Below are 56,433 nucleotides of genomic sequence, written 5' to 3' on the forward strand. Positions count from 1 at the left end.
GCGCGCAGGACGGGTCCGCGCCAGCCGCTCCGTCGCCGCGCCGCACCGGCGCGCCGCGCGATGGCACTGCCGCGCCGGGCCGCCCGCCCCGACCAGGCTCCGGCGGGAAACCCCGCCCCGGGGGCAAGCCGCGGGGGCGGCGGCCATGAGCCTGCGGATCATCGCCGGGCAGTGGCGCGGCCGCAAGCTCGCCGCGCCCGAAGGCGACACCACCCGCCCCACCGCGGACCGGACGCGCGAGACCCTGTTCTCGATGCTGGCCAGCCGCCTCGGCGGGTTCGAGGGGCTGGCTGTGGCCGACCTGTTCGCCGGATCCGGCGCACTCGGCCTCGAAGCGCTGTCGCGCGGGGCGGCCTCGTGCCTGTTCGTCGAGCAGGATCCGCCGGCCATCCGCGCGATCCGCACCAACATCGCCAACCTGCGTGCCCAGTCGCAGTGCGACGTGCGCGCCGGGTCGGTGCTGGCGCTCGGCCCGGCCCGGGCCCCGCTCGATCTGGTGCTGCTCGATCCGCCCTACCGGTCGGGCGCTGGCGCGGTCGCGCTCGACAAGCTGCGACGGCTGGGCTGGCTGGTCGCAGGCAGCTGGATCAGCCTCGAGACCGCGGCCGACGAGGAGGTCAGGCTCAAGGGCTTCACCGTCGATGCCGACCGCAAGGTGGGCAAGGCCAGGGTGACGCTGCTGCGCCTGGCAGAGGACTAGGCGGCGCGGGCAGTTCGAAGGGCAGTTTGCGCGAGGTTGCCGCCCTCAATCGCACGCACGCTCGCTCCGCTCCCGACCCCGCTCAGCCTGAGCGGGGTTGGAGGACGGTCGATTGCTGGGCAGACGCCCATTGCTGGTCAGTGCCGCGCCCGCCCCAGCCTGACCCCGGCGAAGGTCACGGCGCCGGCCAGGGTCAGGAACAACCCGACATAGGCGGTGCCGCCGCGGTCGGCCAGCGCCTGCGCCGCGAACGGGGCCAGCGCCCCGCCGATGATCCCGCCCAGGTTGAAAGCCACACTGATCCCGGTGTAGCGCACCTCGACCGGATAGAGCGTCTGCAGCCAGGCGCCGAGCGGGCCATAGGTCAGCCCCATCACGAACAGCGCCGCGGCGAGCGTGAGCCAGACCAGTCCCAGCGCGCCCGAGCCCAGTCCGCTGCCGAAGACCACGCCGACCAGCGCGGTCAGCACCGCGCCCGTGGCCAGCACCCGCGCGGCGCTGGTGCGATCCGCCCACCAGCCGGCGGCAAGGATGCCCAGCGCGAGAAACAGGTTGGCCGCCAGCTGCACCGCGAGGAAGGTGTCGCGCGGATAGCCCAGCGTCTTGGTGCCGAACGACAGGGCGAAGGTGGTGGCCAGGTAGAAGATCGCGAAGCAGGCCACCACCCCGGCGATCCCGGCGAGCACCGCCGGGGCATGGCCCGTCAGCAGGGCGCCCAGCGGAACGCGCGGCGGCGGCGCAGAATCGCGCGCCGCGGCGAAGGCGGCGGTTTCGCCGATGTTGAGCCGCACCCACAGCCCGACCGCGACCAGTGCGGCGCTGGCCAGGAACGGGATGCGCCAGCCCCAGGCCGCGAAATCGGCCTCGGTCAGGGTCAGGCCAAGCAGCAGGAACAGGCCGTTCGCGGCGAGGAAGCCGACCGGGGCGCCAAGCTGCGGAGCCGAACCGAACCGCGCGGCCCAGCCGGGCGGGGCATTCTCGACCGCGAGCAGCGCCGCCCCGCCCCATTCGCCGCCCAGTCCGAAGCCCTGCCCGAAGCGCAGCAGGCACAGCAGCGCCGGGGCCAGCGGGCCGGCCATGGCGTAGGTCGGCAGGAAGGCGATCAGCACGGTCGATCCGCCCATCAGCATGAGCGAGGCGACCAGGGTTGACTTGCGCCCGACGCGGTCGCCGAAATGGCCGAAGGCGATCGCCCCGACCGGCCGGGCAAAGAAGGCCAGGCCGAAGGTCATGAACGACAGCAGCTGCTGCGCCGCGACCGACTGCGCCGGGAAGAACAGCGGCCCGATCACCAGCGCCGCCGCGGTGGCATAGATGTAGAAGTCGTAGAACTCGATCGCCGTGCCCACCAGCGAGGCGGTCAGCACGCGGGCATGGGTTCGGAGCGGATGGAGCGGGGCAGCCTGCATGGTCCGTGGGGTTGCCGGGTGTCGCGCCGCAGGTCAACCGACGGTTGCCGCCCCGCACCGCTCCGGGTGGTGGCCGCGCCTGCACGCGCCATGCCGCAGCATGACCCGCTCCTCGCGCCGCGTGCTGGGCCGAAACCGGCGGCGGGGCGATGTTTCCACCCGACCACGACGGACTCAAACCCTTGCCCGCCAGCCAAATGTTCCCTAGCTGTTCGCTGATGTCGCACACCCCGGATTTCGATCACGCCCTGCCCGCCGCCCCTGCTGCGCCGGACTGGCTCGCGCGGCTCAACCCGCCCCAGCGCGAGGCGGTGGAGACCACCGAGGGCCCCGTGCTGATGCTGGCCGGAGCCGGGACCGGCAAGACCGCGGCGCTCACCGCGCGGCTCGCCTGGCTGGTCGGCTCGCGCCGGGCCTGGCCCAGCGAGATCCTGTGCGTGACCTTCACCAACAAGGCCGCGCGCGAAATGCGCGAACGGGTCGGCCACCTGATCGGCGCGGCGGTGGAAGGGATGCCGTGGCTCGGCACCTTCCACGCCATCGCCGCCAAGATGCTGCGCCGCCATGCCGAGCTGGTCGGGCTGCAGAGCAACTACACGATCATCGACACCGACGATCAGTTGCGCCTGCTCAAGCAGTTGATCGTCGCCGAGGGGATCGACGAGAAGCGCTGGCCGGCGCGCCAGCTGGCCGGGCTGATCGACCGCTGGAAGAACCGCGGGTTCAACCCGGGCGATCTCGACGCGGTGGAGAACGAGCTCTACGCCAATGGCCGCGGCCAGCACTTCTACCGGCTCTACCAGGATCGGCTCAAGGCGCTGAACGCCTGCGACTTCGGCGATCTCCTGCTGCACATGCTCAACGTGCTGCGCGGCCACCGCGAGGTGCTTGAACACTACCGGACGCGCTTCAAGTACATCATGGTGGACGAGTACCAGGACACCAACCAGGTCCAGTACCTGTGGCTGCGGCTGCTCGCGCAGGAGCACAAGAACATCTGCGTGGTGGGCGACGACGACCAGTCGATCTATTCCTGGCGCGGCGCGGAAGTGGCCAACATCCTCAAGTTCGAAAAGGATTTTCCTGGCGCGCGGGTGATCCGGCTGGAGCAGAACTACCGCTCCACCCCGCAGATTCTGGCCGCCGCCTCGGGGCTGATCGGCGAGAATTCGCAGCGGCTCGGCAAGACGCTGTGGACCGAGCTGAACCATGGCGACAAGGTCCGGGTGATCGGGGTCTGGGACGGTCCCGAGGAGGCCCGCCGGATCGGTGACGAGATCGAACGGCTGGAGCGCGAGGGCGCCTACCTCAACCAGATCGCGATCCTGGTGCGCGCGCAGTTCCAGACCCGCGAGCTGGAAGACCGCTTCATCCAGATCGGCCTCAACTACAAGATCGTGGGCGGTTTCCGCTTCTACGAGCGCGCCGAGATCCGCGACGCCCTGGCCTATCTGCGGCTGCTGGCGCAGCCGAGCGACGATCTGGCGTTCGAGCGGATCTACAACACGCCCAAGCGCGGCCTGGGCGACAAGGCGCTCGAGCGGCTGCACCGCCATGCCCGCGGCCAGGGCGTGCCGCTGCTGCGCGCGGCGCTCGAGCTGTGCGACACCGACGAGCTGCCCGCCCGCGCGCGCAACACCCTGCTTGCGCTGGTGCGCGATTTCGCGCGCTGGCGCGAATCCGCCGACAGCCTGGCCCCGGCCGAGCTGGTCCGCACCGTGCTGGACGAAAGCGGCTACACCGCGATGCTCCAGGCGGAACGCAGCGCCGAGGCCGCCGGCCGGCTGGAGAACCTGTCGGAACTGGCCCGGGCGATGGAGGACTACGAGACGCTCGGCGATTTCCTCGAGCACGTCAGCCTGGTGATGGACAACGACGCCGCCGACGATGCCGAGAAGGTCACGATCATGACCATCCACGCGGCCAAGGGGCTGGAGTTCGACCAGGTGTTCCTGCCCGGCTGGGAGGAAGGCGTGTTCCCCAGCCAGCGCGCGCTCGACGAGGGTGGCCTGGCCAGCCTCGAGGAGGAGCGCCGGCTCGCCTATGTCGCAATCACCCGCGCGCGGCGGCGCTGCACGATCCTCCACGCCGCGAACCGCAGGATCTACGGGCAGTGGACCAGCTCGATCCCGAGCCGCTTCATTGCCGAGATCCCGCCGGACCATGTCGACAGCGAGACCACCCTGTCGGGCGGCGCCTCGCTGTGGCGCGCGCAATGGTCCGAGCGCGACGATCCTTTTGCCCATGTCACGCGCGACCGGCCCGACCGCACGCAGCAGCGCGGCCCCGGCTGGCAGCGCGCGGCGGCAGGGACCTATGACCCGACGCCGCGGCGCGTGGCCGAAAGCACCCGCAGCGCCGCGAGCTTCGCGGCCAAGCCGCGGCTCGACCTGGCGGTGGGCGACCGGGTGTTTCACGAGAAGTTCGGCAGCGGCACGATCGCCGCGCAGGAAGGCAACAAGCTCGAGATCGACTTCGACGCGGCCGGTCGCAAGCGGGTGATCGACAGCTTCGTGCGGCGGGTCGACTAGGGTCAGTCCTGGTTCGGTCGAACCACCCAGATGCCCGTTCGCCTGAAGCGAACGGCAGCGAGATGCGTTCACCTCCGGTCAGGACAGACTCTGGGCCACCGGCTTGCCCCTTCAGCCGCGCAGGACCGGGCCGAGGGCCCACCCCGCGCCGAGCTCTTTCCTACTCCATCCCGGCCTGCCACGCTCCGCCCGGCTCTTTTTGATCGTGGTTTTCCAGGCCTTGCCGCAAAGTTTGTGGCAGTGATCCTGTGCGTGATGTTGAAGAGGTTCGCGCGGTTTCACCCGCTCAGTCCACGCCCTTGCCGACCCGCGGCGGCAGCGCGGGATCGATCGGCTGGTCACCCTTCTTCGGGCAGATCGCGGCGATCTCGGCCCGGCGCTGGCGAAGATAGAGCTCGCGCACGGCGACATAGGGATCGCCGGATTCCTCGCGCATCTGGGTGAGCACGGCGTCCTGCTCGATGCGATCGTTGAGCGCATCGATGGTGATCGCCGGAATCGAATAGTACGGACGGCTGAACGGCGGGCCGATCACCACGGTGAACAGCGGCTTGTCCAGCGTCAACCCGACCAGGTCGCGCAGCGTGATCGGCCCGACCAGCGGGAGGAAGAAGAACGGGCCGTTGCCGATGCCATAGCAGGCGAAGGTGTTGGCGAAGCCGTTGGGCCGATAGGGCAGGTGGAACGGCTTGCGCTTGGCGACGTCGACCAGGCCGACCACCCCGACCGTGCTGTTCAGCACGAACCGCACGGTCGATTTCGCGGCCCGGCCGGGCTTGAGCTGGAGCACGTAGTTCAGCGCCGACACCGGCTCTTCGAGATTGCGCAGGAAGTTGCGCAGGCCCGAGCGGATCGGGCTCGGCACGCTGTTCTTGTAGCCCATGGCGAGCGGCGCGGTGAACACCTGGTCGACCGCCTGGACCACCTCGAACGACTTGGCGTTCAAGCCCACCAACGGATCGGCCGGGGACTTCACGCGCGCCGAGACGACGATCTCGTTGCCCAGCTCGCTGCGGGGTGCCGGTTCGGCGGCAGGGTCGGCGGCAGGCTGCGAAAGCGGAGCAGGCGGCGCAGCTTCGGGGACCGCGACCGGCGCAACGGGTGCCTGGTCAGTGACGGGCGGGATCGCCACGGTGGGCGGCGGCGCTGGCGGACTTTCGGCAGGAGTCTGGGCGGCGGCGAGCAGGACAAGAACGGAAATCGGCAACGCGCTAAGCTTTCATCGGCGAACAGCCCGGCGGCCAGGTTCCGCGCGACCGCTCTTCAGGCAGGCCCGCCGCGGTCGACACGTTCGGTCACGGCACGCACAGGTGTGATAGACCAGTCGGCCGCGCGCAGACAATGCTCCTGCGCCCGGCGACCAGTCCTATGCGGTGAGCGCCGAGATATGGAGGAAGCCAGGGACCGGCCCGTTCCATTCGCCGGGCGCAGACGGCGCCTCCCGCTGGGCAGCCACCGGTGCGGCCCGCTCCGGCGCAGAGCGCGGCGCGGATGCGGCCACGGGGGTGTCCTCGCGCTGCCGGCGCGGCGCACGCTGGGGACGTTCGGCGCGCTCCGGACGCTCGGCGCGTTCCGGACGTTCGGCGCGCGGCAGAGGTTCGGCCTCGGCGGAATGCGCCGGCGCCTCGGGCGCGGCCTTGGCCCCCCGGCGCGGCGCGCGGCGCGAACCGCGCCCCCGCTCGGCGGGCTGGTCTTCGGCGGTTGGGGACGAGGCCGCCCGCGCGCCGTCGATCTCGAACAGCGGGATCGGCCCGCCGGTCAGCTTCTCGACATTGGCGATCGCCTCGGCGTCCTCCTCGGCGACGAGGGTGAAGGCCCGCCCGGTCGCTCCGCCGCGACCGGTCCGGCCGATGCGGTGGACATAGTCGTCCGGATGCCACGGAGTGTCGAAGTTGAAGACGTGGCTCACGCCCTTCACGTCGAGCCCGCGGGCGGCCACGTCCGAGGCGACGAGGATGTTGATGTCGCCGTCCTTGAACCGCTGCAGCTCGGCATTGCGCGAGGGCTGGTCCATATCACCGTGGATCTCGCCGGCCGAGAAGCCGTCGCGCTTCAGGCTCTTGGCCAGATCGCGCACCGTGGTCTTGCGGTTGGCGAAGACGATCGCGGTGGTGACATTGTCGGTCTGCAGCAGGTGGCGCAGCACGTCGCGCTTCTTGCGCGCGCTGACGTTCACCTTGTGCTGGACGATGTTGACGTTGGTGGTCGCCGGGCGGGCGACCTCGATCAGCTTGGGGTTGCTGAGGAACTTGTCGGCCAGCTTCTTGATCGGCGGCGGCATGGTCGCCGAGAACAGCAGGGTCTGACGGTTCGCCGGAAGCTTGGCGCAGATCGTCTCGATATCGGGGATGAACCCCATGTCGAGCATCCGGTCGGCCTCGTCGATCACCAGCAGATTGCAGCCGGTGAGCAGGATCTTGCCCCGCTCGAACAGGTCCATCAGGCGCCCGGGGGTGGCGATGAGGACGTCGACGCCTTCGGTCAGGGCCTTGACCTGATCCCCCATCTGCACGCCGCCGATCAGCAGCGCCATCTTGAGATCGTGGTTCTTGCCATACTTCTCGAAGTTCTCGGCCACCTGGGCTGCCAGTTCGCGCGTCGGCTCGAGGATCAGCGAACGCGGCATCAGCGCGCGGCGGCGGCCGTGGGCGAGGATGTCGAGCATCGGCAGCACGAAGCCAGCGGTCTTGCCGGTGCCGGTCTGGGCGATGCCGATCAGGTCGCGCATCATCAGGACCGAGGGGATCGCCTGGGCCTGGATCGGAGTCGGCTCCGAGTATCCGGCCAGTTCAACGGCCTGCAGCAATTCGTCGGAGAGGCCGAGATCGGCAAAATTCATGGATATGGCTGTCCGGATCAGGAGTGCGGCCGTCGCGCATCCTGACCCGTCGGGTCAGGCATCGGCGGCCCGTCGCGCCCACAGCTTGCACGGTGGCGAGACTGCCGGCCTCTAGGCGCAGAAGCACCCGGAAGTCAAGGAAATGCGGCCACCCCCGGGAACGCCCGGCAGCCCGGTCTAGTCGTCGGGATCGATCTCGACCAGTTGACGCAGCTTGCCGAGGCTGCAGTTCGCTCCGGTCCGCGACAGCAGCTTGTCGCGCGCGGCGCAGATCATCCCGTCGCTGGTCCGCTCGACCAGGAAGCCCGAATAGTAGTCGCGGGCGTTGCAGCCCTTCTCGAGCGCCGCGCTGATGATCCGCTGGTCACGCATGAACAGGATCAGCCGGCTAGGGCCATCGGCCTGGACTCCGGCGATCCCGCCGACCGGGACGCACTGTCCCGTGCGCCGTTCGATGAACCGGGGCGCCTGGCGTTCGGCGAACTCGGCGAACAGGCCGCGCCGGGGATCGCGGGCGAACGGCACCCCGGGACGGCTCACCGGTCCGGGCGTGATCCGGATGATCACGCGCTGCTCGATGCGGACCTGCTGGGCACGCTCGGCCTCGCGCTGTTGCCGCACGACATCGGCGAACCCCAGGCTGGCGCGATCGGCCGGCCGGGGCGGCTCGGATTCGCCGACCAGCTGGGCAGCCTCGCCGCCGGGCGATGGCGCCGCCTGATCGATCCCCGCGCTTTCGGCATCGGTGCCCACCGCCACTGGCAACAGGGCCAGGAGCGGGGCCAGCAGGCTGGCCGCCATCGGGGCAAACACCGGGTTCATTACGCGCGAGGGCCTCCCGTCCGGCGGCGCCCGAGTGGACGCAGCCACAGTCTTGTGCAGCCGCCATAACGGCCACGCTTGAACCATGGCTTAACCCGCCCGGCGAAAGCTTGCCAAGCCCCGTCAGCCATGCACCCGACCGCTGGCCGCGCCGGTCGGGCTGTGCCATAGACACGGCCATGACTTCGTCCCAGGACACGTTCCTTGCCGCCGCCGCCGACCTGCTTGGCCCACGCGGCCTCACCACCGATCCAGACCTCCTTTCGCCCTGGTTGACCGACTGGCGGGGCCGCTTCACCGGCCGCACCCTGGCACTGGCCTCGCCCGGCTCGACGGCCGAGGTCGCTGCGCTGGTACGGCTTTGCGCCGAACATGGCGTGCCGATCGTGCCGCAGGGCGGCAACAGCGGCATGTGCGGCGGCGCCACCCCCGACGAGAGCGGCACAGCCCTGCTGCTGTCGCTGCGCCGGCTCGACGCGATCGCGCCGATCAACACCGACGCGCGGCAGGTCACCTGCGGCGCCGGGACGATCCTCGAGACCCTGCACCATGCGGCCGAGGCAGTCGGGCTGCGCTTTCCCCTGACACTGGGCGGCAAGGGCTCGGCCACGGTCGGCGGGCTGATCTCGACCAATGCCGGCGGCACCCAGGTGCTCCGCCACGGCTCGATGCGGGCGCTGGTGCTGGGGCTGGAGGCCGTGCTGGCCGATGGCAGCGTATTCTCGGCATTGACCCCGCTGAAGAAGGACAACCGCGGGTTCGATCTCAAGCAGGTGCTGATCGGGTCGGAGGGCACGCTCGGCATCGTGACCGCAGCGACGCTGCGGCTGGTCCCGGCCGTGGCCGAACGGGTGGTGATCTGGGCCGGCCTCACCTCGCTGCAGCGCGCCCGCGCGCTGCTGCTCGCCTGCGAGGACCGGCTGGGTGGCGGTGTCGAAGGGTTCGAGGTGATGCCGGCGAGCAGCGTGGCGGCCGTGCTCGCCTATGATCCGGGCACCCGCGCACCGCTCACCGGCGATTACGCGTGGCACGTGCTGATCGAGGTCGTGGCTGACGCGACCGGTGCCGCCGACCTGCGCGATCGGGTCGAGACCGCGATCGGCGACCTGTTCGAGGCCGGCCTGCTTGACGATGCGGTGATCTCGAGCGGCGAGGCCCAGGCCGAGGCGCTGTGGCGGATCCGCGAATCGATCCCGCTGGCCGAGCGGGCCCAGGGCCCGGCAGTGCAGCACGACATCTCGGTGCCGGTCGAACGCATGCCCGACTTCGTCGATGCCGCGGTGACCGAAGTGGAGACGCGGTTCCCCGGAGTCCGGGCGGTCGCGTTCGGGCACCTCGGCGATGGCAATGTCCATTTCCATGCGCTGGCGCCGAAGGGCAGCGATGGGCCGGCCTGGTACGCCCAAACCGGGAAGGAAATCAGTAGCCTGATCCATGACCGCGTGGTCGAATGGGCAGGCTCGATCTCGGCCGAGCATGGCATCGGCCAGCTCAAGCGCGACGAGCTGGAGCGGCTGGGCGACCCGGTTTCACTGGCGCTGATGCGGCAGATCAAGCGCGCGCTCGACCCGCACGGCTTGCTGAATCCGGGCAAGCTGGTCACCCTTGCGCCCGTGGGACCGACCGCCTAAACCCGCGGCCCCTAGACCCTTCATGTTCCAAGGACCCGGCGCGTTCCGGGCAATACCCGGAGAGACTACAATGGCCAGCGCGCCGCAAGCAAGCCTACCCGTTTTCTACAAGGACCTCATGCCCCTGAACAGCCGCGACCACGCGAGCTGGAAGGGCCGGTCCACCGATCGCGCGCCCTGGCTGCACGGCTTCCATGCCATTCCGCTGACCGCCGAGGAATTCCCCCAGGCGGCCCGCAACTTCCCGATCATCTTCTCGACCGGCCCCGAGCCGGTTCCGCTCGCGCTGATGGGCCTGAACGAAGGGGTCAACGTGTTCGTGGACGCCGAGGGCAAGGTGCAGGAGAACATCTACATCCCCGCCTACATCCGGCGCTATCCGTTCCTGCTGGCCAAGTTGGCGCCTGAGAGCGACGAGCTCTCGCTGTGCTTTGACCCCACCTCGGACCTGCTGGGCGAGAACGTCGAGGGCAACGCCCTGTTCGAAAACGACCAGCCGAGCGAGCACACCAAGGCTTTGCTGGGCTTCTGCGAACAGTTCGAGCAGGCTGGCGCGCGCACGCAGGCCTTCGTCGAGGAGCTCAAGAAGCACAACCTGCTGATGGATGGCGAGGTGACGATCCAGCAGGAGGGGTTCGAGCAGCCCTTCGTCTATCGCGGCTTCCAGATGATCGACCAGGCCAAGCTGCGCGAGATGCGCGGTGACGTGCTGCGCAGCTGGAACCAGAACGGACTGCTGGCCCTGGTCTACGCCCACCTCTTCTCGTTGGATCTGATCCGCGAGATCTTCGGGCGCCAGCTCCAGCTGGGTCAGGGCCCGGTCGTCGCCCCCGCTGCCTGACCGGCTCCAGACGGCCTCAGCCGGCCGATTGCACTATCGCAGGGCGCGTCCGGCCGGACGCGCCCTGTTGCGTTCGAGCCCGCAGATTTGGTTTAATTTGAAACAAGACCACTCTTGAACGGGACCGTCACATCGCCTAACTCTCAGAAGTCGGCCGGGCTCCCCTCATGGTCCGCCGACAAGTGCGCAGTTTTGTGCACTTCCTCCCTGAACCTTGGCCACCTCGTGCTCGCGCACGAGGTGGTTTTTTGTAGGCCTGTCGCGATGGCGGGAAACTCAATCAAATTTATGATTTAATTAGCTATTCCGCAGCCTCCGACCAGTGCTGCCTGGTTTGCGTGCGACCGAGCGCAGCCACGTCGTCGCCCAGACGCTTCACGAGTCCGGCGAGCAGGTCGACCATCGGCGCGAAACCATCTCCCAACTCGGCGAGTCGCGAATCAAGGTAGCGGGCACGGTCCACCTCGAGCTGAAACGCGTGGAAACCGGCCTGCGGAGCGGCATGCCGCTCAAGCACGTAACCACCGGCATAGGGCCGGTTGTGAGCCGCCGGCTCGCCGGCGCGGCCGAACCACTCGAACGCGCTGGCGATCAGTGCTCCTGAACAGGTGGTGCCGAAGCGATCCCCCAGCACAAACGCGGCGCCGGCCTCGCCCTCGCGCGGTTCCAGCGGCGGCATTGAATGCAGGTCGATAAGCAGGGCGACCCCCCACCGCGCGCGCAGACGGGCCAGTTCCGCGGCCAGCGCAGCGTGATAGGTGGCATGCACGCCGGCGATGCGGTCCTCGAGTTCCCCCGGATCCAATCGCCGCCGCCACAATTCGCCCAGGCCAGGCAGGCGCCTCGGCACCAGGCCTAGCCCGCTACGGGCACGCCGGCTGGGCTGCTGCCGCACCGCGCCGTCGCTCGGCACGCTGCGCCCACGGGGATGGACCATCTCCCAATCGACATCGTCGCAGGCGCGATTGAGATCGATCAGCGCCCGCGGCGCGGCGGCCACCAGCAGCGATGCACCGGTCGCCACCGCCACGGCCCGGCCAAGCGCATCGACCAGGCGGTCCTCGAGCCGCAGGGCGGCCTGCGCCGGATGGCGCATCCGCTCGAGCAGGGCCGGCGAATAGCTGCGGCCCGCATGGGGCACTGCGATCAGCACCGGAATCGCCGAAGGCTCGACACTGTACAACTCGAACGCCGCAGCACCCGCCAGGTGCGGCACCTCGCCCCCATGGCGCACGCGGTGCCGGGCCTGGGAAGATCCGCGCTCGGCAAGACCGGGGGGAAGAATCGGGCGTCCAACCATGCCCGCAGGCTGGCCTTGCCCGGTGCGCCTGTCAAAGCCGCCAAAGGGGCGCGCAACCAGATTTTTAACCTGATCCGGGCTAAGTCACCGCCACGAACAACCCGACTCGGTCCAAGCCGTGCCGATCAGACAAGGGCCCCCTATGTTGCGCATTCTCCTGGCCGAAGACGAAGAAGCCATGCGCACCTACCTCAGCCGGGCCCTCGAGAACGCCGGCTACAGCGTGGTCGCGGTCGATCGGGGCACGGCAGCGGTGCCCCTGCTCGAGCGCGAACGGTTCGACCTCCTGCTGTCCGACATCATCATGCCCGAGATGGACGGGATCGAACTGGCCCAGCGCTGCGCCGAGATCAGCCCCGAGACCAAGGTGATGTTCATCACCGGCTTCGCCGCGGTCACGCTCAAAGCCAGCCAGGAAGCGCCGCAGGCCAAGGTCCTGTCCAAGCCCTTCCACCTGCGCGACCTGGTGATGGAGGTCGACCGCGTGTTCGGTCTGCCGACCACGGCGCGGGGGTGAAGGAAACGGCTTGATTCGATCCGGAGCCGCCGCTAAAGGCGCCCCCTGCCCGGCAGTGATGCCGGGAAGCCGAATGGTGCCGGGCGTATAGCTCAGTGGTAGAGCACTATGTTGACATCGTAGGGGTCGCAAGTTCAATCCTTGCTACGCCCACCATTCGCTGAAAAGGCCCCGGTCACCCGGGGCCTTTTTCGTTTCGCACCAAGGCCGCAGCCCCGCCGCTGCCGCTTGCGAAGCCCGGTTTCCCTGCTAAGGGCGTGCCGTGCAACTCTCCCCGGGAAGGACGGCAATGGCCAAGATCAAGGTAGCCAATCCCATCGTCGAGATGGACGGCGATGAAATGACCCGCATCATCTGGCAGTGGATCCGCGAGAAGCTGATCCTGCCCTACCTCGACATCGATCTGAAGTACTTCGACCTGTCGGTCGAGAACCGCGACGCCACCAACGACCAGATCACGGTCGATTCGGCCAATGCCACCAAGCAGTATGGCGTGGCGGTGAAGTGCGCCACGATCACCCCCGACGAGGCCCGCGTCGAGGAGTTCAGCCTCAAGAAGATGTGGAAGTCGCCCAACGGCACGATCCGCAACATCCTGGGCGGCGTGGTGTTCCGCGAACCGATCGTGATCAGCAACGTGCCGCGGCTGGTGCCGGGCTGGACCGATCCGATCGTGGTCGGCCGTCATGCCTTCGGTGACCAGTACAAGGCCACCGACACCCTGATTCCCGGCCCGGGCAAGCTGCGCCTGGTGTGGGACGGCGAGAACGGCGAGAAGATCGACCTCGACGTGTTCGACTTCCCCAGCGCCGGCGTCGCCATGGCGATGTACAACCTCGACGATTCGATCCGCGACTTCGCCCGTGCCTCGTTCAACTACGGCCTCAACCTCGGCTGGCCGGTGTACCTGTCGACCAAGAACACGATCCTCAAGGCCTATGACGGGCGCTTCAAGGACCTGTTCCAGGAGGTGTTCGACACCGAGGGCTTCAAGGAGCGGTTCGCCGAGGCCAAGATCATCTACGAGCACCGCCTGATCGACGACATGGTCGCCTCGGCGCTCAAGTGGTCGGGCAAGTTCGTCTGGGCGTGCAAGAACTACGACGGCGACGTGCAGTCCGACACCGTGGCCCAGGGCTTCGGCTCGCTCGGCCTGATGACCTCGGTGCTGATGGCGCCCGACGGCAAGACCGTCGAGGCCGAGGCCGCCCACGGCACCGTGACGCGCCATTACCGCCAGCACCAGCAGGGCAAGGCGACCAGCACCAATCCGATCGCCTCGATCTTCGCCTGGACCCGCGGGCTGTCCTATCGTGGCAAGTTCGACAACACCCCCGACGTGGTGCGTTTCGCCGAGACGCTCGAGCGGGTCTGCATCGAGACCGTCGAGAGCGGCAAGATGACCAAGGACCTCGCCCTGCTGATCGGCCCGGACCAGAACTGGCTGACCACCGAGGGCTTCTTCCAGGCGATCGTCGACAACCTGGAAGCCGAGATGAAGAACTGGGCCTGAGCGGCCCCGTCCTGACGGCTCGCGAAAGGCCCCGGCGATGCCGGGGCCTTTTTCGTTCGCGCCGCCGGACGGAAGCCGAAGTTCAGCAACCTCACACACATTCGTCTGCAAAGTGCACAGGCCTGCACCCGCACTGGCTTGACGATGGAAAGAGCCGGCCGGAGTGTGACGGCAAAACCCGCCGTAGGACAGCGCGCGATCACGCCGGGGGCTGGCGGTCCGGCTGCCATGCCGCAAAGGGCGCCGCGCCCGGGGCCGGTGCTCCCGTGACAAGCCCGCCCCCCTCCCCTACCCTTGGCCGATGGCCGCCGATCTGCACACCCCCGCCCTGTCCGACGCCCTGGTGATCCTGGGCGCGGCCGGACTGGTGATCCCGGTCTTCGCGCGGTTCCGGATCACGCCGGTGATCGGGTTCATCCTGGTCGGCCTGCTGGTCGGGCCGCATGGGCTGGGCGCGCAAGTCGATCGCTATCCGTGGCTCTATCACGTGACGATCACCGATCCCGGCGGGCTGGCGCCCTTTGCCGAGTTCGGCATCATCCTGCTGCTGTTCTCGGTCGGGCTCGAGCTGTCGTTCTCTCGCCTGTGGGCGATGCGGCGGGCGGTGTTCGGGGTCGGCGCGGCCGAACTCACCGGCAGCGCGGCGCTGATCGCCGCCGGGCTGGCGCTGTCGGGGCAGACCTGGACCACAGCGCTCGCGCTCGGCCTCGCACTCGCCCTGTCCTCGACCGCGCTGGTCCTGCGGCTGACCGATTCGCGCACGCCGGTCGGCCGGGCGGCGCTGTCGATGCTGCTGTTCGAGGACATCGCACTGGTCCCGATCATCTTCCTGCTCGGCGCGATCGGTGGCGGCGATGCCGCCCAGCCGGCCGATGCGATCCTGCGCACGCTCGGGCTGGGAGCCGTAGTGCTGGTGGCGCTGCTCGCCGCCGGACGCTTCCTCCTGCCCGCCCTGTTCGCCCAGGCCGCGCGGACCCGCAGCCCGGAGCTGTTCCTCTCGGCCAGCCTGCTGGTGGTGATCGTCGCCTCGCTCGCCACGGCGGCGGTCGGGCTCTCGCCCATCGTCGGTGCCCTGCTCGCCGGGCTGCTCATCGCCGAGACCGAGTACCACGGCGAGGTCGAGACCATGACCGAACCGTTCAAGGGACTGGCCCTGGGGATCTTCCTGATCACCGTGGGGATGCAGCTCGATCTCGCGCTGTTCTGGGCGCGCTGGACCGAGGTCCTGGCCGCGCTGGCGCTGGTGTTCAGCGCCAAGGCCACCGTCACCACGATCATGCTGCGCCTGTCGGGCGCGCGGGCCGGCACCTCCACCGAGGCCGGAATCCTGCTGGCCAGCCCGTCCGAGACCACGCTGATCGTGCTGACCGCCGCCGTGGCCGCGCGGCTGCTCTCACCGGCCGACGCCGGGTTCTGGCAGATGGTCACCGCGCTGGGCCTGACCGTGACCCCGCTGCTCGCGCTGGTCGGCCGCTGGCTGGCACGGCGGGTCGAAGCGGGCGGATCGCGGCGCCGGCACGAGACCGAGAGCGAGGCCGACAGCGGCCCGCGCGCGATCGTCGTCGGCTTCGGGCGGGTCGGGCGGCTGATCGCCGACATGCTGGCCGAACACAACCAGCCCTACCTCGCGATCGATGCCGACGCCGACCTGATCGCCGCAGGGCAGCGCGAAGGCTATGCCGTGGCCTTTGGCGATGCCGCGCGCAGCGCGATGCTGGGCCGGCTCGACCTGCACCGGGCAACCGCGGTGATCCTGACCATGAACGACCCGCAAGGCGCGCTGCGGCTGGTGCGGCGGATCCGCAAGGACCATCCCGCGCTGCCGATCATTGCCCGCGCGCGCGATGCGGCCAATGCCGGACTGCTCTACCGGGCCGGTGCGAGCCATGCCGTGCCGGAAACCCTGGAAAGCTCGCTGCAGCTGTCCGAGGCGGTGCTGGTCGACCTCGGCGTGCCGATGGGCTTCGTGATCGCCTCGATCCACGAGAAGCGCGACCAGTTCCGCGAGCAGATCCGCGAGGAGGGCCAGCTCGACAGCAAGCCGAAGCTGCGCAGCTCGACCCTGCGCGAACGCGCGCCGGGCTGAGCCTGCGGGTCAGCCGGCGGCGAGCGCCGCGCGCACCGCGGCGATCGCCTCGGCCGCCTTGCTGCCGTCCGGACCGCCGCCCTGGGCCATGTCGGGCCGGCCGCCGCCGCCCTTGCCGCCCAGCGCCTCGACCCCGGCACGCACCAGGTCGACCGCGCTGACCGTGCCGGTCAGATCCTCCGTGACTCCGGCCGCGATGCTGGCCTTGCCCTCGTTCACCGCGACGATCGCGGCGACACCGGAGCCGAGCCGCTGCTTGGCCTGATCGAGCAGCCCGCGCAGGTCCTTCGGATCGAGCCCCTCGAGCACCTGTCCGCTGAACCTGACCCCGCCAACCTCCTCGTCCGCAGCCGGAGCGGCCCCGCCGCCCCCACCCAGCGCCAGCGCCTTCTTGGCCTCGGCCAGCTCCTTCTCCAGCCGGCGCCGCTCGTCGAGCAAGGCCGCGACCCGGGCCTCGACCTCGTCGGGGGTGGTGCGCAGCAGGCTGGCGGCGTTCTTCAGCGCATCCTCGCGGCCAACCAGCCAGCGCCGCGCGCCTTCGCCGGTCAGCGCCTCGATGCGGCGCACGCCGGATGAGACCGCGCCTTCGGCGACAATGCGGAACAGCCCGATGTCGCCGGTGGCGCGCACGTGGGTGCCGCCGCACAGCTCGACCGAATAGTTGCGGCCGGCGTTCAGGCGGCCCATCGAGAGCACGCGCACCTCGTCGCCATACTTCTCGCCGAACAGCGCCATGGCCCCCGCCGCGATCGCATCGTCAGGCGTCATCAGGCGGGTGCTGACCGTCTCGTTGGAGCGGATCTCGGCATTCACCTCCGCCTCGATCGCGGCGATGTCCTCGACCGAAAGTGCGGTGGGATGCGAAAAGTCAAAGCGCAGGCGATCGGCCGCGACCAGCGAGCCCTTCTGGGTGACATGGCTGCCCAGCCGGTTGCGCAGCGCGGCATGCAGCAGGTGCGTGGCCGAATGGTTGGCGCGGATCGCGTCGCGGCGGGCGACGTCGATGTCGAGCTTGATCACGTCGCCGACCTTGATCGTCCCGGCCGCCACGGTGGCGACATGGGCGTGCAGCCGGCCGAGCGGCTTGGCCGTATCGTGGACCGTCAGGCTGAGGCCGTCCGCGCCAGTGATCGTCCCGGCATCGCCGGTCTGCCCGCCGCTTTCGCCGTAGAACGGGGTCTGGTTGACGATCACGGTGACCGCCTCGCCGGCTGCGGCGCTGGGCACCTCGGCGCCGTCGCGGACCAGCGCGACGACCTGGGCCTCGCCGGTGGTGGCGGTGTAGCCAGTGAACTCGGTCGCGCCGACGCGCTCGGCGATGTCGAACCACACCTCGCCCGCGGCCGCCTCGCCCGAGCCCTTCCAGGCGGCGCGCGCGGCGGCCTTCTGGCGCGCCATCGCGGCGTCGAAACCGGCACGGTCAACCGCGATGCCGCGGGCGCGCAGCGCGTCCTCGGTCAGGTCATAGGGGAAGCCGTAGGTATCGTAGAGCTTGAAGGCGGTCTCGCCCGGCAGCTCGCCGCCATCGGCCATGTCCAGCGTGGCCTCGTCGAGCAGCTTGAGCCCGTTCGACAGGGTGCGGCGGAACTGGATCTCCTCGCGCTGGAGGGTTTCCTCGATCAGCGCCTGGGCCCGGCCCAGCTCGGGATAGGCCTGGCCCATCTCGGCGACCAGCGCGGGCACCAGCCGGTGCATCAGCGGATCCTTGGCGCCCAGCAGGTGCGCGTGGCGCATCGCCCGACGCATGATCCGGCGCAGCACGTAGCCGCGGCCCTCGTTGCTGGGCAGCACGCCATCGGCCAGCAGGAAGCTGGTCGAGCGGAGGTGATCGGCGATCACGCGGTGGCTGGCGGTCTGCGCGCCGGCAGCCTTGACCCCGGTCAGGCTTTCCGAGGCGGCGATCAGGGCCTTGAAGGTGTCGGTATCGTAGTTGTCATGCTCGCCCTGCAGCACGGCGGCGATGCGCTCGAGCCCCATGCCGGTGTCAATGCTGGGCTTGGGCAGCTCGCCGACGATCTCGCCACCGGCCTGCTCGTACTGCATGAACACGAGGTTCCAGATCTCGATGAAGCGATCGCCGTCCTCGTCCGGGCTGCCCGGAGGCCCCCCGGGAATCGCCTCGCCGTGATCGTAGAAGATCTCCGAGCACGGGCCGCAGGGGCCATCATCGCCCATCGCCCAGAAGTTGTCCTTGGTCGGGATGCGGATGATCCGCTCCTCCGGCAGACCGGCGATCTTCTGCCACAGCGCGAAGGCCTCGTCGTCGGTGTGATAGACCGTGGCGAGCAGCTTGTCCTTGGGCAGGCCCCATTCCTGCGTCAGCAGGGTCCAGGCGTGGGTGATCGCCTGCTCCTTGAAATAGTCGCCGAACGAGAAGTTGCCGAGCATCTCGAAGAAGGTGTGATGCCGGGCGGTGTAGCCGACATTGTCGAGATCGTTGTGCTTGCCGCCGGCCCGCACGCACTTCTGCGACGAGGTGGCGCGCGGGGTGGCGCGCGTTTCGAGCCCGGTGAAGACGTTCTTGAACGGGACCATGCCCGCGTTCGTGAACATCAGCGTGGGATCGTTGTAGGGCACCAGCGGCGCGGACGGGACCACCTCGTGCCCCTGGGCACCGAAGTATGCAAGGAAGGACCGGCGGATGTCGTTGGTCGAGGTCATGGCTAGGCCGATAGGACAGAGCCTCGCGCCGGACAAGCGCGAAGGCATGGGACTTTGGTGGGTGGCCAGGGTGAAAGGGCTCCTCCGTCAGCCCTGCGCTTCACCCCAAACGCAAAGGCCGGCGCGAGGATCGCTCCCTCGCGCCGGCCCTGCGTTCCGGGCTCCGCGGACGGAGCCCCTTGGGGATCAGAGGTCGTCGTCCGCGTCCGGACCCGTCATCATCTCCCCGGCAAGACCTTCGGTGCGGCCGCGAATGGCGGCCTCCAGCCGGTCACAAACTTCGGGATTTTCACGCAGATAGGTCTTGGCGTTCTCCCGCCCCTGACCGATGCGAATGGAATCGTAGCTGAACCAGGCGCCCGACTTCTCGACGATGCCGGCCTTGACCCCGAGGTCGAGGATCTCGCCGATCTTCGAGATGCCCTCGCCGTACATGATGTCGAATTCGACCTGCTTGAAGGGCGGCGCCACCTTGTTCTTGACCACCTTCACCCGGGTCGAGTTGCCGACGATATCGTCGCGATCCTTGATCTGCCCGGTGCGGCGGATGTCGAGCCGGACCGAGGCATAGAACTTGAGCGCGTTGCCGCCAGTGGTGGTCTCGGGATTGCCGTACATCACGCCGATCTTCATGCGCAGCTGGTTGATGAAGATCACCATGCAGCGCGAACGGCTGATCGACCCGGTCAGCTTGCGCAGCGACTGGCTCATCAGGCGGGCCTGGAGGCCGACGTGGCTGTCGCCCATCTCGCCCTCGATCTCGGCCCGGGGAACCAGCGCGGCGACCGAATCGACCACCAGCACGTCGATCGCGTTCGAGCGGACCAGCGTGTCGGTGATCTCGAGCGCCTGCTCGCCGGTATCGGGCTGCGAAACGATCAGCTCATCGATGTTGACGCCCAGCTTCTTCGCATAGACCGGATCGAGCGCGTGTTCGGCGTCGATGAAGGCCGCGGTGCCGCCCATCTTCTGCGCCTCAGCGATGACGTGGAGCGCGAGGGTGGTCTTGCCCGAGCTTTCCGGCCCGTAAACCTCGATCACGCGGCCGCGCGGCAGGCCGCCGACGCCAAGCGCGATGTCGAGCCCGAGCGAGCCGGTGGAGATCGCCTCCACCTGCATGGTCTCCTTCGAGCCCAGCTTCATCGCGCTGCCCTTGCCGAACGCGCGATCGATCTGGGCGAGCGCTGCCTCGAGCGCCTTCTGCCGGTCCATAGAGTCCTTGTCCTTGCCTTCCTGGATGAGCTTCAACTGAGCAGCCATCACGAGCCTCCTTGCCTAGGTGGCGCTGACCGGGAAGGTCAACCGTGGCGCTGATGTATCGGCTTTGTTCTCATGGAACAAGGGGGGAACGAAAATTTTCCATCACGCCCGCCCGGCCCAGCGATTCCGCGGCGCACCCGGCCTGCCCGGCCCGCGCGGTTGACACGGTTGACAGGGTCCAGGGCAAAAAGTTCTCCCCGGTTTTCGGAGCGTGCCTCGCGGCCCGCCGAACCGGTCACCGCGGCGGGCAGCATGCCGGACCGGCGCCGGATAGGACAGTGGGACCGGACAGGGCGTTGCGGCGGGCCGCCGTTAACATTCATTTACGTGAAACTGAACGAAAGCTGCCGCCAGCCCTCGGCCGCCGTTCAGGTTCGCTGGCCTATCGATGAACTCACACGGCGAATCGCAGGCGGGGCAATCGGGCCCCGCACCGCTCCGCCGCAGGAGTCTGGAGCCATGGGTGTCGTCCGCAAGTCCATCCTCGCCACGGTTCTCGCCGCCACGGCGATCACCTCCGCCACCCCCGCGCTGGCGGATCCCTATCGCGGCTATGGCCGCCGCGGCGGCGGCGACACCGCCGGCGCGGCGATCGCCGGGGGCATCATCGGCCTGGCGCTGGGCGCGATCATCGCCTCGAGCGTCAATCGCAACAACAACCGCTTCGCCGACCGCGGCTGGACCTGGCGCGACGGCTACTACTGGGACCGCCAGGGCCACCGCTATGACCGGGACGGACGCCCCTGCGACGATGATGGCTACTACGACCGGCGCGGCTATTCCGACCGCGGCTGGGGTGACCGCTCGGGCAACCGGCGCGGCTGGGACCGCGGGTCGGACCGCCAGTGGGATCGCGACTGGGACGACAACGACGACCGGCGCGCGCGTTGGGGCAACTGAGCGGCCGGGGCGAACCCTGTCGGATCGGTGATATCGTTCGTCGCTGACGGGCATGGGGTTCAGCGACGGTTAACCCCCGGAATGGCGAGATCCCTCCATCCGGAACGAGGCTGGAGTTCCCGTATGAGTGCTCTGCGTACCCTGATCCTGGGCAGCGGCCTGGCCGCCGCCGTGCTGACCACGGCCACCCCCGCGCTGGCCGATCACCGCTTTGACCGCCGCGGCGGCGACACCACCGGCGCGGCGATCGCCGGCGGCATCGTCGGGCTGGCGGTCGGCGCGGCGATCGCCTCGTCGGCGCGGGACGACCGCTTCTACGGTGGCCCGCGTTTCCGCGGCTACTATGCCTACCACGACTATCCGCCGCGCTTTTACCGCGACTGGGCGCGCTATCGCTGGGAGCGCGAGCGGTGGGAGCGGCGGCGCTGGCAGTATCGCCGGTGGGATCGCGGCTATCCCCGCTATCGCCACTGGGACGGTCCGCGCGGCTGGTAGCCTGGCGCTCGCCCGCGGGCGGAGTCTCGCCAAGCGGCGGCGGGCGGTGTAGGGGCCGGCCATGACGGCTCCCACCGCCTCGCCCGCAACCGCCTCGCCCGCACCCGTCTCGCCCGGACCGCTGGCCGGCCTGCGCATCGCGCTGTTCAGCGGCAACTACAACTATGTCCGCGATGGTGCCAACCAGGCGCTCAACCGGCTGGTCGGCTATCTGCTGCGGCAGGGCGCCGCCGTGCGGGTCTATGCCCCCACCGTCGCCGAGCCGGCCTTCGCGCCGACCGGCGACCTCGTCGGGGTGCCGTCCTTCGCGATCCCGGGCCGCGCCGAGTACCGCGTGCCGCTGGGCCTGTTCGGCCGGGTGAAGCGCGATCTGGCCGCCTTCGCGCCCACCGTGGTCCATGTCTCCTCGCCCGATCCGGCGGCGCACCGCGCGGTCAGCTGGGCGCGCTCGCGGCGCCTGCCGGTGCTGGCCTCGGTCCACACCCGGTTCGAGACCTATCCGCGCTACTACAACCTGGCCTTCATGGAGCCGCCGCTGGAGGCCCTGCTGCGGCGCTTCTACCGCCGCTGCGACGCGCTGGTCGCCCCGTCCGAATCGATGGCGCAAGTGCTGCGCGAGCAGCGCATGAACTATGATATCGACATCTGGTCGCGCGGGGTCGACCGCGAGATCTTCCATCCCGGCCGCCGCGACCTGGCCTGGCGCCGTGGGCTGGGTCTGGCCGACGACGAGGTGGTGATCGGCTTCTTCAGCCGGCTGGTGATGGAAAAGGGGCTCGACGTGTTCTCCGACGCGATCGACGAGCTGGCCCGCCGCGGGGTGAAGCACCGCGTGCTGGTGGTGGGCGATGGCCCGGCGCGCGACTGGTTTGCCGGGCGGCTGCCGGAGGCGGTGTTCACCGGCTTCCTCGGCGGCGCCGATCTGGCGCGCGCGGTGGCGAGCATGGACGTGCTGTTCTTCCCCTCGGTGACCGAGACCTTCGGCAATGTCACGCTCGAGGCGATGGCCTGCGGCCTGCCGGTGGTCGTGTCCGAAGCGACCGGCAGCGAGAGCCTGGTCGACGACCGACGCTCGGGCCGGCTGATCCGCCCGGGTGCGATCCGCCAGTTCGCCGATGCGCTGCAGGCCTATGTCGCGGACGGCGCGCTGCGCAGCGCGCACGGCGCGGCGGGCGAGGCGCGCAGCCGCGATTTCTCATGGGACCGGATCAACCAGACCGTGGCCGACACCTACCTGCGGCTGATCCGCCAGCGCGCTGCGCGCGGCTGAGCCGGTCCGCTCAGCGCAGCACCCCGACGGCGGACTGGCGGCGCGCGTAAAGCAGCTGGCCGACCAGCGCCACGGCAATGAAGGCCACCGTGCCCCACATCGCGGGGGTATCCATCTCGACCGGGCGCGGCATGACCAGTTCGGCCACCTGGCTCACCACGAAGGCGCCGAGCGAGACCGCGAAGGCGGTGAGCGCATGGCGCGAGCGCAGCAGCAGCAGGATCGAGCCGGCCAGCGAGCCCCAGACGCCAAGTGCCCAGAACACGGTGAGCCAGGCTGGAAAGGTGCGCATGTAATCGACCGATTCCTGGCCGAGACCCATCGTGGCAAGGTAGTTCACCGGATCGGTCTGGGTCATGACATAGTCGTAGCCGCCGAAGCCGTTCCAGACGAGCCCGAGCAGGCCCACGATCCAGAGGTGTACGGGGGTCGTCTCGCGCCGGATGGTCTGTTCCATCGCCGTCTCCCGATTGTGGCCGGGGCAGACTACGCCGGACGAGCCCGGCCCGCAATGGGGCCGGGCGCGGGACGCGGCGCGCTAGACGGCGGGAGCGTCGCGCCAGTCAAACGGCAGCGGCGCCTCGCGGAAGGCGAAGCGGTCGAGGTGGCGGGCCACCGCGCCCTTGAGCCCCTCGAGCTGGCCCGGCTCGCTGGCCGCGATGGTGCAGTCGAGCGCCTCGGCGCGGGCGGTGAAGGTCACCACCGCGTCATCGGCCCAGGCCGCGCCGCGCGCATCGCGCGGGAAGACCACCCGGCCCTGGCTCGCGTCGAACTCGACCGCGAGGTTGTGCGACCAGTGCTTGCACAGCTGCTGGACATAGCGCGAGGCATGGGCGGTGGGGATGGTGCAGGTGCTGGTCGTGCTGGTGCCGGCCGTGCCTGGGCTGGTGTGCGTGGTCATAGACGTTCGATCCTTCTGGCCGCCTCGTCAAGGATGTCGGCGATCTGGTGGGCGGTCTCCGCGGGGAGGCCGGTGGCGGCGCGCTGGCGCAGCGCCATCTTGAGATTGGTCATGGCGCGCATGACCGGGGGGCTGGCCTCACGGCCGCGCTGTTCGGCAAGCGCCTCGAGCCGGGCGACGATCGCCGCGGCCTCGTCGGCGCGTCCCGCCACCTCGGTGCGGCCGGCCGCGCTGAGCGCAAAGGCCTTGCGCGCCCCTTCTCCGCCGTTCTCGCCCGGCGCCTCGACGATCACCCCCTCGTCGAGCAGCAGGCTCAGCGTGGGATAGACCACCCCCGGGCTGGGGGCATAGTGGCCTCCGGTCAGTTCGCCGATCGCCTTGATCAGTTCGTAGCCGTGGCGCGGCGTGGCGGCGAGCAGGTGCAGCAGCAGCAGCCGCAGCTCGCCCTGGCCGAACATGCGGCCACGCCGCCCCCGGCCGAATGGGCCGCCGCCGCCGAACGGCCCTCGGCCGAAGCCGCCACCGTCGAACCCGGCCTCACCGGAAAAGTCCGCACCGAAGCGGCTGGCGCCCAACTGCCCCAGCGCGGCGCGGGCAGCGGGGCCGAAACGGCGACCCCGGCCGTGACCCATCGGGTCATGTCTGTCGAAACGCATGATACTCCTTTCGATTCGATGTCTCTAAGATATATCTTTTAACAGTCTTTGCAAGAGGCGGGTGCAAGACGGCGCCCGCGCCCCTATGTCGGAGGCGATGGCCGACCTGTTCCCCCCTGCCGTGCCGCCGCCCCGGGATGAGGCGAGCCGGGCCGTGGCCCCTCTGGCCGACCGTCTGCGCCCGCGCGCGCTCGCCGAGGTGATCGGGCAGGACCACCTGACCGGGCCCGACGGCGCGATCGGCCGGATGGTCGCGGCCGGGCGGCTGTCGTCGATGGTGCTGTGGGGGCCGCCGGGCACCGGCAAGACCTCGATCGCGCGGCTGCTCGCCGATGCCGTGGGCATGCGCTATGCCGCGATCAGCGCGGTGTTCTCGGGCGTGGCTGATCTGCGCAAGGCCTTTGCCGCGGCCGAGGCGGCCGCTGCGGCCGGGCAGCGCACCCTGCTGTTCGTGGACGAGATCCACCGGTTCAACCGCGCCCAGCAGGACGGTTTCCTGCCCTTCGTCGAGGCCGGCACGGTCACCCTCGTCGGCGCCACCACCGAAAACCCCAGCTTCGAGCTGAACGCCGCGCTGCTGTCGCGGGCGCAGGTGCTGATCCTCCACCGGCTCGATGCGGCCGCGCTGGAGCAGCTGCTGGCGCGGGCCGAGGCGCTGGAGGGTCGCGCGCTGCCGCTGGATGCGGCGGCCCGCGCCGCATTGGTCGCGGCAGCCGACGGCGACGGGCGCTTCCTGCTCAACCAGGCCGAGACGCTCTGGTCGGTGAACCTGTCCGAACCACTCGATCCCGCCGGGCTGGGCCGGTTCCTGCAGCGCCGGGTGGCGGTCTACGACAAGGACCGCGAGGGGCACTACAACCTGATCTCGGCGCTGCACAAGGCGCTGCGCGGCTCGGACCCGCAGGCCGCGCTCTACTATCTGGCGCGGATGCTGGTGGCCGGCGAGGAGCCGCTCTACCTGCTCCGCCGGCTGGTCCGCTTCGCCAGCGAGGACATCGGCCTGGCCGATCCGCAGGCGCTGGTGCAATGCCTGGCCGCCAAGGACGCCTACGATTTCCTGGGCTCGCCCGAGGGCGAGCTCGCCGTGGTCCAGGCCTGCCTCTACTGTGCCACTGCTCCCAAGTCGAACGCGGCCTACAAGGCCTGGAAGAGCGCGGCCCAAAGCGCGCGCGAGACCGGGTCGCTGATGCCCCCGGCAAACATCCTCAACGCCCCGACCAAGCTGATGAAGGAGATCGGCTACGGCGCCGGCTATGCCTACGACCACGATGCCGAGGACGGTTTCTCCGGCGCGGACTACTGGCCCGAGGGCATGGCCCCGCAGACCTACTACCAGCCGGTCGAGCGCGGCTTCGAGCGCGAGGTCCTGAAACGGCTCGAATGGTGGGAGCGGAAACGACGGGAACGCCGTGAGGGCTGAGCGCTTCGGCCACTTCGTCGCGATCGACTGGTCGGGTGCCGCCGGCGAGCGGCACCGCGGCATCGCGGTGGCGCTCGCCGCACCGGGCACGGCGGCGCCAGTGCTGGTCCGGCCCGGCCACCGCTGGTCGCGGCCCGAGGTGCTCGACTGGCTGCGACGCGACCTGCCAGCCGACAGCCTGGTCGGCTTCGATCTTGGCATCTCGCTGCCCTTCTCCGATCGCGGCGCCTTTTTCCCGGGCTGGCATGGCAGTCCGGCCGACGCACGCGCCCTGTGGGCCCTGATCGACCGGCTCTGCGCTGGCGAGCCGCACCTCGGGGTGACCGCCTTCGTCGACGATCCCGCGCTGGCCCCGTACTTCCGCCGCCACGGCGGGCGCGAGGGCGCCTTGTTCGGCGGCGGGCGCGGCCGCTTCCGGGTGACCGAGCGGGCACAGGACGCTATGGGCTGCCGGCCCTATTCCAACTTCAACCTGGTCGGTGCGGCGCAGGTCGGCAAGTCGAGCCTGTCGGGCATGCGGCTGCTGCACCGGCTGGAGGGACACCTGCCGGTCTGGCCGGTCGATCCGCTGCCGCCGCGCGGGTCGGTGGTGGTGGAGATCTACACCACGCTCGCCGCGCTGGCGGCCGGACGCCCGCCGGGCCGCTCGAAGATGCGCAGCCATGCCGAACTGGCCGCCGCGCTGGCGGCCCCGGCGATCGCCAGCGCGGCGGTGCCGGGAGCCGGCCCGATCGACGATCATGCCAGCGACGCGCTGCTCAGCGCGGCCTGGCTGCGCCGCGCCGCCGGCGACCGCGCGCTGTGGGCCCCCGCCGGGCTGGCCGAGGTGGCAACCACCGAAGGCTGGACCTTCGGCGCAAGGTGAGGCAAGGCGAAGCCCGGTGGCCGGCTTAGCACAGTGGTAGTGCAGCGGTTTTGTAAACCGAAGGTCGGGGGTTCGAATCCCTCAGCCGGCACCATGGCGCTTCAACTCCGCCGCGAACTGGCGTAAGGCGCCCGCGCTATGCGCCCCACCCCCGCCCCCAGGACCTACCGGGTCAAGAGCTTCGGCTGTCAGATGAATGTCTATGACGGCGAGCGGATGGCCGAACTGCTCGCCCAGCAGGGCATTACCGCCGCCCCCGAGGGGGAGGACGCCGACCTCGTCGTGCTCAACACCTGCCACATCCGCGAGAAGGCCGCCGAGAAGGTCTATTCGGACATCGGCCGGTTGCGCCGCGACGATGGCTCGAGCCCGCTGATCGCGGTTGCCGGCTGCGTGGCCCAGGCCGAAGGTGAGGAGATCATGGCCCGCGCCCCGGCGGTTTCGATGGTGGTCGGACCGCAGGCCTATCACCGCCTGCCCGGGATGATCGCCGAGGCCGTCGCCGGACGCCGCGCGGTGGATACCGACATGCCCGCCGAGACCAAGTTCGGCGCGCTGCCGGCCCGCCGCAAGGTGGGGCCGAGCGCCTTCCTGACGGTGCAGGAAGGCTGCGACAAGTTCTGCACCTACTGCGTCGTGCCCTATACCCGCGGCGCCGAGATCTCGCGGCCTTTCGCCGAGATCGTGGCCGAGGCTGAGCGGCTGGTCGAGGCTGGCGCGCGCGAGATCACGCTGATCGGCCAGAACGTCAACGCCTGGCATGGCGAGGACGGCAAGGGCCGCGCGATCGGGCTCGACGGGCTGGCCCGGGTGCTGGCGGACCTGCCCGACCTCGCCCGGATCCGCTATACCACCAGCCATCCCAACGACATGACCGACGGGCTGATCGCCGCCCATGGCGACAATCCCAAACTGATGCCGTTCCTGCACCTGCCGGTCCAGGCGGGCAATGACCGGGTGCTGCGCGCGATGAACCGCTCGCACACGGTCGAGAGCTATCTGCGCATCCTTGACCGGGTCCGCGCGGTGCGGCCCGACATCGCGCTATCGGGCGATTTCATCGTCGGCTTCCCGGGCGAGACCGAGGCCGAGTTCGCGGACACGCTGAAGCTGGTCGACGCGGTGGGCTATGCCCAGTGCTTCAGCTTCAAGTACAGCCCCCGCCCCGGGACCCCGGCGGCGACCATGGCCGACCAGATCCCGGCCGCAGTGATGGACGAGCGGCTGCAGCGCCTGCAGGCGGCGCTCAATCGCGACCAGCACGCCTTCAACCAGGCCTCGGTCGGCAAGCGCTGCACGGTGCTGGTTGAACGCAAGGGCAAGCTGCCGGGGCAATGGCTGGGCAAGTCGCCGTGGCTGCAGTCGGTCCATTTCGCGGGCGAGGCCGCGATCGGCGATCTGGTCGAGGTGGAACTGGTCCATGCCGGGCCGAACTCGCTCGGGGGTGCGCTGGTCGCGTCGCCCCGGCCTTGAGCCGCAAGCCCGGGACAGCGGCTCGTCGTTTTTCCACAAAGGTGCGGCGCGTGGCCGCTTGTGCCCCCGGGGGCGGCGCCTATCTTGAGCCACGGGAATCGCCCGCCGGCGAACCCGTGAAAGGAGCGCATGGCCCGCAAAACCGCTCGTGCCCATGAAGAGATGGCGCATCCGTGGTCGTCCGACACCCGCCGCGAAAGCCCGCGGCGCGCAAGGGCAGAGCTGGAATTCGATGAACCCATGGTGCTGGGGGCCCTGTTCGGGCAGTTCGATTCGAACCTGGTCCTGATCGAGAACCGGCTGGGCGTCTACATCGCCGCCCGGGGCAACCGCATCCAGATCGAGGGCAGCGAGGATTCGGTCGCCCGCGCGCGGGACGTGCTGAAGGGCATGCACCAGCGCCTGCTGAGCGGGCAGGAGATCGATCCCGGCGCGGTCGAGGCGCTGATCGCGATGTCGAACGAGCCCACGCTGGAAGGGATCATCTCGGGCGGCAACGAGGCCCCGCCGATCATGATCCGCACCCGGCGCAAGACGATCGTGCCACGCTCGGCCACGCAGATCGAATACATGCGGGCCCTGGCCAAGAGCGACGTGATCTTCGCGCTGGGCCCGGCCGGCACCGGCAAGACCTATGTCGCCGTGGCCCAGGCGGTCAGCCAGCTGATGAGCGGCTCGGTCCAGCGGCTGATCCTGTCGCGCCCGGCGGTCGAGGCGGGCGAGCGGCTGGGCTTCCTGCCCGGCGACATGAAGGAGAAGGTCGATCCCTATCTCCGCCCGCTGTATGATGCCCTGTATGACTGCATGCCGCCGGAGCAGGTCGAGCGGCGGCTGGCCAGCGGCGAGATCGAGGTGGCCCCGATCGCCTTCATGCGCGGGCGGACCCTGGCCGATGCCTTCGTGATCCTCGACGAGGCGCAGAACACCACCCCGGCGCAGATGAAGATGTTCCTCACCCGCTTCGGCCAGAACAGCCGGATGGTGATCTGCGGCGACCCCCGCCAGGTCGACATTCCCGGCGGCGACGCGATGAGCGGGCTGGCCGATGCGGTCAAGCGGCTGGAGGGCGTGGACGGGATCGCCACGATCCGCTTCGGCGCGGGCGACGTGGTGCGTCACCCGATCGTGGGCCGGATAGTGGAAGCCTATGAAGGCAAGGAGGGGTGATGCGCGGGGTGGACCTTGGCGCGTAGGCTTCGACAGGCTCAGCCTGAGCGGGGATACTGAAGACCAACCTGTGCCTGATCGCCCCATGGCACCCTCACCCGCTCAGCCTGAGCTTGTCGAAGGCCACGCACCCACCTAGGCCCCAGCCCATGCTTTCGCTCGACATCGATATCGAAGCCCCCTGGCCCGCCACCACCGACTGGGCCGACCTAGCCGAAGCCGCGGTCGAGGCGTTGCTCGATCTGGCGCCCGAACTGGGCAACCCGCGCCTGACCGCCTCGGTGCTGTTCACCAGCGATGCCGAGGTCCACGTGCTCAACCGCGAATGGCGCGGCAAGGACAAGCCGACCAACGTCCTGTCGTTCCCGATGCTGGCGCGGGACGACCTGCTGGGCCTGCCGCATGCCGGTGCGCCCGAACTGCTCGGCGACCTGGCCCTGGCCTGCGAAACCTGCGCGCGCGAGGCCGCGGACAAGGGCGTGGCCCTGGCCGACCACGCCGCGCACCTGATCGTCCACGGCCTGCTCCACCTGGCTGGACACGATCACGAGACCTCGCCGGCCGCGGCCGCGGCGATGGAGGCGCTCGAGATAAAGGCGCTTGCGAAACTGGGCATCGCGGACCCATATGCGGACGACGGCACGTGAGGCCGGGGGCAGACCGCAAGGGCAGGAGCTGAGCAGACCATGGCCGAACCGGGCCGCAACGGCGAATCCGGCAACGGAGACGGAGACAGTAGCAGACGCAGCCTGTGGAAGAGCGTCCGCCGCCTGTTCGGGGCCGATTCCGACCAAAGCCTGCGCGCCCAGCTCGAGGAAGCGATCGACGAGCGCGAGGAGGACGGCGCGCATGGCCCGGCCGGCGATCTCTCGCCGCTCGAGCGGCAGATGGTCCGCAACCTGCTGCACTTCAGCGAACACGACGCTGACGACGTGGCGATCCCGCGCGGCGAGATCATCGCCGTGCCGGCTTCGGCGAGCTGGGAAGAGCTGATCGCGATGTTCGCCCAGCACGGCCACAGCCGCATGCCGGTCTACGGGGATTCGCTCGACGAGATCCGCGGCATGATGCACCTCAAGGACGTGTTCCCGTTCCTGGCGACCGGCAAGGCGCCGCCCAAGGACTGGACCGTGCTGATGCGCCAGCCCCTGTTCGTGCCCCAGGCGCGCGGCGCGCTGGACGTGCTGGCCGACATGCGCGCGAGCCGGGTGCATCTGGCCGTGGTGATCGACGAGTATTCCGGCACCGACGGGATCATCACCATCGAGGACCTGGTCGAGGAGATCGTCGGCGAGATCGAGGACGAGCACGACGATGCCCCGACCGACCTGATCGTCTGCCAGAGCGATGGATCATGGGACGCCGATGCCCGGGTCGAGCTCGACGAAGTCGGGAGCAAGGTCGATCCGCGGCTGGCCGAAGTTGAAGAAGACGTCGACACTCTGGGTGGACTGGCTTTTCTGCTGGCCGGGCAAGTTCCGGCGGTCGGCGCCATGTTGAATCACGACAGTGGGTGGAAACTTGAAGTTACTGCGGGTAACGAAAGGCATGTAACCCGACTGCGCCTTCACCCGCCGGTCGAGTCTGATTCGCCGTAACCCTGCCGTTTCGAGTAGCCACCACCCGTCATGCGCCGTCTGCCGCCCCTTCGCGCGCTCGAAGCGTTTGTCCGCGTGGTCCGGCTGGGTTCGGCCAAGGCCGCCGCGAACGAGCTTGGCCTCAGCCCCTCGGCGCTGTCGCGACGGGTCCAGGCGCTGGAGGATTTCACCGGCAAGAAGTTGTTCGTGCGCCAGCATCAGGCGATGCGGCTGACCGATGACGGCCAGGCCTTCTACGACGCGGTCAGCCCCAAGCTGGAGGAACTGGCCGAGGCGGTGGAGGGTCAGGTCGACAATGGGCTGGTGCTGCGCCTGCACCTGGGCGTCCCCTCGCTGTTCGGCGGCCAACGGCTCTTCCCGCGCCTGCCGGAGCTGCGCAACCTCCATCCCCGGCTGCACATCGACATCGACACCAGCCCCCATCAGGAAACTCGGGTCGGCGATTCGCTGGATGCGGCGATCATCATTTCCGCCGGTCCCGAACCGTCGCTCTATTCGGTCCGGCTCGATCACAACCGCGTCTATGCGATCACCTCCAAGACGGTCGCGGCCGAACTGGGTCCGGTGCCCGACCGGGCCAAGCTCAGCCGGCAGACCTTTCTGATCCATCACGATCTGCCCGACAGTTTCGTGGCATGGAAGGCGGCGACCGGTCTGGGGGACTTCACGCCGGTGGCGATCGACCACTACGATTCGGGCCAGCTGCTGCTGGAAGCCGCCGCCAATGGCCTCGGCATCGCGATCATGCATGACGACCATTTCAAGCGCTCGGGCGATGACCGGCTGGCGCGGCTCTACGACTTCGAGGTCGAGAGCCCCTACTCCTACTGGTTCGTCTGCCGCCCGCGCGCGCTCGACAGCCGGCCGGTGCGGCTGTTCCACGACTGGATGGTGAAGGCCGGCGTCTAGGCTCCGTTTCCGTTCAACGGAACCGGCGACGGCACCAGCCCCCTCCGCGCAGCCGCGCGGCCCGAACTATGCAACTCTGCGTAGGCAGTCCTTCGCGAAGCCTTGGGCGCGGTGCGGCCACACCGGCCGCATGACCGTCGTCGACAAATCCCTGTTCACCCCCACCCCGGTGTTCCGCGCCAGACGCAAGCGCGTGGTCGTGCGGGTCCAGGTCGAGGGCTCGGCCGGTCAGACCCAGGACGCCATGGTGCGCGACATCTCGGCTGCCGGGATGAGCGCGGTTGCCCGGCTCGCCCCGCTGGTTGCCGACGATGTGGTCAGCGTCGCCCTGCCCGACGGCTCCACGCTGTGGGGCATCGTCCGCTGGACCGAGGGCAAGGCCTTCGGGGTTGAGTTCGACAAGGGCTCGCACACAGCCCCGGTCAACGGGCTGCTCGCCGGCTGAGCGCCCACGAAAAAGGGGCGGACAGCGCCGCCCCTTTCCCGTTGCGTCAATATCGGCCGATCAGCCTTCGCTGACGGCGGCCTTGACGATCTTGCCCGGCTCGCGCGGCGGCTCGCCCTTGGGCAGGGCGTCGACATGCTCCATGCCTTCGACCACCTGGCCCCAGACGGTGTACTGGCGATCAAGGAAGGTCGCATCGTCGAAGCAGATGAAGAACTGGCTGTTGGCCGAGTGCGGGGCGCTGGTGCGGGCCATCGAGCAGACGCCGCGAACGTGCGGCTCGGCGTTGAACTCGGCCTGCAGGTCGGGCTTCGACGAGCCGCCCATGCCGGTGCCGTTGGGGCAGCCGCCCTGGGCCATGAAGCCGGGGATCACGCGGTGGAACTTGACGCCGTCATAGAAGCCCTCGCCGGCGAGCTCCTTGATCCGGGCGACATGGCCGGGGGCCAGGTCGGGGCGCAGCTTGATCTTGACGTCGCCACCGCCGCCATTGCCGGTATCGAGCGTAAGGGTCAGAAATTCATCGGCCATCGGGCTCACTCCACTTGTGATGGCGCGGATATAGCCGCGTCGGGCATAAAGTCACGCCTGCCCGCAACGGCCGGTTGCAATTGCGAGACGGGGCAATAGACCCGACCGCGATGGCCACCGACGATCCCGCCCTGTCCCTCCTCGCCGAGGCCCCGCAAGGGGGGGATGAGCCACGCCGCGACGGCGATCGGCTGGACGACGAGAACCGCCTGAAATCCGACTTCGTCCGCCGCGTCCGCGACGCGCTGGACGAGGGCGAGCGCGACCAGGTCTACGATCTGGTCGAGCCGCTCCACCCGGCCGACATCGCCGACCTGTTCGAGCTGCTCGATGCCGACGAACGCCCGCGGCTGGCGAGCGCGATCACCGACCTGATGAGCGCGGACGTGATCGCCGAGCTCAACGATCACGTCCGCGAGCAGCTGGTCGAGGACCTGCCGGCCGAGGATATCGCCGAGATCGCCGAGCAGCTCGAGACCGACGACGCGGTCGCCATGCTCGAGGATCTCGACGAGGCGGACCAGCAGGCGGTCCTCGCCGAGCTTGACCCCGAGGACCGCGCGGCGATCGAGAGCGCGCTGGCCTATCCGGAAGAATCGGCCGGCCGCCTGATGAGCCGCGATTTCATCGCGGTGCCCGAGCACATGACGGTCGGCCAGCTGATCGACTACCTGCGCGAGGACATGCGGCTCGCCACCGAGTTCTGGGAAGTGTTCATCGTCGACCAGCGGCACCACCCGGTCGGCTCCTGCGCGCTCTCGTGGATCCTGCGCGCGCCGCGCCCGGTCGCCCTCGCCGATGTGATGAAGCGCGACCAGACCCTGATCCCGGTGACGATGGACCAGGAAGAGGTTGCGCTGCGCTTCCAGAAGTACGCGCTGATCTCGGCCGCGGTGGTTGACGAGGCCGGGCGGCTGGTCGGCCAGATCACGGTCGACGACGTGGTCCACATCATCCAGGAAGAAGCCGGCGAGGACGCGCTGCTGCTGTCCGGCGCCGGCGATGGCGACATCAACGAGCCGATCCACCTGACCATCCGCACCCGCCTGACCTGGCTGGTGGTGAACCTCGGCACCGCGATCATCGCCTCCAGCGTGGTCGGGCTGTTCCAGGGGGCGATCGCCAGGTTCGCCCTGCTGGCCGTGCTGATGCCGATCGTCTCGGGCATGGGCGGCAACGCCGGCACACAGACGCTGGCCGTGGTGGTCCGCGCGCTGGCGACCAACCAGCTGACCGAGAGCAACACGCTGCGGATGATCTGGCGCGAGTTTCGCATCGCCTTGGCCAACGGCCTGTCGCTGGGCCTGCTGATCGGACTGGCCGTGGCCACGATCTTCGGCAACCCGCTGCTGGGGGCGGTGATCGGCAGCGCCATGGTGATCAACAATCTGATGGCGGGATGCGCCGGGATCGCCGTGCCGGTGGTGCTGGACCGGCTCAAGATCGATCCGGCGGTGTCCTCGGCGGTGTTCGTGACCATGGCCACCGACGTGATGGGCTTCTTCAGCTTCCTCGGGCTGGCCGTGCTGGCAGGACTGGCCTGACATGCCCCTGCACATGACCAAGGTGGCCTATGGCGCCCAGTCCCTGGCCGAGGTGCACGGTTGGTTCGCCGAGCGCGGCGAAGTGGCCCGGCTGACCACCCGCTACCTGCCCAAGCGCCATGCCGAGATGATCGGCGGATCGGTGTTCTGGATCCTCAAGCACCAGCTGGTCGCGCGCTCCGAGATCCTCGGCTTCGAGGAGGCCCCGGGGGGCAAGACCAACATCGTCATCGCCGCGCGGCTGATCGACGTGCGCCCACGGCCGCGCCGGGCCCACCAGGGCTGGCGCTATCTGGAAGACGCCGAGGCACCGGCTGACCTCGCCGCAGGCGAAGCGGCCGACACCCTGCCCTCGCATCTGGCTGGCGAGCTGGCCCGGCTCGGCCTGGTCTGACCGCAGGGCGCCCCGGCCAGGGGCTCAGTGCCCCATCGGGATCCCGCCCTGCCGCATCTCGGGCTTGGGCGCGATCCACAGCACTGCCGCCGAGGCGAGCAGACAAAGCGCCGCCACCACGCTGGTGCTGTCGAGCGCGACGGTGATCGCCTGCTGGTCGACCAGGCCGTTGAGGTAGGCGCTGATCCCCTCGGTGCCGATCCCCAGCCCGCGCAGCGTGCTCTCGGCCGCGGCAGGGTTGAGCGTGTCGGCCATCTCGTTGTGGACCACGCGCTGGGTGTTGCTCCAGTAGGTCAGCACCAGCGAGGTCGAGATCGCCGTCGCCATGGTGCGCAGGAAGGCCTGCAGCCCGGCGCCCGAGGCGGTCTCCTCGGGATCGACCGAATTCATCACCATCGTGGTGATCGAGATGAAGAAGAACGGCATGCCGAAACCCTGCAGGAACACCGTCTCGGTGTAACTCAGCATGGTGCCCTCGGTGCTCCACGTGGCGCGCAGCAGGGTGGTGAAGGCGATCCACACCAGACCGAAACCGACCAGCAGCCGCAGGTCGACCTTGCCGCTGCCGTTCAGCTTGGCCGCGAGCGGCGCAATAATCAGCGCAGCGACCGCGGCCGAGGCCGTAACCAACCCCGAATTTTGTGCCGAATAGCCCTGCACCGCCTGGAGCCACTGCGGGATCACGACGTTGCCCGAGAAGAACGCGCCGTAGCCGATGGTCATCGTGAAGACGCTGGACGAGAAGCCGACATGCCGGAAGATCCGCAGATCAACCACGGGATGCTCCTCGGTCAGCTCCCAGATCACGAAGACGACGAAGCCCACGGCCGAAGCCAGCGACAGCAGGACGATCCGGGTATCGGCGAACCAGTCATGGTCGCGCCCGGTGTCGAGCACGATCTGCAGACAGGCGATCCAGAAGACCAGCAGCCCCAGCCCGACCTTGTCGATCGGGGCACGGACGATCGGCGTGCGGATCTTGGCGAGCAGCACGCCCGCGGCGATGGCCGCACCGAGCGCGATCGGCACGTTGATCAGGAAGATCCAGTGCCAGCTCCAGTTGTCCGAGATCCAGCCACCCAGGATCGGTCCGAGGGCCGGGCCCATCAGCGTGGTCATCGCCCACAGCGCCATGAACTTGCCGCGCCGCTCGGGCGGGAAGACCAGCACCATCAGCGTTTGTGACATCGGCATCAGCGGGGCACCGAACAGGCCCTGCCCGATGCGCGCGGCCACCAGCACGCCCAGCGTCGGCGCGATCCCGCACAGCAGCGAGAACAGCCCGAACCCGCCCATCGCAATGATGAACACCCGGGCCGAGCCGAACCGGGAGGCAAGCCAGCCGGTCAGCGGCACGCAGACCGCCTCGGCCACGGCATAGGAGGTGATGATCCAGGTGCCCTGATCGAGCGAGATGCCGAGGTTTCCGGCAATGTGCGGCACCGACACGTTGGCGATCGTCAGGTCGAGCACGACCATGAAGTTGCTGAGCGCCAGCACGAAGCCGGCCAGCCACTGCTGACGCGGCGACAGGATCGGGACGAAGTCCTCGACAGGGTGCGGCGCAGCGGGCTCGGCCATGGCTTAGTCCGCGCTGGTCAGGTCGATCTCGACCTCGGTCGACAGCCCGACCCGCAAGGGGTGCGCGGCCAGCTCCTTGGGATCAAGTTCGATCCGCACCGGCAGGCGCTGGACCACCTTGATCCAGTTGCCGGTCGCATTCTGCGCCGGTATCAGCGCCATCGAAGCTCCGGTACCCCCGGAGATCCCGGCCACACGGCCGTGATAGACCACGTCACTGCCATAGAGGTCGGCCACCACCTTGGCGGGCATGCCCACCTTGACCCGGCGCAGCTGGCGCTCCTTGAAGTTGGCATCGACATACAGGTTGTTGACCGGGACGATGCTCATGATCGGCGCGCCCTGGGAGACGCGCTGGCCGATCTGGACCTGGCGCCGCGTGATCACGCCATCGATCGGGGCGCGGATCACCGCACGCACGATGTCCAGCTGGGCCGCCTCGAGCCGCGCCTTGGCGGCGAGGACGGCAGGGTCGGTGTCGATGCTGGAGCCGGCGACCAGAGCCTCGCTCGCGGCAAGCTGGCCGGCGGCGGCGGTGCGGCTGGCGCGGGCCTGCTCGACCGCGGCACGGGCGCTGCTGGCCGCAGCCTTGGCGGCGGCGAAGGCCCGTCGCACCGCGGTCAACTCCTCGCCCGAAACCGCACCGGTGCCCCGCAGCGATTCACGCCGCTTGAGATCGGTCTGCGCCTTGGTCAGATCGGCCTCGGCCGCGGTGAGCTGGGCCTCGGCCCGGGTCACCTCGGCATCACCTGCCGCCACCTGGGCGCTGAGCGACTCACTGGTCGCTGCCGCCTGCTCGAAGCGGCGCCGCGCTGCCGCCAGATCGGCCTCGGCCTGGGCCACCGCGATGCGCGCATTGCTGGTGTCGAGCACAGCCAGCACGTCGCCACGGCGGACCATCTGGGTGTCGCGCACCCGCACCTCGACCACCTGCGCCGAGATCAGCGGCGTGACCTGGGCGATCTCGGCATTGACGTAGGCATTGTCGGTAGACACCTCGTTGCGGCCGATCAGCAGATACCAGGCCGCCCACAGCAGCCCGGCCACTGCCAGCAGAAGCGCCAGACGGGTCAGCCAGGTCCGCCGCTGGCTCTGGCGACGGGCCTGGACCGGATCAACTGCCGCGTCCTGAGCAAAAGTGGCGTCAGCCATGCGGAGTGTCCTTCATTGCAGTCATGGGCGCGGTGGCGGTGGCGGTGGCAGAGCTGAACCCGCCGCCCAGCGCGCGGACCAGGGCAAGATCGGCACCGCGGGCGGCGGCCTCGATGGCGGCCAGCGTCAGGCGCGCATCGAGCCGACGATCATCGACCTGCAGCACGTCGAGATAGCTCACGAGCCCGGCCTTGTAGCGCGCGGTGACCGTGGCAAGGGCCTCCTCGCTCGCCGCCGCGGCGGCGCGGGCCTGGGCCAGACGCTCGGTCACCAGCCGCGTGGCCGTGACGGCATCGGCCGTCTCGCGGTAGGCGCCCAGCACGGTGGCGTTGTAGCTGGCAACGGCGGCATCGTAATCCGCCCGGGCGCCGCGATAGCGCGCTGCGAGCGCGCCGCCGCGGAAGATCGGCAGGCTCACCGCCGGGCCGACCCGGCCGTAGGTGGAATCCGCCTCGAACAGCCGCTCAAGCCCGAGCGACTGGACCCCGAACAAGGCATTGAGGCTGAGCGAGGGGAAAAACCCGGCGCGGGCTTCGCGCATGCTGCTGGCTCCGGCGGCGACCCGCTCGCGCGCGGCGGCGACATCGGGACGGCGGGCGACCAGCTCGGTCGTGGCGGTGGCCGGAATGCCGCGCACCGTGACGGCGGACAGCGCCGGCCGGCGCAGCGCCAGTCCACGATCCGGGCCGGCGCCGACCAGCGCGGCGATCTGGCTGCGCCGCAGTGCCTCGGACTCCTCGGCCTGGCTCAGCGCGATCCGGGCCAGCGCCACCGCGCCGCGCGCCTGGGCCGTGCTGGCGATGTTCTCCAACCCGTTCTCGACGCGCTGGTCGGCAATCTCGCCGGTCTGCTCGAGGCTGCGGACCTGGGCCGCGCGGATGTCCCGTTCTGCGACCAGTCGGTCAAGGTCGACATAGGCTGAGACGATCGCCACCGAGAGCAGGAGGCGGGCCTGCTGGAGATCAAGCGCGGCAGCGCGACGCTGCGAGGTGGCAGCGGCCAGCGCGGCGCGGTTGCGCCCCCACAGGTCAAGATCGAAGCCGAGCGAAGCGGTAATCTGGCCGCCATCGTTCCAGCCCTGCGGCAGCACCGGCTTGAACGAGGGCGGGAACCCGAGGTTGAGGCTCTGCTTTTCCTGTTGCACGCCGGCCTGGGCCTCGGCCTGCGGCAACCGGGCAGCGCCGGCCGAGCGGGCCAGCGCAGCAGCGCGGTCCAGCCGGGCCTGGGCCAGCGCGATGTCGGGCGCGGCGCTCAGTCCTTCAGCGACAAGCGCGTCAAGCTGGGGATCGCCATAGGCCTGCCACCAACCCTCGCCCGGCCAGGCCGAAGGGGCGCCGACCGTCGGGGCAAGGCTCTGCGTTGCGGCTGTGCCGGCCTGGGCCAGCGGCGGCGGGGCCACCCCCAGCCGCGGCACCGGTGCGCATCCCGCCAGCAGGGCGGCCGTGCCGGCCGCGAGCAAGGCCGCTCCACGCGGGAGGGAGCAGTCCTTGGCCTGTCGGAAAAGCGTCATAGAAAACCGTACCAGAGAGTATGGATTGTGCATTGCAACGCAATTCCGGGATAGTCAACCAAAAAAATGTACTCTATGGTACGGTCATGCAAAGGCCCGAGCCCCCATCCGGTTGCGGCGACCGCCCCACCCGTCGGAAGGCCCGGCGGGAGGAGCGTCGCGACGCGATCCTCGAGGTGGCCAAGCGCTATTTTCTCGAACACGGCTACGCTGGTACCACCATGTCGGGCATCGCCGCCAGTCTCGGCGGTTCCAAGGGCACGCTATGGTCCTATTATGCCAGCAAAGATCTGCTGTTCGGGGACGTGCTGGACCGCGTGACAGAGGTCTTCCGGCAGCAGCTTGGCATGGCGCTGCACCGTGATGCGCCGGTCGAGACCGCACTGGTCACGGTCTGCGCCGAGTTCCTCACGCGGCTGACCAACCCCGAGGCGATCGCCCTGCACCGGCTGGTGGTGGGCGAGGCCGGGCGGTTTCCCGAACTGGGCCGGATCTTCTACGAGCGCGGGCCGCAGCGGGTTCACTCGCTGCTGTCGCGCTATATCGCCGAGGCCATGGCCCGCGGCGATCTCACCCAGGACGATCCCGATGTGGCCGCAAATGTCTTGAGCGCGCTGTGCCTGGCTGGCCATCACCAGAAGCTGATGGTCGGCATGATCGATTGCCTCCCCCCAGACGAGGCCGAGGACTGGGCGCGCAAGGCCGTGGCGATCTTCCTGCGCACCTATCGCTAGCGCGCAGTCCGGCGCGCCCCGCGCGCGGGTGCTTGCGAGTCAGGGGGAAATCGGCAAGGGGGAGGCCGCTGTCCGGCTGGGCCCAGACCCACCCGCAGCCAACGACAGGACCAGACCCGCATGACCACGATCGACACGCTCCCCCCTGCCGCGTCCGCCACGCGGACCGACTGGACCCGCGCCGAGATCGCCGACCTGTTCGCCCTGCCCTTTACCGAACTGGTGTTTCGGGCGGCCGAGGTCCACCGCGCCCACCACCGCGCCGGCGAAGTTCAACTGGCGACACTGCTCTCGATCAAGACCGGCGGCTGCCCCGAGGACTGCGGTTACTGTTCGCAGTCGGCCTCGGCCGAATCCGGGGTCAAGGCCACCAAGCTGATGGACGTCCGCGAGGTGCTGCAGAACGCCGCCCGCGCCAAGGACAACGGCAGCCAGCGCTTCTGCATGGGCGCGGCCTGGCGCAACCCCAAGGACCGCGACATGCCCGCGATCGTCGAGATCGTGAAAGGCGTGCGCGCGCTCGGGCTGGAAACCTGCATGACGCTGGGCATGCTGACCCCGCAGCAGGCCGAGCAGCTCGCCGAGGCCGGGCTCGACTACTACAACCACAATATCGACACTGCGCCCGAGCGCTATGGCGACATCATCACCACCCGCACCTTCGCGGATCGGCTGGAAACGATCGACCACGTGCGCAAGGCCGGGATCAACGTGTGCACCGGCGGGATCGTCGGCATGGGCGAGACGCGCGAGGACCGCGTCGGCTTCATCCATGCGCTGGCGACGCTGCCACAGCACCCGGAAAGCGTGCCGGTCAACGCACTGGTCCCGGTCAAGGGCACCGTGCTGGCCGACACGCCGCTGGCGAAGATCGACGACATCGAGTTCGTCCGCACCGTCGCGGTGGCCCGCATCACCATGCCGCTCAGCATGGTGCGCCTGTCCGCCGGGCGCGAGAGCATGGGCGAGCCGACCCAGGCGCTGTGCTTCCTCGCCGGAGCCAATTCGATCTTCACCGGCGACAAGCTGCTCACCGCGCCCAATGCCGGCGACGACAGCGATGCGGCGATGTTCAGCCGGCTCGGCCTGAAGCCGCTGTCCGGCCCCGAGCCGCTGCGCGCCGGGGGCGGCTGCGGCACCGGCTGCGGCTGCAACTGACCGCGCGAGCCATGGGCAGCTTCGACGAGCGCCTCGCGGACGCGCTCGCCGCGATCCGCCAGCGCGGCCGCTGGCGCACGCTGCGTGCCGCCCAGCTCGCCCCCGGCGGCCGGATCGGGCAGGACGGGCGTGGCCTGATCGACCTGTCGAGCAACGACTACCTCGGGCTCGCCTGCCATCCGCTCCTTGCCGAGCGCGCGGCCGACTGGGGTCATGCCTATGGCACCGGCGCCGGGGCCTCGCGGCTGGTCACCGGGACCAATGCCGCGCATCTCGCGATCGAGGCGCGCATCGCCGCGTTCAAGGGCACCCCGGCGGCACTGCTGTTCGCCTCGGGGTGGCAGGCCAATGCCGCGGTGCTCCCGGCGCTGCTCGCGGCCGCGCCGGGTGCGGCGGTGTTCACCGACCGGCTGGTCCATGCCTCGATGCATGCCGGGCTGGCCGGGGTGCGTCAGCACCGCTTCCGGCACAATGATCTGGCCCACCTGGCCGACCTGTTGGCCCGGCATGGCCGCGCGGCGCCCGCCCGGTTCATCTTTGCCGAGAGCGTCTATTCGATGGACGGCGACCGCGCCGACGTGCCCGCGCTGGCCGAACTGGCCCGGGCCCACGATGCCGTGCTGATGATCGACGAGGCCCATGCCACCGGCGTGCTCGGCCCGGGCGGGGCCGGATTGTGCCACGGAGTGGCCGGGGTCGATCTGGTCATGGGCACGTTCAGCAAGGCCTTCGGCAGCTTCGGCGCCTATGTCGCCTGCTCGGAGCTGTTGCGGGACTATCTGGTCAACGCCTGCTCGGGATTCATCTTCTCGACCGCCCCGCCCCCGCCAGTGCTGGGGGCGATCGACGCGGCGCTCGACCTGGTCCCGGCGATGACGGCCGAACGGGCCCACCTGGCCGCGCTGGCCGACCGCCTGCGCACGGGACTGGCCGCGCGCGGCTATGACACGGCCGGATCGAGCACCCAGATCGTGCCGGCCATTGTCGGCGCCGAGGCCGCCACGCTGGCCCTGAGCGCACGGCTCGCGGAAGCAGGGCTGCTGGCGGCGGCGATCCGACCGCCCACGGTTCCGGCCGGGACCAGCCGCCTGCGCCTGGCCCTGCGCGCCACGCACAGCGCGGACGATGTCGATGCCCTGCTGGAGGCGCTGGCGTGAGGATCGCGTTCCTGCATGGCTGGAGCGGCGACCGCGCGCTGTGGAGCCAGCTGATCCCGCAGCTGCGGGACTTCACCTGCCTGGCTGACGATCGCGGCTATTTCGGGGCGCCGGCCGTGGTCCCCGCCGCGGACATCGTGGTGGCGCACAGCTTCGGCACCCTGCGCGCGCTGGCCCGGCCGCCTGCCGGCGCGCGCGCGCTGGTGGCGATCAACGGGTTCGATTGCTTCGCCGCGCGGCCCGACTTTCCCCACGGGGTGGCCCCGCGCGTGCTGGCGCGGATGGCGGACCGGCTCGCCGTCGATCCCGCCGGAACCGTCGCTGCCTTCCGCGCCCGCTGCGGGGCGCTGCCGCCCGACCGCGCGCCCGAGCCGGTGCCGCTGGCGGAAGACCTGGCGCGGCTGCGCGGCGATGACCTGCGCGGGCGCTGGACCGGGCCGCTGGTGGTGATCCACGGCGCGCGCGATCCGATCGTGCCGCCCGCACTGCAGGCCGCGACCTTCGCCGACCGGCCCGATGCCATCCGGCTGACCCTGCCCGACCATGGCCACCTTGCGCCGCTGACGGCGGCGCTCAGCTGTGCCGGCGCGATCCGTGCGCTGGCTGCGCGGCTGGGCTGAGCATGCGCAGTTCCGCCCGCATCGCCGCGGCCTTCGCCGCCGCCCGCGACTACGACGGCCACGCCGCGGTGCAGCGCCGCGTCGCCACCGGGCTGGCCGTCCGGATCGCCGCGCTGCCGCTCCCACCCGCCCCCCGCGTGCTCGAGATCGGCTGCGGCACCGGCTTCCTCACGGCGGCGCTGCGCGACCAGGGGCTGGGCGGGCGCTGGCTGGTGACCGACCTGGCCCCGGCGATGGTCGCGCGCTGCCGCGATCGGCTGGGCGACGGCGCCGGCCGCACCTTCGCCGTGCTCGACGGCGAGCATGGGCCGCGCCCCGCCGCGGCGCCCTTCGACCTGATCTGCGCCAGCCTCGCCTTCCAGTGGTTCAGCGCGCTCGAACCGGCCGTGGCACGGCTGCTCGGCTGGCTGGCGCCGGGCGGGCACCTGATCTTCACCACGCTGGGCGCCGGGACCTTCTCCGAATGGCGCGCGGCGCACCGCGCCGAGGGACTGGCCCCCGGTACCCCCCCGTTTCTGCAGCCGGAGGCGCTGGCAGACCTGCTCCCCGCCCGACAGGCCGCGCCCCCGCTGGTCACCCTCGAGCTCGCGGAGCACGCCGATGCCGGCGCCTTCCTGCGCGGGCTCAAGGCGATCGGCGCCGGAACCCCGCACAGCGATCACCGCCCGCTGCCCCCGGCCGCACTTCGCCGGGTGATGGCCCGGTTCACCCGGGATGGCGCCCGCGCGACCTATGAAGTCATCACCTGTCACTATCGGAGCGAACCATGAACACCATCGTCGTCACCGGAACCGACACCGGGGTGGGCAAGACCGTCTTTTCCGCCGCGCTGACCGGCGCGCTCGGCGCGCGCTACTGGAAGCCGGTGCAGGCCGGACCGGATGAATACGAGGGCACGGACGCACTGCGCGTCGCCCGGCTGGCCGGGATCGCGCCGGCGCGGGTCCACCCCGAGGTCTACCACCTTGCCACGCCCTGTTCGCCCCACCGCGCCGCCGAAATCGACGGCGTGACGATCGATCCCGCCCGGCTGACCCTGCCTGCGGGAACGGGGCCGCTGGTGGTCGAAGGCGCCGGCGGCGCGCTGGTGCCGCTGACGCGCGACTGGCTCTATGCCGACCAGTTCGCGGTGTGGGGCGCGCCGGTGGTGGTTGTGGCGCGCACCGCGCTGGGCACGATCAACCATTCGCTCCTGACCATCGAGGCGCTGCGCCGGCGCGGCGTGACCGTGCTGGGGATCGCCTTCGTCGGCGATCCGGTCGAGGACAGCGAGGCGACCATCTGCGCCATCGGGCAGGTCCGGCGCCTTGGCCGTCTGCCGCTGCTGGCAGACCTCAACGCCGAGACGCTGGCCAGTGCCTTCGCGGCGAACTTCCGCGTGGAGGACTTCGCATGAAGGCCTCGCCGGTCTGGCATCCCTTTACCCAGCACGGTCTGAACGAGCCGATTCCGCTGATCGCGCGCAGCGAGGGGGTGTGGCTGCACGGCGCGGACGGACGGAGCTGGATCGACGCGATTTCGTCATGGTGGGTCACCACCCATGGCCACAGCCATCCCCGGATCATGGCCGCGATCGCCGAACAGGCCGGCAGGATGGACCAGCTGATCTTCGCCGGGTGGACCCACGAGCCCGCCGAGACGCTGGCCCGGGAGCTGACCGCGATCATGCCGCCGGCACTGACGCGGGTGTTCTTCTCGGACTCCGGTTCGACCGCGGTCGAGGTCGCGCTCAAGATGGCGCTGGGCTACTGGCTCCACCGCGGCGAGCCGCGCCAGGGCATCGTGGTGCTGGAGCATTCCTACCACGGCGACACGATCGGGACCATGTCGGTGGGCGAGCGCGGGGTCTACAACCGGGCCTATGAACCGCTGTTGTTCGACGTCACCACCGTGCCCTTCCCCCATGCCGGCGCCGAGCAGGCGACCTATGACGCGCTCGAGGCGGCGTGCCGCGCCGGGGCCGCGGCCTTCATCGTCGAGCCGTTGCTGCTCGGCGCGGGCGGGATGCTGGTCTATCCCCCGGCGGTGCTGGCCGCCCTGGCGGCGATCTGCGCCCGCCACGGCGTGCTGTTCATCGCCGACGAGGTGATGACCGCCTGGGGCCGCACCGGCACGCTGCTGGCCTGCGAACAGGCCGGGGTCGTGCCCGATCTGCTGTGCCTGTCCAAGGGCCTGACCGGCGGCGCCGTGCCGCTGGCCGTGACCATGGCGAGCGAGGCGATCTACGCCGCGCACCTGTCGACCGACCGCAGCCGGATGTTCTTCCATTCGTCCAGCTACACCGCCAACCCGATCGCCTGCGCCGCGGCCTGCGCCAATCTGGCGATCTGGCGCGAAGAACCCGTGCGCGAGCGGATCGCGACGCTGGCGGCGCGTCAGGCCGAACGGCTCGCCGCCCTGCCGGGGGTGCACAATCCGCGACTGTGCGGGACCGTCGCCGCGGCCGAACTGCCCAGCGACCAGTCGGGCTATCTGGCCCAGCTGGCGCCGCGCTTCAACGCCGCCGCGCGCGAGGCCGGGGTGCTGCTGCGGGCGCTGGGCAACACGGTCTATGTGATGCCGCCTTATTGCATCACCGAAGACGAGCTCGACCAGGTCTATGCGGTGATCGCCGGGTTCGCCTGAGCGCCGGCCCTTGCGGGCCGGCAAAGCGATCCCATATCGCTGGGCATGGGGGCACCGAGCGACGACATTCTCGAAGGCGTGATCACCGCGGACGGGCAACGGCTCGACCGCGCGCTGGCCGATGCCTCAGGGCTCTCGCGCGAGCGGATCAAGGCGCTGCTCGGCGAGGGCCGCGTGGCCCTCGACGGCCAGCCGGCCGCCCAGGCCTCGCTCAAGCCCGCCGCCGGCACGCACTATCGCATCGCCGTGCCCGCCGCCGTCCCGGCCGAGGCCGCGCCCCAGGACATTCCGTTGGCGATCGTCCACGAGGACGCCGACCTGATCGTGGTCGACAAGCCGGCCGGGCTGGTGGTCCACCCGGCTGCGGGCAATCTCGACGGGACGCTGGTCAATGCCCTGCTCCACCATTGCCGCGGGCAGTTGTCGGGGATCGGCGGCGTCGCCCGCCCAGGGATCGTCCACCGCATCGACAAGGACACGTCCGGGCTGTTGGTGGTGGCCAAGAGCGATGCCGCGCACGAGGGCCTTGCCCGCCAGTTCGCCGACCATTCGATCGAACGGGCCTATCTGGCGATCACTGCCGGCCAGCCGGTTCCACCCGCGGGAACGGTGCGCGGCGCGATCGCGCGCTCGACCAGCGATCGCAAGAAGATGGCCCTGGTCGCCGATGGACGCGGCAAGCACGCGGTCACGCACTACCGCACGCTCGAGCGGCTCGAGGGCGCGGCGCTGGTCGCCTGCCGGCTCGAGACCGGGCGAACCCACCAGGTGCGCGTTCACCTTGCATCAATCGGCCATGCCCTATTGGGCGATCCGGTCTATGGACGGACACCCTCGCGCCTTCGCCCGCTGCTCCAGCAGCTTGGCTTCGCCCGGCAGGCCCTGCATGCCGCGGTGCTCGGCTTCGTTCACCCCGTTTCCGGCGCGGCGCTGCGCTTCGCCAGCCCTGCCCCTCAGGACATGCGGGAACTTCTCGGCGAGTTGGGCAGTATCAGCAGGGACTTTGGCGCTGATCAACTGGGCCGATCAGCATGAACAGTTTTTCGATCAACCCCCGATGTGGCGAAAATCGTTGATGCCTGCTAGGGTCAACATCCTTCGCCGACGCGAAAGGACGGTTTGGTAAAGTGAGCAAAGAACGCAATCTTCCGGCAGTCCCGGCCCTTGGCGGTGAGGCGAGCCTCAACCGCTATCTTTCCGAGATCCGCAAGTTCCCGGTCCTGACCGCGGAACAGGAGTACATGCTGGCCAAGCGCTTCTCGGAGCATGGCGACACCGACGCGGCGGCGCAGCTGGTGACCAGCCACCTGCGGCTCGTCGCGAAGATCGCCATGGGCTATCGCGGCTATGGCCTGCCGGTGTCCGAGCTGATCAGCGAAGGCAACATCGGCCTGATGCAGGGCGTCAAGAAGTTCGAGCCCGATCGCGGCTTCCGCCTGGCCACCTATGCCATGTGGTGGATCAAGGCGTCGATCCAGGAGTTCATCCTGCGCTCGTGGAGCCTGGTCAAGATGGGCACCACCGCCGCGCAGAAGAAGCTGTTCTTCAACCTGCGCCGGATGAAGAAGAATCTCGACGCCTACGAGGATGCCGATCTCAAGCCGGAGGATCTGAGGAAGATCGCCACCGATCTCGGCGTGTCCGAGCAGGAAGTGATCAACATGAACCGGCGCATGATGATGGGCGGCGATGCCTCGCTGAACGTCTCCATGCGCGAGGACAGCGAAGGCCAGTGGCAGGACATGCTGGCCGACGAACGGCCGCTGCAGGACGAGACCGTGGCCGACGCCGAGGAGGCTGCCTATCGCCACGCGCTGCTCACCGAGGCGATGTCCAGCCTGAACGAGCGCGAACGCCACATCCTGACCGATCGGCGTCTGATCGACGAGCCCAAGACGCTCGAGGAACTGAGCCAGGTCTACAACGTCAGCCGCGAGCGCGTGCGCCAGATCGAGGTGCGCGCCTTCGAGAAGCTGCAGAAGGCGATCCATCGCATCGCCACCGAACGGCACCTGCTGCCGGCGGCGTGAGGTGCAGCGGCTTTGCCGCGCACCGGCCCCTGTCCCAACCCTCTCCCCTGATGGGGAGAGGGGCGGATCTGGCCATCCCCCCTTCCCCTCCCCGCCCCCGCCGCGCTAACACTAGGGCATGGGATCGATCATGCGCTGGGGCCGGCCGGGCCCGAATGCCGGCTTCGGCACACGGCTCGCCTCGTGGATCGCGCGGGGCATCCTGGCCTTCGTCGGGCTGAGCCTGTTGTTCACGGTGGCATACAAATGGGTGCCGGTGCCGGTCACGGCGACGATGGTCATGGACCCCAACGGCTTTACGAAGGACTGGACCCCGCTGACGCGGATCGACCCTGACATGGTCGCCGCGGTGATCGCCGGCGAGGATGGCAAGTTCTGTAGCCATTCCGGCTTCGACACCGCAGCGATCGAGCAGGCATGGGAACGCAACCGGCGCGGAGGCCGCATCCGCGGCGGTTCGACGATCAGCCAGCAGACCGCCAAGAACGTGTTCCTGTGGCAGGGTGGCGGCTATGTCCGCAAGGCGCTGGAAGCCTGGTTCACCGTGCTGATCGAGCAGATCTGGGGCAAGCGGCGAATCATGGAGGTCTATCTCAATGTCGCCGAGACCGGGATCGGCACCTATGGCGTCGAGGCCGGAGCGCAGCGCTACTATGGCCATTCGGCCGCGCGGCTCAGCGCGGTCGAGGCGGCGCGCATCGCCGCCGCCCTGCCCAGCCCCAAGAAGCGCGCGGTCACCGGCGCGACCGGCTTCACCCGCCGCCACGGCAACGTGATCGCCCGGCGCACCACGGTGGTGCGGCGGTCCGACTACGACGCCTGCGTCTACGAGTGACCCGCTCCGCCCAGGGCCAGCGGACCTGACCGGCTCAGGCTGTCCGGCTGCGGCCGGGTCCACAACAAGAAAGGGGCGCCGCAGCGCCCCTTTCCCGTGGTTTGTCAGCGGTGCGACCGATCAGAAGCGCAGGCGCGCACCGATACGGACCCCGTAGAGCGACTGGCGGGTCTGCAGAACCTCCTGCGGCGCCACCACGTTGCTGTAGCGGTACTGGGCGCAGGCCGCGGTCGGGCTGGCGGTGGTCTGCGCCGTGGTCGGAGCCGTACCGGTCGCCACCGGGGTGGTAAGGCAGGCGACGCGGACCAGCGTCGAGGTGTAGTCGAACGGAACCTGCCGCAGCGAACCCCAGTTGGGATTGATCAGGTTGAGCACGTTCTCGATGTCGGCGAAGACTTCGAACTTCATGCCCGACGGGATCGGCAGCGGCAGCTGCTGCCCGATGTGCAGGTCGACCTTGAAGAAGCCCGGCGAGGTCTGCGAGTTCTTCGGCACGATCGTGCCGCGATACTTGCCGAGGCCGAGCGCTTCGATCTGGGCGTTGAACGCGGCTTCGGTCGCGGCGCTGTCGAAGCTGACCTTGGCGTCGTTCAGGGTCGGGACATAGAGCAGCATCTTGCCGAGGTTGCCCACCGTGCCGAAGGCGTTGCCGCGGCCACCGGTGTTCTCCAGCATGGTGATGCTGTAGGGGCGCCCGCTGCGGTATTCGCCGAACAGGCTGATGCGGGTCTCGGCGTCCTTGAAGAACTTCTTCTTGTAGTCGATCGAGAACTTCCACTGATCGGTGTATTCGTAGATCGAACGGCCATAGGCCGGGATGTTCGGATCGACGAAGACATTGTTCTGGTAGTTCGAGCTCGAGGTCGAGCTGGTCAGCGCGGCGATGTCCTTGACGTTCGAGCGGGTGTAGCTGCCGTCGATCGACAGGCTGCCGAACGACTTGGCGAAGCGGGCGGTGGCGAACCAGGCCCGGCCGTCGCGGCTGTTGGTCATCAGCAGGTCACGGTTGGTGGTGGCGCCGCCAACCGCGTTGTAGCGCGGACGCCCGTCGGGCAGGACCCCGCCGGTCGGGGCCGAGCGCACGTCGGTCCACATGTAACCGTAGATGTTCCGGTCATAGAGGAACTGCGCACCGAACAGCCAGTGATCGCCCAGGGCGCCGAGGTTGGCATCGTAGTCGACCTGGATCGAGCTCTTGAGCTTGCGCGCCAGCTTGAGATTGGGGTCGATCACGTCGGTCGGCGCCTGGGCGAGCGAGCCGACGTTGGTGGTCAGGAAGGCGAAGACCGCCGGATCGAAGTTGGCGCCGGTCACATTGTTCAGCGCGGCATTGCACAGCGCCGGGGCATTGGCCGTGGTCACGTTGCAGCCGGCCGCGGTGGTGTTGCGCTGGATGTCGATCTGGTTGGTCAGCAGACCCGTGTTCGAGAACACGTTCGACAGATAGACGTCCGGGGTACCGCCCGAGAAGATGCCGACGCCGCCGGTGATCTTGAGACGATCGCTCCAGTCATACTTGAAACCGGCACGGGGCTGGAACACGCCGCGACCGCGGAAGGTCTGCGTGTTGGGATAGCCCTGGCGCGCCAGGAAGTTCGGGTTGAGCGGCGGACGCGGACCATCGTCCATCAGGTCGTAGCGGGCGCCGATGGTGAGCTGCAGCTTCTCGGTGACCTGCCAGTCGTCCTGCAGACCGATGTTGAAGCTGCGCGACTGGAAGTCGGCCGCGGCCGCCGAATCGACCAGCGAGGGGACGGCCCCGCCCAGGCGGAAGCGGCTGGCCCGGCGCGCCTGGAAGTCGGCGATCGAGTCGAAGTAGAGATCGCCCAGCGAGCGCTGGATGAACACGTTGTAGGTGTTGACCCGCGTGTAGCCGGAGATGAAGCGGAAGTCGTGGTCACCGGCATTGAGGCGCGCGATGAAGTCGAGCGACAGGTTGCTGGTGCGCAGCAGGTTGGTGTGGCGGCTCACGTCCGGCCCGAAGAACAGGCGCGCCGTGTTGCAGGCCGTGACCGAACCCGACGAGGTCGGATCAAGGCAGACCTCGAAGTTGGAGATGCCGCGACCGCCGACCGGGTTCTGGTCGCGGTTGTAGTCACGATAGGACCCGCGCACCGTGGTCGAGAAGCTGTCCGACCAGGTCGAGTTGATCTCGACCGTGCCGGTGTTGATCCGCTCCTTGGTGACATAGGCGTTCGATTCCAGACCCAACGCGAAGACCGGGGTCAGGAAGGTGTTCTGCTGCACCTGGTAGGTGCCCAGGTTGTAGATGTAGGTCAGCGCCATGCGGTGCTTGTCGCTGATGTTCCAGTCGAGCTTGGCAATACCCTTGTCGTCCGCCTCGCGCTGGTTGGTGCGGAAGCCGAGGGTGTTGTAGTTGTAGGTCGACTGGGCGATCTGGCTGACCTGATCGATGTTTGCCTGGGTGATCAGCGGGACCTGGTTGAACACCCCGGCCCCCACGCCGCTTTCGTACGGGAAGCTGTCGCGGGCGCGCTCGTAGGCGATCATGAAGAACAGCTTGTCCTTGATGATCGGACCGGCGAGCAGGCCGCCGAAGTTCTGCGACGACAGGTCGAAGTCGGTGCGCACGCCCCGGCTCTTGTTGCCGGTCAGGCCCTCGTTGGTGGTGGTGTAGAAGGCCGACCCGTGGAACTGGTTGGTGCCCGAGCGCACGACCACGTTGATCGCGCCGCCCTGGAAGTCACCCTCGGCGATGTCGAACGGGGCGACCTTGACCGAGAACTGCTCGATCGCGTCGAACGGCACCGGACCGCGGCTGGTCGGCAGACCGCCGTTGTTGAGGCCGAAGTCGTCCGACAGTTGCACGCCGTCGACCGAGAAGCGGTTGAGGCGGCCGTTGTTGCCGGCGATTTCCATCGCGCGGCTGTTGGTCAGGTCGACGGTGACCAGCGGATCGCGCCGGGCGAGGTCGCGCACGTCGCGGTTGATCGAGGCGACGCCGTCGATCTTCGAGCGGTTGAGCACGGTGGTGAGGCCGTCCGAGGCCGCCAGGTTGGGGCGCTGCGCGTTGGCGGTCACGACGATCGCGGTCTGCTCCTGCAGCGCGATCGGCAGGCGGACCGGCTGGCCGGCCTGGAGGAACAGGTCATTCACGGTCGACGATTCGTAGCCCGGGGCTTCCACCGTGACGGTGAAGGGACCGCCGATACGCAGGCCGTTGGCGGCGAACGTGCCGTCATCGCCGGTCGTGGTCGAGAGGACCGTGCCCGAGGGCTCGTGCCGGACGACGACGGTGGCGCCACTGAGCGGGCCCGAGCTGCCGGTCACCAGACCACGCACCGAGGACGAGGTTTCCTGCGCCATGGCCGGGGTGGCGAGTGCGCAAGCAAGCGAAAGACTGGCCGCGCTGGCGGCCAGGAAAATCCTGAGATGCATATCGATTACGTCCCCGTTGAGCCCCGATCGGACCGTTCATGCTGTGCGTTAGGCACACTGCCGCGCTGCAGCACGATTCCCGATGCGGCGCCTTTTAAGTTCCAACGGTCCCTCTAAACAGGGGCCAGATGACGGTTTCTTGACACCGTTGGCGGCGATTTCGGGTCGGTCCGGTTTCACGTGAAATAATGCTGCGCTGCACCCGCCCTGCGAGACGGAAACGTGCCGCTGCGGGTAATTGTGCAGTCGCGGCAGGCACCGGGGCGCGTGTGCAGGACTACGATTCTTGCCGGAGTGCGGCGCCTGTGCAACAGGATGTGAAAGGAGCCGGCCCGTGGACATCAACCAGTCTGGTCAACCAAGCCACGCTGCCGCCAGCCGCGATCCCGATCGCGGCGGACCGGCCGGGCATGGACACCATGGCCATGGACACCATCAACATGGGCACCACCATGGGCACGGGCATCACGGCCACACCCACGGCGGTCCTGGCCACACTGGGCACGGGCACGGGCATGGGCACGGGCACGGGCACCACCACCACGCCCCGGCCAGCTTCGGCCGCGCCTTCGCCATCGGCGTCCTGCTCAACGGCGCCTTCGTGGTGGTCGAGGCGGTCTGCGGGGTGCTCTCGGGGTCGATGGCGCTCATTGCCGATGCCGGGCACAACCTGTCCGACGTCCTGGCCCTGCTGATCGCCTGGGGCGCCAGCACCCTTGCCGCCCGTCCGCCCTCGGCGCGCTTCACCTATGGCTTCAGGAGCTCGTCGATCCTCGCGGCGCTGACCAATGCGGCGCTGCTGCTGATCGCGCTGGGCGCGATCACAGTCGAGACCGTGCGCCGGCTGTTCGATCCGGCTCCGGTAGCGGCCGGCACGGTGATCGCAGTGGCCTTGGTCGGGATCGCGATCAATACCGCCACCGCGCTGCTGTTCCTGCGTGGTCGCCACGACGACCTGAACGTCCGCGGCGCCTTCCTGCACATGGCCGCCGACGCGGCGGTTTCGGGCGGTGTGGTGATCGCCGGGCTGCTGATCCGCGCCACCGGGGCGGCGTGGATCGACCCACTGACCAGTCTGGCCATCGTCGCCGTGATCGCCTGGGGCACCTGGGGCCTGCTCAAGGACTCGCTGCGCCTCGGCCTGCTGGGCGTCCCTCCGGGAATCGACGAGGCCGCGGTCGAGGCGTTCCTGGCCGGCCAGCCGGGGGTCAGCGCGGTGCACGACCTGCATATCTGGCCGATGAGCACGACCGAGACCGCGCTCACTGCCCATCTGGTGATGCCCGCAGGCTGCCCCGGCGACGACTTCCTGCTCGGCCTGGCCCAACGGCTCGAGCACGATTTCGCGATCGGCCATGCCACGGTCCAGGTCGAGCGCGGCGCCGGACCGGGCTGCACCCTGCTGAGCGCCGCCGTGGTCTGACCGCGCGGCCCCGCCCTTCGAGGCAGGCTTGCCGGTCCGCTCGCCCGGCCCTACCGCCAGAGCCATGCCTGTTTCTCCCGAAGCCCGCGGCAACGGCCTTCCGCAAGCGCTCGGCGCCTATGGCCTCTGGGGGCTGCTGCCGCTCTATCTGGCGGCGATGCATCACGTCCCCCCGGTCGAGTTCGTCGGCTGGCGGATCGTGTTCACCCTGCCGGTCTGCCTCGCGCTGGTGGTGGCCGGACGCCAGGCCGCTCCGCTGCTGGCCGTCCTGCGTCAGCCGCGCGCCTTGGCCCCGCTGCTGCTCAGCGCGCTGCTGATCGGCGCCAACTGGACGATCTATGTGGTCGCGATCCATGATGGCCACGTCTTCGCCGCCTCGATCGGATACTACATCAACCCCCTGATCAATGTCCTGCTCGGCACGGCCGTGCTGGGAGAGCGGCTCAACCGCATCCAGTGGCTGGCCGTGGGCATCGCCGCGATCGGCGTGGGTCTGCTCGCCGTCGGCGCGCTCGGCGCGCTGTGGGTCAGCCTGGCACTCGCCCTGACCTTCGGGTTCTACGGTCTGGTGCGAAAGCTGGCCGCGGTGCCGGCCGTCACCGGCCTGACGGTCGAGACGCTGGTGCTGCTGCCCGCGGCGCTGTGCCTGCTCGGCTGGTTTGCCGCGCAGCCGGGCGGGAGCGCGCTGTCGCGCGGCCCGGCGGATGGGCTGCTGCTCGCAGCATCGGGACTGGTCACCGCGATCCCGCTGCTGCTTTTCGCCCAGGCGGCGCAGCGGATGGACTATTCGACGCTCGGCTTCTTCCAGTTCCTGGCTCCCACCCTGGTGTTCGTCGAGGGGCTGGTGGTGTTCGACGAGCCGCTGAGCGTCGTGCAGTTGGTCTGCTTCGCGTTCATCTGGACTGCCTGCGCGGTCTACTGCGGCGATCTGCTCCGCCGCCGGGGCGCGGCGAGAGGCTGAGTCAAGCCGCCGGGCGAACGACCCGCCCGAAAGGACAGTGTCCGCGGGGACAGGTCACAAGCGGTGCAGGCATCCCCATGTGGTGTGCGGAAGGGTCGGCGCAGGCTCCCTGTCCTCAACCCTCCCCAGCACCCCCCGCTGGTGGGGCCTGCGCCGGCTCTTCTCCCCTTGACCTATCGGAGACCTGCCATGACCACCCGCTTCCCCCGCGCTGCGGCGCTGCTGCTCGCGACGCTTGCCCTGCCGCTCGCCACTCCGGCGCTGGCCGACCATCACCAGGGGACCACGATCGTCCAGGCCGCGGTCGCTTCGCCCGATCACACCACGCTCGTGGCGGCCGTGAAGGCCGCCGGGCTGGTCGATGCCCTGAGCGGCACCGGGCCGTTCACCGTCTTCGCGCCGACCAACGGCGCCTTCGCCAAGCTGCCCGCGGGCACGGTCGACACCCTGCTCAAGCCGGAAAACAAGGCCCTGCTCACCAAGATCCTGACCTACCACGTGGTGGCCGGCAAGATCACGGCGGCCAATGCCGTGGCGGCGATCCAGGCCGGCGGCGGCAAGGCTGCGCTGACGACGCTGGCCGGCGGCAAGCTGGTGGCCACGCTCGAGAACGGCAAGGTTGTGCTGACCGACGAGAAGGGCGGCAAGGCCACCGTGGTCGCCGCCGACGTGGCGGGCAGCAACGGCGTGATCCACGTCACCGACACGGTCTCGCTGCCGGGCTGATCCTGCCCCGCCACCGCGACACAAAGCCGCCCCGGAACGTCGGTTCCGGGGCGGTCCTGTTTCAGAGGTGTCGAAACGTCAGCTTGGCAGGCGGGTCAGGCCGCCTGTTCCTTGCCCTTGTGCACGCGGACCGGCTCCTTGCGGCCCTCGACCACGTCCTTGTCGACCACGACCTCGGCAATGCCCTCCTCGGTCGGGATGTCGAACATGGTGTCGAGCAGCAGCCCTTCCACGATCGAACGCAGACCGCGCGCGCCGGTCTTGCGCTCGATCGCCTTCTTGGCGATCGCCTCCAGCGCGTCGTCGGTGAAGGTCAGGGTCACGTCCTCGAGCTCGAACAGCTTGGCGTATTGCTTGACCAGCGCGTTCTTGGGCTCGCGCAGGATCTTGACCAGCGCCTCGATGTCGAGGTCGTTGAGCGTGGCGATCACCGGCAGGCGGCCGACGAATTCGGGGATCAGGCCGAACTTGAGCAGATCCTCGGGCTCGGCCTTCTGCAGCAGTTCGCCCACCTTGCGCTTGTCGGGATCGGCGACATGCGCCCCGAACCCGATCGAGCGCTTCTGCAGGCGATCGGCGATGATCTTCTCGAGCCCCGCGAAGGCGCCACCGCAGATGAACAGGATGTTGGTGGTGTCGACCTGCAGGAACTCCTGCTGGGGATGCTTGCGCCCGCCCTGCGGCGGCACCGAGGCGGTGGTGCCTTCCATCAGCTTGAGCAGGGCCTGCTGCACGCCCTCGCCCGACACGTCGCGGGTGATCGACGGGTTCTCGGCCTTGCGGCTGATCTTGTCGATCTCGTCGATGTAGACGATGCCGTGCTGGGCCTTCTCGACATTGTAGTCGCTGGCCTGCAGCAGCTTGAGGATGATGTTCTCGACGTCCTCACCCACATAGCCAGCCTCGGTCAGGGTGGTGGCATCGGCCATGGTGAAGGGCACGTCGAAGGTCTTGGCGAGGGTCTGGGCGAGCAGGGTCTTGCCCGAACCGGTCGGCCCGACGAGCAGGATGTTGCTCTTCGACAGTTCGACGTCGCCGCCCTTGCCGCTGTGCTTCAGCCGCTTGTAGTGGTTGTGCACCGCCACCGAGAGCACGCGCTTGGCGCGGTCCTGACCGATCACGTAATCGTTCAGCGTCTCGAAGATGTCCTTCGGCGTCGGAACGCCGCCGTCCTTCTTGCCCGCGATCCCGGCCTTGGTCTCTTCGCGGATGATGTCGTTGCACAGCTCGACGCATTCATCGCAGATGAACACCGTGGGGCCAGCGATGAGCTTGCGCACCTCGTGCTGCGACTTCCCGCAGAAGCTGCAGTAGAGGGTGCTCTTGGCGTCCGATCCGCTCAGTTTCGTCATCTCTTGTCCTGTTCGCCCCCGCGCCGGGCGACTCGCCGAGTGTACCCCAGCGCGGGGTTTAATCAACTTTGCGCTGTAACCGCGCTTTCCTTGCGGCCGGCTGAAGCTGGCCGCCTCGCAATTAAGGGCGAACCCGGATCTGGTTCGCCCCCGTGCGCCATCAGGCCATCGGGTCCGCTTCGCCGCCGACCACGTCGGTGGCCGGGCGGGCGTCGAACACCTTGTCGACCAGACCGAAGGCCAGAGCCTCGTCGGCCTCGAGGAAGGTGTCGCGGTCCATCGCCTTCTCGATCTCGTCAAGCGACTTGCCCGTGTACTTCACGTACATGTCGTTCAGGCGCTTGCGCATGCGCAGGATCTCGCGCGCCTGGATCTCGATGTCGGAGGCCATGCCGCGCGCGCCGCCCGAGGGTTGGTGCACCATGATCCGCGCATTCGGCAGGGCGATGCGCATGCCGGGCTCGCCCGCGGCCAGCAGGAAGCTGCCCATCG

50 protein-coding genes and 2 tRNA genes (1 of these 52 only partly in view) are annotated in these 56,433 nt (G+C 69.4%); 35 read left to right on the plus strand and 17 right to left on the minus strand.

Annotated features, from left to right (window positions below; translation table 11 throughout):
* Positions 1–145: 145 nt before the first annotated feature.
* Complete coding sequence (gene rsmD / locus H7F53_RS14390) at positions 146–700, plus strand: 16S rRNA (guanine(966)-N(2))-methyltransferase RsmD (RefSeq protein ID WP_185680203.1); 555 nt, start codon at positions 146–148, stop codon at positions 698–700.
* Between the two features lie 137 nt (positions 701–837).
* Here rsmD and H7F53_RS14395 read toward each other — a convergent pair whose 3' ends face one another.
* A complete protein-coding gene (locus H7F53_RS14395) occupies positions 838–2,109 on the minus strand; it encodes an MFS transporter (RefSeq protein ID WP_185680204.1) in 1,272 nt (423 codons plus the stop codon).
* A gap of 218 nt (positions 2,110–2,327) precedes the next feature.
* On the opposite strand from H7F53_RS14395, the gene H7F53_RS14400 reads away from it, so the two are divergent.
* On the plus strand, positions 2,328–4,640 hold the full coding sequence (locus H7F53_RS14400) for an ATP-dependent helicase (RefSeq protein ID WP_185680205.1): 2,313 nt from the start codon (positions 2,328–2,330) through the stop codon (positions 4,638–4,640).
* Between the two features lie 286 nt (positions 4,641–4,926).
* Here the strand turns inward: H7F53_RS14400 and H7F53_RS14405 are convergent, their stop codons facing one another.
* The 3 genes from H7F53_RS14405 to H7F53_RS14415 all read right to left on the minus strand — a co-directional run bounded on the left by H7F53_RS14405 (position 4,927) and on the right by H7F53_RS14415 (position 8,301).
* Positions 4,927–5,847 (minus strand): MlaA family lipoprotein, encoded by a 921-nt coding sequence (locus H7F53_RS14405; protein ID WP_185680206.1) that lies wholly within the window; start codon positions 5,845–5,847, stop codon positions 4,927–4,929.
* Between the two features lie 159 nt (positions 5,848–6,006).
* Positions 6,007–7,479 carry a DEAD/DEAH box helicase gene (locus H7F53_RS14410; protein ID WP_185680207.1) on the minus strand — a complete coding sequence of 491 codons (1,473 nt, stop codon included), beginning with the start codon at positions 7,477–7,479 and terminating at the stop codon, positions 6,007–6,009.
* Positions 7,480–7,656: 177 nt separating this feature from the next.
* On the minus strand, positions 7,657–8,301 hold the full coding sequence (locus tag H7F53_RS14415) for a hypothetical protein (protein WP_185680208.1): 645 nt from the start codon (positions 8,299–8,301) through the stop codon (positions 7,657–7,659).
* A gap of 179 nt (positions 8,302–8,480) precedes the next feature.
* Here H7F53_RS14415 and H7F53_RS14420 point away from each other — a divergent pair, with 179 nt between their 5' ends.
* Positions 8,481–9,932, plus strand: a complete 1,452-nt coding sequence (locus tag H7F53_RS14420; protein WP_185680209.1) for an FAD-binding oxidoreductase — start codon at positions 8,481–8,483, stop codon at positions 9,930–9,932.
* Between the two features lie 70 nt (positions 9,933–10,002).
* A complete protein-coding gene (locus H7F53_RS14425) occupies positions 10,003–10,773 on the plus strand; it encodes a SapC family protein (RefSeq protein ID WP_185680210.1) in 771 nt (256 codons plus the stop codon).
* A 301-nt stretch (positions 10,774–11,074) separates the two neighbouring features.
* On the opposite strand, the gene H7F53_RS14430 is transcribed toward H7F53_RS14425, so the two are convergent.
* On the minus strand, positions 11,075–11,989 hold the full coding sequence (locus H7F53_RS14430) for an N-formylglutamate amidohydrolase (protein WP_343062088.1): 915 nt from the start codon (positions 11,987–11,989) through the stop codon (positions 11,075–11,077).
* A 226-nt stretch (positions 11,990–12,215) separates the two neighbouring features.
* Between H7F53_RS14430 and cpdR the strand changes: the two genes are divergently transcribed.
* The 4 genes from cpdR to H7F53_RS14450 all read left to right on the plus strand — a co-directional run bounded on the left by cpdR (position 12,216) and on the right by H7F53_RS14450 (position 16,189).
* The gene (gene cpdR / locus H7F53_RS14435; RefSeq protein WP_185680212.1) at positions 12,216–12,590 is read left to right on the plus strand and encodes a cell cycle two-component system response regulator CpdR; all 375 of its coding nucleotides are present in this window, start codon (positions 12,216–12,218) and stop codon (positions 12,588–12,590) included.
* An 81-nt stretch (positions 12,591–12,671) separates the two neighbouring features.
* A tRNA-Val gene (locus H7F53_RS14440) sits at positions 12,672–12,746 on the plus strand.
* 133 nt (positions 12,747–12,879) lie between these two features.
* A complete protein-coding gene (locus H7F53_RS14445; RefSeq protein ID WP_185680213.1) occupies positions 12,880–14,103 on the plus strand; it encodes an NADP-dependent isocitrate dehydrogenase in 1,224 nt (407 codons plus the stop codon).
* A 301-nt stretch (positions 14,104–14,404) separates the two neighbouring features.
* Entirely contained in the window at positions 14,405–16,189 is a 1,785-nt protein-coding gene (locus tag H7F53_RS14450) for a cation:proton antiporter domain-containing protein (protein ID WP_185680214.1), read from the plus strand.
* Positions 16,190–16,198: 9 nt separating this feature from the next.
* On the opposite strand, the gene alaS is transcribed toward H7F53_RS14450, so the two are convergent.
* The gene (gene alaS, locus H7F53_RS14455) at positions 16,199–18,850 is read right to left on the minus strand and encodes an alanine--tRNA ligase (protein WP_185680215.1); all 2,652 of its coding nucleotides are present in this window, start codon (positions 18,848–18,850) and stop codon (positions 16,199–16,201) included.
* A gap of 186 nt (positions 18,851–19,036) precedes the next feature.
* Positions 19,037–20,110 (minus strand): recombinase RecA, encoded by a 1,074-nt coding sequence (gene recA / locus H7F53_RS14460; RefSeq protein WP_185680216.1) that lies wholly within the window; start codon positions 20,108–20,110, stop codon positions 19,037–19,039.
* 459 nt (positions 20,111–20,569) lie between these two features.
* Here recA and H7F53_RS14465 point away from each other — a divergent pair, with 459 nt between their 5' ends.
* From H7F53_RS14465 to H7F53_RS14475, 3 genes are all read left to right on the plus strand, one after another.
* The gene (locus H7F53_RS14465; protein ID WP_185680217.1) at positions 20,570–21,010 is read left to right on the plus strand and encodes a hypothetical protein; all 441 of its coding nucleotides are present in this window, start codon (positions 20,570–20,572) and stop codon (positions 21,008–21,010) included.
* Positions 21,011–21,133: 123 nt separating this feature from the next.
* Positions 21,134–21,505, plus strand: a complete 372-nt coding sequence (locus H7F53_RS14470; protein WP_185680218.1) for a hypothetical protein — start codon at positions 21,134–21,136, stop codon at positions 21,503–21,505.
* Positions 21,506–21,566: 61 nt separating this feature from the next.
* Positions 21,567–22,775 carry a glycosyltransferase family 4 protein gene (locus tag H7F53_RS14475; RefSeq protein ID WP_185680219.1) on the plus strand — a complete coding sequence of 403 codons (1,209 nt, stop codon included), beginning with the start codon at positions 21,567–21,569 and terminating at the stop codon, positions 22,773–22,775.
* A gap of 10 nt (positions 22,776–22,785) precedes the next feature.
* Here H7F53_RS14475 and H7F53_RS14480 read toward each other — a convergent pair whose 3' ends face one another.
* The 3 genes from H7F53_RS14480 to H7F53_RS14490 form a co-directional block, all read right to left on the minus strand.
* Complete coding sequence (locus H7F53_RS14480; protein ID WP_185680220.1) at positions 22,786–23,232, minus strand: hypothetical protein; 447 nt, start codon at positions 23,230–23,232, stop codon at positions 22,786–22,788.
* Positions 23,233–23,313: 81 nt separating this feature from the next.
* Positions 23,314–23,676, minus strand: coding sequence for a DUF2218 domain-containing protein (locus H7F53_RS14485; RefSeq protein WP_185680221.1), 363 nt, complete (start codon positions 23,674–23,676; stop codon positions 23,314–23,316).
* Complete coding sequence (locus H7F53_RS14490) at positions 23,673–24,332, minus strand: PadR family transcriptional regulator (RefSeq protein ID WP_246438924.1); 660 nt, start codon at positions 24,330–24,332, stop codon at positions 23,673–23,675. The genes H7F53_RS14485 and H7F53_RS14490 overlap by 4 nt, the downstream gene beginning before the upstream one ends.
* A 97-nt stretch (positions 24,333–24,429) precedes the next feature.
* Between H7F53_RS14490 and H7F53_RS14495 the strand changes: the two genes are divergently transcribed.
* The 9 genes from H7F53_RS14495 to H7F53_RS14535 all read left to right on the plus strand — a co-directional run bounded on the left by H7F53_RS14495 (position 24,430) and on the right by H7F53_RS14535 (position 32,209).
* Positions 24,430–25,752: a replication-associated recombination protein A gene (locus H7F53_RS14495; protein ID WP_185680258.1), complete on the plus strand. Its 1,323-nt coding sequence runs from the start codon at positions 24,430–24,432 to the stop codon at positions 25,750–25,752.
* Positions 25,742–26,617: a hypothetical protein gene (locus tag H7F53_RS14500; RefSeq protein WP_185680222.1), complete on the plus strand. Its 876-nt coding sequence runs from the start codon at positions 25,742–25,744 to the stop codon at positions 26,615–26,617. Before H7F53_RS14495 ends, H7F53_RS14500 begins: the two co-directional genes overlap by 11 nt.
* 19 nt (positions 26,618–26,636) lie before the next feature.
* Positions 26,637–26,711, plus strand: a tRNA-Thr gene (locus tag H7F53_RS14505).
* A 44-nt stretch (positions 26,712–26,755) separates the two neighbouring features.
* The gene (gene miaB, locus H7F53_RS14510; protein WP_185680223.1) at positions 26,756–28,090 is read left to right on the plus strand and encodes a tRNA (N6-isopentenyl adenosine(37)-C2)-methylthiotransferase MiaB; all 1,335 of its coding nucleotides are present in this window, start codon (positions 26,756–26,758) and stop codon (positions 28,088–28,090) included.
* 129 nt (positions 28,091–28,219) lie between these two features.
* On the plus strand, positions 28,220–29,257 hold the full coding sequence (locus H7F53_RS14515) for a PhoH family protein (RefSeq protein ID WP_185680224.1): 1,038 nt from the start codon (positions 28,220–28,222) through the stop codon (positions 29,255–29,257).
* Positions 29,258–29,406: 149 nt separating this feature from the next.
* Positions 29,407–29,904, plus strand: a complete 498-nt coding sequence (gene ybeY / locus H7F53_RS14520; protein WP_185680225.1) for an rRNA maturation RNase YbeY — start codon at positions 29,407–29,409, stop codon at positions 29,902–29,904.
* A 39-nt stretch (positions 29,905–29,943) separates the two neighbouring features.
* On the plus strand, positions 29,944–30,855 hold the full coding sequence (locus H7F53_RS14525) for a hemolysin family protein (protein WP_185680226.1): 912 nt from the start codon (positions 29,944–29,946) through the stop codon (positions 30,853–30,855).
* 30 nt (positions 30,856–30,885) lie between these two features.
* Positions 30,886–31,764 (plus strand): LysR substrate-binding domain-containing protein, encoded by an 879-nt coding sequence (locus H7F53_RS14530; RefSeq protein WP_185680227.1) that lies wholly within the window; start codon positions 30,886–30,888, stop codon positions 31,762–31,764.
* A gap of 130 nt (positions 31,765–31,894) precedes the next feature.
* Positions 31,895–32,209 carry a PilZ domain-containing protein gene (locus H7F53_RS14535; RefSeq protein WP_185680228.1) on the plus strand — a complete coding sequence of 105 codons (315 nt, stop codon included), beginning with the start codon at positions 31,895–31,897 and terminating at the stop codon, positions 32,207–32,209.
* 60 nt (positions 32,210–32,269) lie between these two features.
* On the opposite strand, the gene H7F53_RS14540 is transcribed toward H7F53_RS14535, so the two are convergent.
* Entirely contained in the window at positions 32,270–32,740 is a 471-nt protein-coding gene (locus H7F53_RS14540; protein ID WP_185680229.1) for a peptidylprolyl isomerase, read from the minus strand.
* Positions 32,741–32,850: 110 nt separating this feature from the next.
* Here H7F53_RS14540 and mgtE point away from each other — a divergent pair, with 110 nt between their 5' ends.
* Both mgtE and H7F53_RS14550 read left to right on the plus strand, forming a co-directional pair.
* Entirely contained in the window at positions 32,851–34,284 is a 1,434-nt protein-coding gene (mgtE, locus tag H7F53_RS14545) for a magnesium transporter (protein ID WP_185680230.1), read from the plus strand.
* A gap of 1 nt (position 34,285) precedes the next feature.
* Positions 34,286–34,678, plus strand: coding sequence for a DUF1489 family protein (locus tag H7F53_RS14550; protein WP_185680231.1), 393 nt, complete (start codon positions 34,286–34,288; stop codon positions 34,676–34,678).
* 24 nt (positions 34,679–34,702) lie between these two features.
* On the opposite strand, the gene H7F53_RS14555 is transcribed toward H7F53_RS14550, so the two are convergent.
* From H7F53_RS14555 to H7F53_RS14565, 3 genes are read right to left on the minus strand one after another with little or no spacing between them, the layout of a single operon-like run.
* On the minus strand, positions 34,703–36,259 hold the full coding sequence (locus H7F53_RS14555; RefSeq protein ID WP_185680232.1) for a DHA2 family efflux MFS transporter permease subunit: 1,557 nt from the start codon (positions 36,257–36,259) through the stop codon (positions 34,703–34,705).
* 3 nt (positions 36,260–36,262) lie between these two features.
* Positions 36,263–37,411 carry an HlyD family secretion protein gene (locus H7F53_RS14560; protein WP_185680233.1) on the minus strand — a complete coding sequence of 383 codons (1,149 nt, stop codon included), beginning with the start codon at positions 37,409–37,411 and terminating at the stop codon, positions 36,263–36,265.
* Complete coding sequence (locus H7F53_RS14565; RefSeq protein WP_185680234.1) at positions 37,404–38,921, minus strand: efflux transporter outer membrane subunit; 1,518 nt, start codon at positions 38,919–38,921, stop codon at positions 37,404–37,406. The genes H7F53_RS14560 and H7F53_RS14565 overlap by 8 nt, the downstream gene beginning before the upstream one ends.
* An 86-nt stretch (positions 38,922–39,007) precedes the next feature.
* On the opposite strand from H7F53_RS14565, the gene H7F53_RS14570 reads away from it, so the two are divergent.
* The 10 genes from H7F53_RS14570 (at position 39,008) to mtgA (ending at position 48,080) form a co-directional block, all read left to right on the plus strand.
* On the plus strand, positions 39,008–39,655 hold the full coding sequence (locus H7F53_RS14570) for a TetR/AcrR family transcriptional regulator (RefSeq protein ID WP_185680235.1): 648 nt from the start codon (positions 39,008–39,010) through the stop codon (positions 39,653–39,655).
* A 120-nt stretch (positions 39,656–39,775) separates the two neighbouring features.
* Positions 39,776–40,813: a biotin synthase BioB gene (bioB, locus tag H7F53_RS14575; RefSeq protein WP_185680236.1), complete on the plus strand. Its 1,038-nt coding sequence runs from the start codon at positions 39,776–39,778 to the stop codon at positions 40,811–40,813.
* An 11-nt stretch (positions 40,814–40,824) separates the two neighbouring features.
* Positions 40,825–41,970, plus strand: a complete 1,146-nt coding sequence (locus H7F53_RS14580) for an aminotransferase class I/II-fold pyridoxal phosphate-dependent enzyme (RefSeq protein WP_185680237.1) — start codon at positions 40,825–40,827, stop codon at positions 41,968–41,970.
* Positions 41,967–42,590 (plus strand): alpha/beta fold hydrolase, encoded by a 624-nt coding sequence (locus H7F53_RS14585; RefSeq protein ID WP_185680238.1) that lies wholly within the window; start codon positions 41,967–41,969, stop codon positions 42,588–42,590. Before H7F53_RS14580 ends, H7F53_RS14585 begins: the two co-directional genes overlap by 4 nt.
* 2 nt (positions 42,591–42,592) lie before the next feature.
* A complete protein-coding gene (locus H7F53_RS14590; RefSeq protein ID WP_185680239.1) occupies positions 42,593–43,360 on the plus strand; it encodes a methyltransferase domain-containing protein in 768 nt (255 codons plus the stop codon).
* The gene (gene bioD, locus H7F53_RS14595) at positions 43,357–43,986 is read left to right on the plus strand and encodes a dethiobiotin synthase (RefSeq protein WP_185680240.1); all 630 of its coding nucleotides are present in this window, start codon (positions 43,357–43,359) and stop codon (positions 43,984–43,986) included. The genes H7F53_RS14590 and bioD overlap by 4 nt, the downstream gene beginning before the upstream one ends.
* Positions 43,983–45,215, plus strand: a complete 1,233-nt coding sequence (locus tag H7F53_RS14600) for an adenosylmethionine--8-amino-7-oxononanoate transaminase (RefSeq protein ID WP_185680241.1) — start codon at positions 43,983–43,985, stop codon at positions 45,213–45,215. The genes bioD and H7F53_RS14600 overlap by 4 nt, the downstream gene beginning before the upstream one ends.
* A gap of 45 nt (positions 45,216–45,260) precedes the next feature.
* Entirely contained in the window at positions 45,261–46,250 is a 990-nt protein-coding gene (locus tag H7F53_RS14605; protein ID WP_185680242.1) for an RluA family pseudouridine synthase, read from the plus strand.
* Positions 46,251–46,342: 92 nt separating this feature from the next.
* Positions 46,343–47,245 carry an RNA polymerase sigma factor RpoH gene (rpoH, locus tag H7F53_RS14610; protein WP_185680243.1) on the plus strand — a complete coding sequence of 301 codons (903 nt, stop codon included), beginning with the start codon at positions 46,343–46,345 and terminating at the stop codon, positions 47,243–47,245.
* A gap of 118 nt (positions 47,246–47,363) precedes the next feature.
* Complete coding sequence (gene mtgA / locus H7F53_RS14615; protein ID WP_379542863.1) at positions 47,364–48,080, plus strand: monofunctional biosynthetic peptidoglycan transglycosylase; 717 nt, start codon at positions 47,364–47,366, stop codon at positions 48,078–48,080.
* A gap of 120 nt (positions 48,081–48,200) precedes the next feature.
* Here the strand turns inward: mtgA and H7F53_RS14620 are convergent, their stop codons facing one another.
* Positions 48,201–51,479 carry a TonB-dependent receptor gene (locus tag H7F53_RS14620; RefSeq protein WP_185680244.1) on the minus strand — a complete coding sequence of 1,093 codons (3,279 nt, stop codon included), beginning with the start codon at positions 51,477–51,479 and terminating at the stop codon, positions 48,201–48,203.
* Positions 51,480–51,813: 334 nt separating this feature from the next.
* Between H7F53_RS14620 and H7F53_RS14625 the strand changes: the two genes are divergently transcribed.
* From H7F53_RS14625 to H7F53_RS14635, 3 genes are all read left to right on the plus strand, one after another.
* Positions 51,814–52,902: a cation diffusion facilitator family transporter gene (locus tag H7F53_RS14625; protein ID WP_343062090.1), complete on the plus strand. Its 1,089-nt coding sequence runs from the start codon at positions 51,814–51,816 to the stop codon at positions 52,900–52,902.
* A 64-nt stretch (positions 52,903–52,966) separates the two neighbouring features.
* Entirely contained in the window at positions 52,967–53,863 is an 897-nt protein-coding gene (rarD, locus tag H7F53_RS14630) for an EamA family transporter RarD (RefSeq protein ID WP_185680245.1), read from the plus strand.
* A gap of 189 nt (positions 53,864–54,052) precedes the next feature.
* Positions 54,053–54,589 carry a fasciclin domain-containing protein gene (locus tag H7F53_RS14635; protein ID WP_185680246.1) on the plus strand — a complete coding sequence of 179 codons (537 nt, stop codon included), beginning with the start codon at positions 54,053–54,055 and terminating at the stop codon, positions 54,587–54,589.
* Between the two features lie 95 nt (positions 54,590–54,684).
* Here H7F53_RS14635 and clpX read toward each other — a convergent pair whose 3' ends face one another.
* Together clpX and clpP are read right to left on the minus strand one after the other, a co-directional pair.
* Positions 54,685–55,941: an ATP-dependent Clp protease ATP-binding subunit ClpX gene (gene clpX / locus H7F53_RS14640; RefSeq protein WP_185680247.1), complete on the minus strand. Its 1,257-nt coding sequence runs from the start codon at positions 55,939–55,941 to the stop codon at positions 54,685–54,687.
* Positions 55,942–56,101: 160 nt separating this feature from the next.
* A protein-coding gene (clpP, locus tag H7F53_RS14645) for an ATP-dependent Clp endopeptidase proteolytic subunit ClpP (protein WP_185680248.1) crosses the window boundary here: on the minus strand, positions 56,102–56,433 show its end. It continues 352 nt past the right edge of the window; the window shows 332 of its 684 coding nt (coding positions 353–684); its start codon lies beyond the right edge, outside the window — the gene reads right to left on this strand; it ends in the stop codon at positions 56,102–56,104.

The sequence above is a fragment of the Novosphingobium piscinae genome, assembly GCF_014230355.1.
GTDB classification, from domain to species: Bacteria; Pseudomonadota; Alphaproteobacteria; order Sphingomonadales; family Sphingomonadaceae; genus Novosphingobium; species Novosphingobium piscinae.

Coding starts and splice junctions, on each gene's coding strand:
- H7F53_RS14425 (WP_185680210.1), top strand. CDS start 10,003: ATGGCCAGCGCGCCGCAAGCAAGCCTACCCGTTTTCTACAAGGACCTC.
- H7F53_RS14485 (WP_185680221.1), bottom strand. CDS start 23,676: ATGACCACGCACACCAGCCCAGGCACGGCCGGCACCAGCACGACCAGC.
- H7F53_RS14470 (WP_185680218.1), top strand. CDS start 21,134: ATGAGTGCTCTGCGTACCCTGATCCTGGGCAGCGGCCTGGCCGCCGCC.
- H7F53_RS14410 (WP_185680207.1), bottom strand. CDS start 7,479: ATGAATTTTGCCGATCTCGGCCTCTCCGACGAATTGCTGCAGGCCGTT.
- H7F53_RS14400 (WP_185680205.1), top strand. CDS start 2,328: ATGTCGCACACCCCGGATTTCGATCACGCCCTGCCCGCCGCCCCTGCT.
- H7F53_RS14580 (WP_185680237.1), top strand. CDS start 40,825: ATGGGCAGCTTCGACGAGCGCCTCGCGGACGCGCTCGCCGCGATCCGC.
- H7F53_RS14620 (WP_185680244.1), bottom strand. CDS start 51,479: ATGCATCTCAGGATTTTCCTGGCCGCCAGCGCGGCCAGTCTTTCGCTT.
- H7F53_RS14450 (WP_185680214.1), top strand. CDS start 14,405: ATGGCCGCCGATCTGCACACCCCCGCCCTGTCCGACGCCCTGGTGATC.
- H7F53_RS14555 (WP_185680232.1), bottom strand. CDS start 36,259: ATGGCCGAGCCCGCTGCGCCGCACCCTGTCGAGGACTTCGTCCCGATC.
- rsmD (WP_185680203.1), top strand. CDS start 146: ATGAGCCTGCGGATCATCGCCGGGCAGTGGCGCGGCCGCAAGCTCGCC.
- ybeY (WP_185680225.1), top strand. CDS start 29,407: ATGCTTTCGCTCGACATCGATATCGAAGCCCCCTGGCCCGCCACCACC.
- H7F53_RS14530 (WP_185680227.1), top strand. CDS start 30,886: ATGCGCCGTCTGCCGCCCCTTCGCGCGCTCGAAGCGTTTGTCCGCGTG.
- H7F53_RS14515 (WP_185680224.1), top strand. CDS start 28,220: ATGGCCCGCAAAACCGCTCGTGCCCATGAAGAGATGGCGCATCCGTGG.
- H7F53_RS14420 (WP_185680209.1), top strand. CDS start 8,481: ATGACTTCGTCCCAGGACACGTTCCTTGCCGCCGCCGCCGACCTGCTT.
- H7F53_RS14540 (WP_185680229.1), bottom strand. CDS start 32,740: ATGGCCGATGAATTTCTGACCCTTACGCTCGATACCGGCAATGGCGGC.
- H7F53_RS14635 (WP_185680246.1), top strand. CDS start 54,053: ATGACCACCCGCTTCCCCCGCGCTGCGGCGCTGCTGCTCGCGACGCTT.
- H7F53_RS14550 (WP_185680231.1), top strand. CDS start 34,286: ATGCCCCTGCACATGACCAAGGTGGCCTATGGCGCCCAGTCCCTGGCC.
- H7F53_RS14415 (WP_185680208.1), bottom strand. CDS start 8,301: ATGAACCCGGTGTTTGCCCCGATGGCGGCCAGCCTGCTGGCCCCGCTC.
- H7F53_RS14445 (WP_185680213.1), top strand. CDS start 12,880: ATGGCCAAGATCAAGGTAGCCAATCCCATCGTCGAGATGGACGGCGAT.
- miaB (WP_185680223.1), top strand. CDS start 26,756: ATGCGCCCCACCCCCGCCCCCAGGACCTACCGGGTCAAGAGCTTCGGC.
- H7F53_RS14590 (WP_185680239.1), top strand. CDS start 42,593: ATGCGCAGTTCCGCCCGCATCGCCGCGGCCTTCGCCGCCGCCCGCGAC.
- H7F53_RS14570 (WP_185680235.1), top strand. CDS start 39,008: ATGCAAAGGCCCGAGCCCCCATCCGGTTGCGGCGACCGCCCCACCCGT.
- bioB (WP_185680236.1), top strand. CDS start 39,776: ATGACCACGATCGACACGCTCCCCCCTGCCGCGTCCGCCACGCGGACC.
- bioD (WP_185680240.1), top strand. CDS start 43,357: ATGAACACCATCGTCGTCACCGGAACCGACACCGGGGTGGGCAAGACC.
- recA (WP_185680216.1), bottom strand. CDS start 20,110: ATGGCTGCTCAGTTGAAGCTCATCCAGGAAGGCAAGGACAAGGACTCT.
- mtgA (WP_379542863.1), top strand. CDS start 47,364: ATGGGATCGATCATGCGCTGGGGCCGGCCGGGCCCGAATGCCGGCTTC.
- H7F53_RS14475 (WP_185680219.1), top strand. CDS start 21,567: ATGACGGCTCCCACCGCCTCGCCCGCAACCGCCTCGCCCGCACCCGTC.
- H7F53_RS14465 (WP_185680217.1), top strand. CDS start 20,570: ATGGGTGTCGTCCGCAAGTCCATCCTCGCCACGGTTCTCGCCGCCACG.
- H7F53_RS14535 (WP_185680228.1), top strand. CDS start 31,895: ATGACCGTCGTCGACAAATCCCTGTTCACCCCCACCCCGGTGTTCCGC.
- H7F53_RS14490 (WP_246438924.1), bottom strand. CDS start 24,332: ATGCGTTTCGACAGACATGACCCGATGGGTCACGGCCGGGGTCGCCGT.
- cpdR (WP_185680212.1), top strand. CDS start 12,216: ATGTTGCGCATTCTCCTGGCCGAAGACGAAGAAGCCATGCGCACCTAC.
- alaS (WP_185680215.1), bottom strand. CDS start 18,850: ATGACCTCGACCAACGACATCCGCCGGTCCTTCCTTGCATACTTCGGT.
- mgtE (WP_185680230.1), top strand. CDS start 32,851: ATGGCCACCGACGATCCCGCCCTGTCCCTCCTCGCCGAGGCCCCGCAA.
- H7F53_RS14560 (WP_185680233.1), bottom strand. CDS start 37,411: ATGGCTGACGCCACTTTTGCTCAGGACGCGGCAGTTGATCCGGTCCAG.
- H7F53_RS14600 (WP_185680241.1), top strand. CDS start 43,983: ATGAAGGCCTCGCCGGTCTGGCATCCCTTTACCCAGCACGGTCTGAAC.
- clpX (WP_185680247.1), bottom strand. CDS start 55,941: ATGACGAAACTGAGCGGATCGGACGCCAAGAGCACCCTCTACTGCAGC.
- H7F53_RS14480 (WP_185680220.1), bottom strand. CDS start 23,232: ATGGAACAGACCATCCGGCGCGAGACGACCCCCGTACACCTCTGGATC.
- H7F53_RS14605 (WP_185680242.1), top strand. CDS start 45,261: ATGGGGGCACCGAGCGACGACATTCTCGAAGGCGTGATCACCGCGGAC.
- H7F53_RS14395 (WP_185680204.1), bottom strand. CDS start 2,109: ATGCAGGCTGCCCCGCTCCATCCGCTCCGAACCCATGCCCGCGTGCTG.
- rarD (WP_185680245.1), top strand. CDS start 52,967: ATGCCTGTTTCTCCCGAAGCCCGCGGCAACGGCCTTCCGCAAGCGCTC.
- H7F53_RS14565 (WP_185680234.1), bottom strand. CDS start 38,921: ATGACGCTTTTCCGACAGGCCAAGGACTGCTCCCTCCCGCGTGGAGCG.
- H7F53_RS14525 (WP_185680226.1), top strand. CDS start 29,944: ATGGCCGAACCGGGCCGCAACGGCGAATCCGGCAACGGAGACGGAGAC.
- H7F53_RS14495 (WP_185680258.1), top strand. CDS start 24,430: ATGGCCGACCTGTTCCCCCCTGCCGTGCCGCCGCCCCGGGATGAGGCG.